Below are 57,671 nucleotides of genomic sequence, written 5' to 3' on the forward strand. Positions count from 1 at the left end.
TACACAGAAATAGCAAATCAATGATTTGCAAACCAATTTCTGCGTCCCCATCGTCTAGAGGCCTAGGACACCGCCCTTTCACGGCGGTAACAGGGGTTCGAATCCCCTTGGGGACGCCACTTACTTATTTTAAGTATTGTATAAAGCAGTGTGATACCAGACGTTCTATTCATGACGTTATCAAGAACAATTATATCTTGTAAATGCCGCTTAATTTATTTAATAAGCTAGTGCAGTGTTATAAGAATAAAACTACAAATTTATACCCTCATTTCACACTTCATTTTTATATCTATCTATTTACACTTCGTTACAAAACCAATCTTACAATTGTTTCATATTCCTTGTTGTACTTTTAATTAGTCTTTAAACTCATTGAGTTAATTTAAATATGGACTAAAAAATGAAACTCACAAAAATCGCACTTGCTGTTTTACTTGCATCAGGGTTAGCTGCATGTAATAGCTCAACTCAAGCTGTTGATAAAAAGATTATTACAGAAGCATCAATCCCAGGCGTTACACTTATTGAATCAGTGAAATCAAACGCAGGTGAAATCAACATACCGTATAAAAAATATAAACTAGATAACGGTTTAACTGTAATTGTGCATGAGGATCATTCAGATCCCTTAGTACACGTTGATGTAACATACCACGTTGGTTCTGCTCGCGAAGAGTTGGGTAAGTCAGGCTTTGCTCACTTTTTTGAGCATATGATGTTTCAAGGCTCAGAAAACGTTGCTGATGAGGAACATTTTAAAATAATCTCTGAAGCAGGCGGTACTTTAAATGGTACAACTAACTCAGATAGAACAAATTATTTTGAAACCGTACCTGTAAATCAATTAGAAAAAATGTTGTGGCTAGAAGCTGATCGAATGGGCTTTTTACTAGATGCTGTAACCCAAGAAAAATTTGAAGTACAACGCGAAACAGTAAAAAATGAGCGCGGCCAACGCGTTGATAATCGCCCTTATGGTCGTTTAGGTGAGCGTGTTGCTCAAGCAATGTATCCAGATGGGCATCCGTATTCTTGGCCTGTAATTGGTTTTATGGATGACCTTAACCGTGTAAATGTGAATGACTTAAAAGCATTCTTTTTAAAGTGGTATGGCCCTAATAATGCAACGCTTACCATTGGTGGCGACATCAACGCTAATGAAATACTACCACTGGTTACTAAATACTTTGCGCCAATTCCAAAAGGCCCTGCAATACCTAAAGTAGAAAAAACAGCGGTAACACTAAATGCTGATAGATATATTTCAATGGAAGATAAGGTTCACTTACCTTTATTAAGTATGAGTTTTCCAACGACTTACGCTCGCTCTGAAGATGAAGCACCGCTGGATATACTTGCAGAAATATTAGGTGGGGGGAACAATTCATTACTATACAAAAACCTAGTTAAAAACCAGCTTGCAGTTCAAGCAAGTGCAAACCATCCATGCCAAGAGTTAGCATGCTCAATTAGTCTTTATGCTTTACCTAATCCTACAGCAGGAAAAACGTTAGCTGATATGGAAAAAATTATTCGTGATTCATTTGTTGAATTTGAAGAGCGTGGTGTTACACAAGATGATTTAGATAAAGTAAAAGCTAAAATAGAATCGGGTGCAATTTTTGGTCTGCAAAGCGTATCAGGAAAAGTCTCTCAACTTGCCGCGTCAGAAACGTTTACAGGTAACCCAAACTCAGCTAAAGATGAGATTGCACGTTATAACAAAGTTACAAAAGCTGATGTTATGCGTGTTTTTAATCAATATATCAAAGGTAAATCTGCCGTTATTATGAGTGTTGTGCCAGAAGGGCAGACTCAACTTATAGCTGCCCCAGACAACTTTACTCCTAAAGCGCATGATTTTGGAGGGCCATCGACCACTTCAGCTGATGATTTAGTGGCACGAAGAGCAGTTGATACATTTGATCGAAGTGTTCATCCAGAGGCCGGTGCAAATCCTGCTGTGGATGTTCCTGCACTTTGGCAAGCTAATACTGCAAACGGTATTAAAATATTAGGTACTCAAAGCACCGAAACGCCAACGACTGCTATTTTTATTAAAGTTCCGGGTGGCTTGTATAATGAACAAGCGAGTAAAGTGGGTTTATCGTCAATGACTGCATCGCTAATGAGTGAGGCTACGCAAAACTACACCACAGAGCAAATGAGTAACGCGCTTGAAAAGTTGGGTAGTCAAGTAAGCATATACGCTGATAAAACACATACAAATGTATATGTTTCTAGCTTAACTAAAAATCTAGATGCAACATTAAAGCTTGTAGAAGAAAAGTTATTTAAACCGGCATTTAATGCAGATGACTTTGAGCGTAATAAAAAGCAAAGCATTCAAAACATCCAACATTCAATGAAAGATGCAGGTTATTTAGCCTCTAATACGTATAGCAAATTACTATACGGAAATAACATAGCTTCACTACCAAGTAGCGGTACTGTTGAAAGTATAGAAGCCATTACGCTCGATGATGTTAAAGCTTTTTATAATGCAAACTTTAAACCGCAGGGTGCCCAAGTTATTATTGTTTCTGATTTAAAAGAATCAACAATTGAACCTAAAATTAAAGCTGCCCTTACAAACTGGCAGGGCAAAGCTTCAAGCGTTGATTTAAATTTTGCTGAGCCAAAAGTACAAACAAATGTAATTTATTTAGTTGATAAGCCTGGCGCACCGCAATCAGAAATTCGTATTGGTAAGCGTGGCATGGTTGAAGATATTACCGGTGAGTTTTTTAAAGCTAACTTAATGAACTTTGCATTGGGTGGCACGTTTAACAGCCGTATCAATCTAAATTTACGCGAAGATAAAGGCTACACTTATGGTGCTCGCTCTCATTTTTGGGGTGATAAAACATCAGGTGGCTTTACAGCCTCTGCAGCGGTGAGAGCAGATTCTACTGCTGCGTCTATTACAGAGTTTACCAACGAGCTTAATAACTACGCTCAAAATGGTGTAACAGACCAAGAGCTTATGTTTATGCGCAAAGCTATTAACCAAAAAGATGCGCTTAAATACGAAACACCTAATGCAAAACTTGGCTTTTTAGCACAAATATTAGAGTTTGATTTAAAACCTAGCTTTGTAAAAGAAAGAAATGAAATTGTTAGTAATATTAGCAAAGAAGAAGTTAACGCCTTAGCTAAAAAACATTTAAACACTAAAGAGATGATTTATTTAGTTGTTGGTGATGCCAAAACCTTGCGCCCTGAGCTTGAAAAGTTAGGCATGCAGGTGATTGATTACAGTTTATAACTGTTAAAATTAATCGATTAAAAACAAAAAGCCGCTACAAGCGGCTTTTTTGTTCTATTCAGTGCCAATAAAGCTGTTAATAGCTATTATAAGTATAAACGTCCAACTCATTAGGAGGTTATATATGGCAAGTGGATGGGCACGAGAAGGTGCAGTTCAAGATCAAATAGACGCAAGTGTTAACGATGCTGTTCAGTACGCTCGCAGTAATTTGGCTTCAGGCTCAAGTGCTGAGTTGTGCGAAGAATGTGATGCTGCGATCCCTCAAGCGCGTAGATTGGCGTTACCCGGTGTTCGTTATTGTGTTGCATGCCAGCAAGCAATTGAAGGCAAGAGCGCAACAGTGGGGGCTTTTAATCGCCGAGGCAGTAAAGACAGTCAATTGCGCTAAAAAAAGGTGCTAAAAGCACCTTTTTAATTTAAACCTACTTGCTTTAATACAAATTTAAAAACGACTCATATCTTCTTTTTTCTGAATAAGCTCAATTGCATAGCCATCAGGGTCTTTTACAAAAGCAATTTCAGTAGTACCACCTTTTACAGGCCCAGGTTCACGACTAACATTGCCACCGGCAGCTTTAATATCAGCACATGTTTTGTAAATATCATCAAATTCAATGGCTATATGGCCATAAGCATTGCCTAAGTCGTAACTGTCTTGATCCCAGTTATAGGTTAGCTCTAATACCGTATTGTCTTTTTCGTCTCCGTAACCAACAAAGGCTAAGGTATAACGATATTCTTCGTTATCTGCACGGCGTAACTCTTTCATCCCAAGTACTTTGGTATAAAATTCGATTGATTTTTCTAAATCAGCAACACGTAACATAGTGTGTAATAAACGCATTTAAGCACCCTTGGATTGTCTTTAAATTTAAAAAATACTGTTACAACATGACGAAGACTGCGCAAAATAGCGCTTATTATAAAAGTAAGCTAAAACTCATTTTTATAATATATCGCATGTTTGCTTAGCAGCTACTTTGGCCATACACAGAGTAAAACACTGCAATTTGAGACTCAAAATATAATTGTGTATTCAGCGCAGGCCAGAAAATATAACAGTAGTAAGTCTTGATGCACATTCTATGGTTTTCATATAGATTTGCAATACATCTAGGTTGCACAACCTCTTAAACAATTTCACTATGGGATTTATTTAGCGTGCAGCAATCTAATTGCTCTGTTTCTACTAAGGCGCAAGCTTAGTTGAGGTATTAAAAGCAATAAAAACGCCAGCCGAAGCGTAAAGTAGGTACAGGTACAGTCATAAATACAGCTATACTAGAGCAAGTATGTGCAGTGGGTACCGATTTAATAGGTACAACTGCTACGTAACCAAAATCACTCAGCAAACTTGTTAACTGTAATGTGCCAGTATTGCCCGGTGTTTTTAATACCGTGATATTATGGCGTTAAAATACGGCTTTGATGAGCAAAAACATTTTCCGCCATCTTTGTGTGATGGTATTGATTTTTTATCGGCTGTATTTTTTGCTCTGTTAGTTTTTGCCGTAACAGGCGTTGCTAAAAAGGGTGAGTAGAGCAACAAAACTGGCGAGCAATTACAGATGCTTGTATAAAAGCTTTAAAACAGTAAGGAACCTATAATGAATTATTTAGCTACAACTATTCAACCTGGCGTTATAGTTGGCGATGAAGTAAGTGCGGTATATAAGCATGCCCGAACAAATCAATATGCATTACCTGCAGTTAACGTTGTTAGTACCTCGTCTATAAATGCAACTCTTGAAGCCGCGCAAACAATGAAGTCACCGGTTATCATTCAACTTTCAAATGGTGGAGCGCAGTTTTTTTGTGGTAAGGGCTTGTCGCTACCTGAACACCAAGGGGCTGTACTTGGCGCGGTTAGTGCTGCTAAGTATGTTCACTCTGTTGCTAAGCATTATGGTGTAGCGGTTATGCTACATACCGATCATGCTTCAAAAAAATTATTACCTTGGATTGATGGTTTATTAGATGAAGGCGAGCAGCATTTTGCACTTACTGGCAAGCCGCTTTTTAGTTCGCACATGATCGATCTTTCAGAAGAATCTTTAGAAGAAAATATTGAAATATGTGAACGTTACTTAGCGCGCATGGCAAAAATAGGCATGACCCTAGAAATTGAACTAGGATGTACCGGTGGTGAAGAAGACGGGGTGGATAACTCACATCTCGATAGTTCTGCGCTTTATACCCAGCCAGAAGATGTAGCTTACGCTTACGAGCGCTTAAGTCGTATTAGTCCAAACTTTATTATAGCGGCGTCATTTGGCAATGTTCATGGGGTATATAAACCGGGTAATGTTGTGCTTACTCCTACTATATTAAAAGACTCACAGGCCTATGTAGCAAAACAATTTGGCTTAGAGCATAACGCAATCAATTTTGTGTTTCATGGCGGTAGTGGCTCTGAGTACGATAAAATTGCAGAGTCGTTAACATACGGCGTAGTAAAAATGAATATCGATACAGATACGCAGTGGGCGTGTTGGAACGGTATTTTAAACTATTACCAAGACAAACAAGCGTATTTACAAGGGCAAATTGGTAACCCAGAAGGGGACGACAAGCCTAATAAAAAATACTATGATCCTCGCGTATGGCTTCGTCATACAGAGCAGCATATGGCCGCAAGACTAGAGCAATGTTTTAACGATTTAAATTGTGTAAATCGGTACAGCTCATAAAAATAGCTTGTTAGTAAGCTAAGGTAAGTTACTCGTTATGTTAGGCTCAACAGATCTGTTGAGCCTTTTAATACTAATAACACCGTTTTCTATGGCTAAGCTATTTATTCGTTAAATAAAATACAGCTAAACATTAAAATAGTAATTCAAAAATTAACTCAATAACGCTTTATACAGCAGCAATGCCTAGCGACACAGCTGCTCAGTAAAAAGACTATGACCAAAAGACGCTTTACTTCTTAACCTTGCCTTTAAGAACATAGATCTCGCCATCGAAGCTTCCTTGAATCGTCAATCCTTGTCCCGCTAACTCTTTCAGATACTCTATATGATCTTCAGTTATATGCTGCCCCGGAACCAACAGTGGGATGCCCGGTGGATATGGCGTAACTAAACCGGCACAAATGCGGTTGTTGCTTTTGCTAATAGGCACAGATTCGCGCTCGCCATAAAAAGCATCGCTTGGAATACACGCTAGGTCGATGGCAGGTAAATTCTCCGGCAAGCGGGAGCGACGCGTCGATGTTGACAGTTTTACCTTACCGCTGTCGAGTTTTTTTAATGCATTGTACAGACGAATGATCTTCGAACGCGTACCTCCAAGCGTCAGTAAAACCAAGATAGTACTGTGAGTGTATTTTTCTATTTCTAGCCCAATTTCATCCAGCAGGAATTTATGAATATCTTTTAACGAATAAGGCAATTGACTAATATCGATGAGAATTTTTAGTGGATCATGGCCCATATTGTCTCCGCTAAAATGCGGAAATATTTCCATAAAGTCTTGCTTACCAAGCACTTTAATATGGTTGAGCGAGGCCATTTGTTGTTTAAATTCTTCCACATGTTTTAGCAAGGCATTGAGCAGCTTATAGCCTTCCATTTCTAACTGCTTTTGGCACACGTCAAGCGACGCTATAAGCTGATACTTTGGCGATGTGCTGGCGTAAATACTGTAAATTTCTCGAAAGAAATCGGCATCAAAATCTGGATCGTTAATATGAATGTAAGACGCCTGAGAAAACGCCGATACCACTTTATGCGCAGAATGGGTGATATAGTCGGCTCCAGCATGAATGGCAGAATAATAGCGTAAGCTGGGATGAAAAAGGGAGTAAGCAAACCACGCTTCGTCGATAAACACTTTAATACCATGTTGATGGGCAAACGCTACCACTTGTTTCAAATCGCTCAGTAAGCCATCGTAAGTGCAACCAGTAAGAACCAGCAATTTTGCATCGGTATTTTGCTCGATCGCCTGCTTTATATCGGCCAACGAGGGTGGCGCGAAAATCCCATATTTAGGATTTAAAATACTCGACAAATAAATAGGAAAACTAGCTGATTGCAATATGCCATAGTGCACCGATTTATGACAATTTCGGTCGATGATTACTTTATCGCCCTTGCGCAGCAGTGTCTGCAAAATGATTTTATTTGAGGTAGATGAACCGTTCGTGACGAAATAGGTATGCTTAACTTCAAACGTCGCCGCGGCTGATTCTTGAGCACGGCCAATGGTATTGGTACTGTCTGACAATGAACCTAGCGAATCGACTGAAACCGACAGGTCGCCAACAAATACATTACGGCCATAAAACTGATAAAAATCTTTGATGTAGGGAGAGTTTCTAAAGCTAGAGCCGCCACTATGGCCAGGTGTGTGCCATGAATCGTTTGCTTCGCCAACATAACGACGATATGCCGTCCAGAATGGGGTTTCTCCTCGATCATCGAAGTCGTTGATCATATAGCCTAAAATCGCTTCCGGGTCAGAAATTACCTCATCTTTAAAAAAGAAAGACTCAATTTCCTCCGACTCGTTAACTATCTCTAATCCTTTCGTGTCGTCGCCAATAACATACACAGGCAACTCGATACGGATCCCCTTTAACTGCTCGATAAAGCGACTATAAGTTCTCTCACCCTTGTTGTGTACATCCCAACTGAGAACCACGGCTTGAATATCGCCATCTTCCTCTACATATTCCAACGCTTGCTTTAAATCAAGACATTCAATTATGTCGATATGAACATCATTTCGCTCAAAGTTAGGGATCGTTTTCGACAGATTCGTTGAAAGCTCTTGCAAGATGATAGGGTCTTGCTCAATTAACAAGATACGAAGTAAAGGTAACATAGGCGTTTTCGCAATAAAATTTCATAATGTTTAGTAGCATAACTAAAGGATTGATACTTGTGAAATTAATACTTTGAAAATGCGCCAATAATTACGCAAAATCACGAATAAATAGATTTTATTTAAATTGACTTGCAAGGTACGAAAAATCAAAGGTGCCAAAGTCAGCCACCTACTTTAAAAAACAAAAAGTAATACTGGAATGCGCATTAATTATTGAGTTGAAGTAGCTCATATCTGACTTACAGCTATGAGCGAAAAGCAGACATTGACCGTTAATCGTTTCAACGACGGCAATTAGCCATACGTTGCATGTTTGCTCCCTTACTGGTTTTACGATATCCAAAACCGACATAACGACCATTAAGCAAATACCAAAGTAAAATAGGTATGTGCTCCAATCATATAGCCAAAGAGGATAAAGCGTTAATAGCACTGCTACAGGCCCTAGAATGCTGAAGACAGCTCTGGTATGGTTTTTATTTTTGTGCCAGTTGTATAAGTTTACCAATAGTTCCAAAGATGCAAAAATAGGTAAAAGCGTATTTACAGCTATTCCTTCGAAGTGAGAGAAGAAGCCTAGTCCTAATGCCGATGCAAGTGACCTTAATGCAGGGAGGCAGGCCGTGCCGCTAGCCAAACGCCACTAGAGCCTACTCTGTCTAATATTTTATTTATCATTTGAAAGTCTATTGGTTGATATTACCATCATTCTAAACTCCGTATACAAGTACGGAGTCAATCATTTTAATGAGTCAATTATGGGGCAATGTGTTGGATCTTCGTTTTGCATACAGGTATTTGTCATACCCACAATTACTTTCTCTAAACGTTGAAGGTCATTAATTTTGTCTCGAATGATTGCTAACTTTTGTCGGTTTAATAGCTCAACTTGAGCGCAGTTGCTGTCCATAGACATTAGCGATTTTATTTCTCTTAACGTAAAGCCGAGCGCTTTGGCTTTTGTGATAAACCTAAGTTGTCCTGCTATTGATTCGTCATATTGTCTATAACCAGATATTGGTTTTTCAGGTTGTGTAATCAGTCCTTCTCGTTCATAAAAACGAATGGTTTCTACATTTAAATTTAATGATTGTGCTAATTTGCCAATGGTTTTCATTATTGCCTTTGTGAATACTACTAATCTAAAGTTATATTTAGTTCAACTATCTAATGACTTGATAATGCCACAGACTTCAATTGTACCGTCAGACCCGCAAGAGCTTGCCATTAGTTTTAACTCTTTTTTGAGTGCATTCAATTCCTTCATTCGTTGATTAACTAAAGTTAGTTGCCGATCAATTAATGCATTTACACTAGAGCAACTCTCCTCTGGCTTGTTTTTTAATTCAATGAGTCGCTTAATATCATTAAGCGGAATATCTAAACTTCGACAATGCTTTACGAACTCTAGCTCTTTAAATGCCTTATTAGAATACAACCTGAAATTCCCTTCAGTGCGATCAGGATCTGACAGCAAGCCCTCCTTTTCATAATATCGGATGGTTTGTACTGAATACCCCGATGTTTTCGATAACTCACCAATTTTCATAAAATTTCCAAATAAACTTGACCCTATAGTCACTATAGGATTTATAGTTAGAGCATACAAGTTAATCGGAGATGAAAATGAGCGATTGTGGGTGTGAAGTTGAGCTAAAAGATAACCAGCAAAAAACGGTGCTTTATTGGCTTCTGGCTATCAATGCCTCGATGTTTGTTTTTGAAATTGGCTTTGGTTGGTTATCAGAATCAACGGCTTTAATTGCAGATTCGTTAGACATGCTAGCGGATGCAATCGTCTATGCAATTGCACTATACGCGGTGGGAAAGTCAATCCAACATAAGGCTAATGCTGCTTTAGTGAGTGGCTATTTCCAACTGGGGTTAGGCGTGCTAATTCTAATGGATATTGCTAGAAGGCTGTATGGTGAAAGTGAGCCTCACTCTTGGTTTATGATTGGCGTAGGCATGGTTGCTTTAGTTGCAAATGTGATTTGTCTCATCCTTATTCGAAAGCACAACAACGATGAAGTACATATGAGAGCTAGCTGGATATTTTCAGCGAATGATGTAATTGCAAATCTTGGTGTCGTTATCGCAGGCATACTCGTTATGGTGCTGAAACAGCGTTGGCCTGATATCGTCATTGGTAGCATCATTTCAATGTTAATTCTTCGAGGCGCTTACCGAATACTAAGCGATGCTAAACAAGAATTAGCTGTTGCTGAGAAAACACGTTAAACACCAAATGAAGATAAACAATCAACCTTTGGTTGTTCAAAGTAAGGAAACATCAATGAATAGCAAATATCTAGAAAAAACCAAGATAGTAAATTTTGAACACTCTACAATTCAATCATTAATTTCTGAGCGTAATTGGCAAGAACTCGATGACTTCAACAAAATTGGTGCAGCCTACCAATTTGTTAAAGATGAAATATTATTTGGTTACAATGAGAGTGATGATATTTCAGCAAGCAGTGTTTTAGCCGATGGTTACGGACAATGCAATACCAAGGGTAACTTGCTGATGGCTTTGTTACGAGGATTAGGTATTCAATGTCGTTTTCACGGCTTTACTATTGAGCAGCGATTACAAAAAGGAGCTATTCCAACTTATGTATTTTGGTTAGCACCTAAATATATCATTCATAGTTGGATTGAAGTTTATTTCAAGGATCGTTGGATAAACTTAGAAGGCTTTATATTAGATGAACAATATTTAAGTTCACTACAGCACAAATTTAGTCAAATAAAAAACGAATTTTGTGGTTATGGTGTTGCAACAAAGTGTTTCTCTTCGCCAGATACAGATTGGCGTGGTCAAGATACCTATATACAAAAAGAAGGTATTCATGATGATTTTGGTGTTTATAATTCCCCTGATGAGTTTTATCTCGAAAAAGGAACTAACTTATCAGGAATCAAACGTTGGATGTATCAACGAGTGATCCGTCACTTTATCAATTTTAACGTAGTCAATGTAAGAAATTTAAAAGTTCTTGAGGTGGAAAATGCACAATCATAGCCATAGCCATTCGCATGGAAAAGACGACCGTATAGGTTGGACATTTTTCCTTAATGTTTCATTTACTATTATCGAATTTATTGGTGGTTGGCTAACCAACAGTACCGCTATTATGGCTGATGCTGTACATGACCTGGGTGACAGTTTATCTATAGGATTCGCTTGGATACTGAGTCGTTTCTCGGATAAAGAAGCATCCGATAGATTTAGCTATGGCTATCGTCGTCTTACCCTGTTTGGCGCATTAATTAACAGTATTGTATTAGTTATTGGTTCTGTCTGGGTGCTATTTGAAGCAATACCAAGATTATCTAATCCTGAAATGCCAATGGCTGAAGGAATGTTGGGTCTTGCATTACTTGGGGTTGCTGTTAATGGGTATGCAGTATTTAAACTAAAAGCGGGTAAAACGCTGAACGAAAAAGTACTTACGTGGCATTTGCTTGAAGACGTACTTGGCTGGGTTGCAGTCCTAATTGTTTCTATCGTGCTGCTTTTTGTAGATCTACCAATATTAGATCCTTTGCTTTCTATAGGCTTTACACTGTTTATATTGTTTAACGTTTTGAAAAACCTGAAAACAACATTGGCACTATTTCTTCAAGCTACACCTGATGAAGAAGTGCAGAATAATATTGAAAAAGCGATAAAGGCTATACCTGAAATTAATGGGATTCATCATATGCACTTTTGGTCATTAGACGGGGAAAGTCACGTATTAACTGCTCACCTAGAGTTAGCCCATAACTTTGAGGTTGATAAATTAATTAGGCTAAAACAACAAGTGGCTAAGGAACTTTCTTCTTATAATTTATCTCATACAACCATTGAGTTTGAGTTTCCTCAAGAAACTTGCCGTGACGAGCATGAAAAACATGCGCATGGCTAGTTTAGAAAACCTTTTTTTGATATTATAATTTTTCATATTTAAGTAGGTGTTTATTTTGAAATTCAATGTTGCGTTAAAAATACTATTAGTCGTTTCGATTGTTTTGCAATCGTTAACTGCTGTTGTATCCGCAACACCTGAGAATCACCAAATAGATATAGAGCACCTTCAAATTCAACATGATCATGCAGATGATCGAAATGTCTCAAATGATAATGTAGGTGATGAGCAGCATAATGAAAAAGATTGTCATCACTGCGGACATTGCAGTGGCAGCCACTTATCTTGGATTTTAGTCAGTAATTCAAATACCACGGGCAAACTAAACATTATCAATAAAACGCCTTATCAAATTGATCAAACAAGTACCTTTCTTGAAGCGATACTTCGTCCGCCCATTTCTTAATTAGATTAATTTTTAATGACCTATTTATCCTTTAATAATGGATAAAGGTTTCGTGTTTATTAATTTTAAAATTAAGAATTTTTATGTATATATATTTAAAAAATGCAGGTTTAGTCCTGTCTTTATGTATGGCTGTGAGTTTTTCAGTTGCCACTTATGCCAAACAGAAAAGTATTTCATGGCTAGATAGTCAAATAAATAAAGATCCCGAAGTTGTTGCGGCTAAAGAGTTACTTAATGCAAGTAATCATAGAGCCAAGAGCTTAACTAAAGCCGTATATAACCCAGAGCTTGAAGCAAGCTATGAAAAAGAGGGTGATTTTGATAATTATTCTATTGGTATCAGTCAAACGATTGATTTTTGGGATAAGCAATCAGCAAATAAAAGCATTGGTGAAATTGGTGTTTATGCAAACCAGCAACAATTGTTATCTCTACTCGATTCTAAAAAGGCTAACGCTTTAACTGCAATAGTTAATTGGCAAGCAGCAAAAAAGGTGGCTCAGTTACTTTCAGTAAGAGAAAATCAATTACAAACGCTCGTTGGAATTATTGAAGATAAGCGAAAAGCAGGACTTTTAGAGCCACTTGACGCTGAACTGGTTTATTTAAACTTGTCCCAAGTTTTCAGTGAAATATCTGAGTCGCAAATTGCTTTGAAAAATGCAGAGGTAAATGTTCAGGAGTTATTGCCTGATTGGACGCCTAATACTACCAATTTGTTTTCATTTACTTTTGGAGCAACAAACTATTCATTTAACTCTCAGTGGGTTGAGGAACATCCAAAAGTTAAACTCGCTAGAGCGCAATGGAAGATAAAACAATCTAAAGCTCAACTAACCACTATGGAATCTAAAGCCAATCCAACCATTGGAGTTAACGCAGGGAAAAGTGGAGATGAAGACTTGATTGGCGTGACTTTCTCAATGCCTTTAAATATCAGAAATAACTATTCAGATACTGTTAAAGCCGCTTATTCAGAAGCAATTGCAGCAGAGGCTAACTTTCGGTCGGTTTATCGAAAGCAGTCATTTGAAGCAAAAGCTAATTATGAATCGCTTATTGTCAGTAAAAAATATTATGAGCAATGGCAAAAACTGACAAAAGGCAGATTAGATAGCAGCGAAAACTTATTAAATAAGCGCTGGGAAGCTGGTGACATTAATACTTCTGACTACTTACTTGCATTAAATCAACGTGCGGAAGGGCTTCATGCAGGAATACGTTTGGAAAATCAATTCAAGCTTGCAGAAATATCCTTCATTTTAAGTATGGGTCAGTTATCCAAATTTGAGATTTGAGCGCTTTGTTTTTTCAGTAGCGAAAAACGAAATCTTAAATTTATTAAAAATATAGGTTACAAAAATGAATACAGTAATTAGTAAAAAATTTTTAGCCGTAGTAATTAGCTGCCTGTTAGTTGGGTTTACTACAAATCATGATGCTTTTGCACAGTCGTCAGATGGAACTGGTTCTGTCACAAACGTTTCGAAACAAGAAGAAAAAGAACATCAAGATGAGCATGAACACGAAAAGGGACATGAAGAAGATAAAGGTGACCATGACGAGCACGGCCATGAAGGTGGTAATAAAGAGGGAGAAGAAGGACATGAAGAAGGTATCACTATTGATCCAAAGAAGATGTCGCTTGCTAACATTAAAGTGGAAAGTGTTAAGCCTGAATATCAATTTAGCTCCGTATATGCACCTGGCGAAATAAAAGCTAATGGCTATAAAAGTTATGTGGTATCACCACGTACAGAGTCAGTCATTATCAGTCGCCATGCAGCGCTTGGCGAGTATGTAGAAATAGGTCAGAAGTTAGTTACATTATTTAGTGAAGCAATGGCACAAGCACAAGCTGACTATTTAATCGCTTCAACCGAATGGCAACGTGTAAAAAAGCTGGGTAATAAGACGGTGAGTGAAAGTCGATTATTACAAGCTGAAACAACATACAATGCGAGCTATGGCAAGCTCATTGCTTTAGGGTTAACTGAAAAAGCAATAAATGGTATTTCTAACAAAGACATTAAAGCATTTGGACAATATGCATTAACGGCGCACCGTGAAGGTGTCGTGCTTCAAGACGACTTTATCCAAGGGCAACGTGTTGATGCTGGGGATTCAGTCATGTTGTTAGCTGATGAAAAACAACTATGGGTTGAAGCAAAAGTTTCTCCAAATAAAAAGCTAAATTTATCAATTGATTCTCCTGCGGTACTTAAATTAGAAGGCCAGAGTTACAATGCCAAAGTTATCCAAGAAGCCCATACAATTGATCCCGTAACTCGTACAAGAATTATTAGATTGGGGGTACAGAATGCTGATGATAACCTTCATTCAGGTATGTTTGTAAAAGTTTACTTTCAGTTTGCCACAAAGCAGAAAGTGATGGCTGTGCCAGAAGAAGCATTGATCCGCAGCGCAGATGGTGATTGGACCGTATTTGTCGAAGACCACCCTGGAGAATTTAAAGCTGTAGAAGTAGAACTAGGCCGAGCCTTAGGTGATTTTAGGGAAATCATTGGCCTTGATAGTGGGACGCGAATTGTAACCAAAGGCGCATTTTTTGTTGCTTCTGAAATCGCTAAAGGCGGATTTGATCCGCATAACCACTAAGGAGCAAGACTATGTTTAATAAAATAATAGATTGGTCTGTTAATAATAGACTCCTGATTTTGATTGCGCTGTTTGCCACAATTGTCGGCGCAATTATGGTTATACCAAAACTAAATTTAGATGCCTTTCCTGATGTTACTAATGTTCAAGTTGCTGTAAATACTGAAGCGCCAGGACTAGCTGCTGAAGAAGTTGAACAACTCATTACGTACCCCATTGAAGCGGTCATGTATGCCTTACCTGATGTAGAACAAGTGCGCTCAATTTCTAAAACAGGCTTGTCTGGCGTCACGGTTGTTTTCAAAGAAGGCACCGACATTTACTTTGCAAGACAACTTGTATTTGAGCGTCTTCAAGCCGCAAAAGAACTGATACCAGAAGGTGTCGGCACACCCGAAATGGGGCCAAACACCTCAGGGCTAGGCCAAGTATTTCAGTACCTTCTTATTTCAGATAAAGATGCAGGCTATGATGCTATGGCACTCAGGAGTCTCAATGATTGGGTAGTAAAATTACTCGTTATGCCTGTCGATGGTGTTACTGATGTACTCTCCTTTGGAGGTATTGTTAGGCAGTACCAAGTAAATGTAGATCCATCTAAGCTTCTTTCTTATAACCTAACGCAAGAAGACGTTGTTGGTGCCCTAGATAACAACAATGCCAATGTTGGCGGATGGTATATGAACCGTGGGCAAGAGCAGCTTGTTATTAGAGGTGCAGGTTGGTTTGAAAGTGGTGACGCTGGTATTAGTAATATCAAACAAGTTCCCGTCAAAACAGTTGATGGGACAGTTGTGACGGTTTCGGATATTGCTAAAGTTGAAATGGGCAGTGAAATTCGTCAAGGTGCTGTCACAATGACGCGCAAAACCGAAGACGGTAAAGTCGAAAATTTAGGTGAAGTTGTCTCTGGCATTGTCTTAAAACGCATGGGGTCTAATACTAAAGCCACCATTGATGGTATCAATGCAAGAATCCCATTGATTAATCAAGCATTGCCTAAAGGTGTTCGCTTTGAACCATTTTATGATCAGGCTGATTTGATTGAAAAAGCCGTTGATACAGTAGTTGATGCACTATTACTAGCATTTATTTTCATCTGTATTGTATTAGCACTATTTTTAATGAATATACGTGCAACCTTCCTTGTCCTAATATCTATTCCAATTTCAATTGGTATCGCGTTAATGATCATGGCTTGGTGGGGCATTTCTGCAAACCTTATGTCATTGGGTGGCATTGCCGTAGCCATTGGTATGCTAGTTGATGGTTCAGTCGTGATGGTTGAAAACATGTTTAAGCATTTAAATAGACCAGACTCTACCCATTTAAAAACTGTAAAAGAAAGAGTGCCTAGTGCTGATACTGATCCACATGATGTAGAACAAGATGAGCATGGTATTAAGTTACGTCTTCAAAATGCGGGTAAAGAAGTGGCTCGTCCCGTATTTTTTGCAGCTTCTATTATTTTAGTCGTATTTACGCCTTTATTTAGCTTTGAAGGTGTTGAGGCAAAGTTATTTCAACCTATGGCAATAAGCATCATTTTAGCTGTTATATCTGCTATTGTGGTTGCGTTGTTTGTTGTACCCGCTTTAGCTACTTATTTATTTAAGTCAGGTGTAAAAGAGAGGGAAAGCTTTGTTCTTAGGCCATTAGACAAACTCTACAGAAAAGGGCTTACATTCGCACTAAAACGCACCAAATTAGTCATTTCAGCCGCACTTATATTAGTTTTCTCTGCCTTTGCATTAGTTCCATTAATTGGTACTGAATTTGTACCTGAGTTAGAAGAAGGGACGATAAACTTAAGAGCAACGCTTGCACCTTCTTCCAGTTTAGATACCGCGCTCACTGTGGCACCAATTCTAGAAGAAAAACTAATGGCTTTCCCTGAAGTAACCTATGCATTAAGCCGAATTGGTCGAGCAGAAATAGGTGGAGACCCAGAGCCTGTGAATAACATCGAAATTTACATAGGGTTGAAGCCTGTTTCTGAGTGGACCAGTGCATCTAATCGATATGAACTTCAAGGAAAAATGGAGAGATCTTTAGAAGAATTCCCTGGGTTGCTACTCAACTTTTCTCAACCTATTGCGACTCGTGTCGATGAGCTACTATCTGGTGTTAAGGCTCAGTTGGCGATAAAGTTGTTTGGGCCTGAACTTGAGGTACTGGCGGCTAAAGGTCAAGAAATAGAAACAGCAATTAAAAACATTGAAGGTGCAAGGGATGTTGCATTGGAGCAAATTGCTGGTGAAGCGCAATTGGTGATAAGTCCTAACAGGCAAGAACTATCACGCTTTGGATTGTCTGTGAGTGACATAATGGAGGTTGTGCGTGATGGTATTGGTGGTGTTGAAGCCGGACAAATAATCAATGGTAATGAACGTTATGATATTTACGTTCGCATAGAGGAAGAGTACCGAAGTAACAAAGAAGCTATTGCTGATATTCGGCTTCAATCACCTACTGGTGCTTGGGTGCGGCTGGGTGACGTAGCCTCAGTCTCATTTGAGTCAGGCCCACCACAAGTTAGACGCGATGATGTACAACGAAGAGTCGTTATCCAAGCAAATGTACAAAATCGAGATATGGGAAGCGTGGTTGCCGATATCAGAACGGTAATTGCTGAAAAGGTTGACTTACCTTCAGGTTATTCTGTTTCGATTGGCGGCCAGTTCGAAAGTCAAAAACGTGCTCAAAATAGGTTAGCTATAGTTGTACCTTTATCGTTAGCACTAATCGCACTACTACTTTACTTTGCCTTTGGTTCTGTTGGTCAAGCTATGCTGATATTGGTCAACGTGCCGCTTGCTGTAATTGGCGGAGTTTTCTCCTTATATTTATCTGGACAATACTTGTCTGTACCAAGCTCCGTTGGCTTTATTACCTTATTTGGTGTAGCGGTATTGAATGGGGTCGTTATGGTAGAAAGTATCAACCAACGTATTAAAGACGGTCTAGAAGCATCTAAAGCCGTTTTTGAAGGCGCTACTTCAAGATTAAGACCTGTACTTATGACTGCTATAACATCAGCTTTAGGTTTGATACCGATGTTAATGTCTAATGGTGTTGGTGCAGAAATACAGCGCCCATTAGCGAGTGTTATTGTTGGCGGCTTGGTAACTGCAACACTGTTAACATTATTTGTTTTACCTGTTTTATATCGCTGGTTTTCAGAGAAAAAAATAAAAGAGCTATCCAGATAAAATTACTGTGAACTCTAACCCCACGCTAAAGTCACGTTTAGCGTGGGGTTATTGAGTAGATGAACGAAAAGAAAGATTAGATTTAACAATAAACTAATAGTCATGACTGCTTTGTCGGAATATTTGTCGTTAAACAGGCCAAAGCTAACTTCCGCTTTCGTATCTTTGCAGTCTTAATCTCTATGTGTCTCAAGGTCGGATTATGGCACGTGCCAGACTCTAACTTCGAGTCTGGCTTAGGTTCAAATTTAAGCATCGATCTGTTCTGATACTTCTAACGCATCATCAACTTCTATTCCCAAGTACCTGACAGTGCTCTCTAGTTTTCTATGGCCAAGTAGAAGCTGACAGGCTCTTAAATTTTTAGTTTTTTTGTAAATTAGTGATGGTTTGGTACGTCTCATTGAATGAGTGCCATATTGAGTCTTATCTAACCCAATTGAGGTGACCCAAGAGTCAACTATACGTCCATATTGACGGGTTGAAAGGTGTTCAGAGGAATGAATTCGTGACTTAAACAAGTAATCATAAGAATTGAGAGTAAATTGCTCTATGAGCGCCACAATTGATTTCCTTGTATTTCCAGTAATTTCAAATTGAACAGGCATACCAGTCTTTTTTTGAACGACTATTGCCCGTGATTGGATTGCTTTACCATGTGCAATGTCATTAACTTTTAGTGAAACTAAATCACACCCTCTTAGTTTGCTATCTATGGCTAGGTTAAATAGTGCTAGATCTCTTATTTTATGAAAAAGTTCCAGTCGTATTCGGATAGCCCATATTTGCTGTAATTTTAGAGGTAACTTTTGTCCTACAAGCTTATTTTTATTCCAAGGCTCTTTAGGCTGATATATAGTTAACTGGTGCATTAGTTGTACTCCGGTGTTTATGGAGTTTTAAGCTTAGCTCGCTACAAAAGAATTCGGGTATGAGCGAAAACCAGTCATTGTAGTTCGAGCAATTTTACTTCGTATTGATATACTAATGTCATGATTAAAGTTGATTTTATGGTTGGACGATGAAAACAATAGGCAAGTTGGCTAAAGAACTTGATATAGGCGTAGAAACTATACGGTTTTATGAGCGGGAAGGCTTGATAAAACAGCCTCAAAAACCTCAAAATGGTTATCGTGTCTATGACGACTCAATCACCAAACAATTACAATTCATCTGTAAGGCCAAAGCACTTGGCTTTACTCTAAAAGAAGTGGCTTCATTGATGTCAATGGATGGCGATTGTGCCAAAGTAGAATCCCTAGGCTTGCTGAAATTGAACGTAATTCAAAATAAGATAGCTGACCTTCAACGCTTAGAAGTCGTCATAAAAGAAATGACTAATTCATGCCGCAACAATAACGATCAATCCCACTGCCCAATAATCGATTCGCTAAAATAGTATTGACTCCGTACCTACCTACGGAGTTCATACTCAAATCATTCAAATAATGTTAGACGTTAAAAATGATTAATAAGATTTTAGATAAAGTTAGCTCAGGTGGTGTTTGGCTTGCGGCTCTTAGTTGTACGGGGTGCTTCCCCGCACTCGGCTCGTTAGCATCAGCATTAGGATTAGGCTTTCTCTCTCACTTTGAGGGAATTGCTGTAAATACCTTGTTACCTATATTTGCAACTCTGGCATTGTTGGTAAATTTGTATAACTGGTATAAAAACCAAAATCATGCGAGAGGTATTCTTGGGGTTATTGGCCCTATAGCGGTTTTGTTAACCCTCTATCCACTATGGCAATACGAATGGAGCACTTATTTGTTTTATGTAGGTATTTGTTTGATGATTGTAATGTCCGTATTAGACATTGTTAAACCTTTGAAGGAGCAAACATGCAAAGTATAGAGTTAAATTCTACCATTACTTGCCCTGAGTGTGGCTTCAGTAAAACTGAAGAAATGCCAACCAACGCTTGCCAGTGGTATTATGAATGTGAATCTTGCAAAGTTCTCCTAAAGCCTTTGAAAGGCGATTGTTGCGTATATTGCTCTTATGGAACAGTGAAATGCCCGCCAATTCAAGAAGGTCAAAGTTGTTGCGATAGCTAAATGACAGTCTATTAATGGCAATGAGAAGGCATAAAAAGAAATAGTGAAATGTCAGCAATCGTATCATTGCAGCCTTTATCACTAAGTCACTCAAGGGCTGCTTTTGGCACTTTCCAGCCATCCGACAATATAAAATGCTGATAATAATAATTGGCAAGATATTTTACTGTGTCGGATGGCGCTTCGCTTATCCGACCTACATCCGGTACTTTTTTAGGTAATCGATAATACATAACGCTAATGTTAACTGGCACTGCCTTTTTTCGTTGGGTTTCGCTGCGCTCAAACCAACCTACCTCAATCAACGTAAAAACTAATAGCTATGCTTGCGTGTTACATTTGCTTATCAACGCGGTAAGTCTGGCTGTTTCTAGTAAACTCATCATTTTTGTCGGATGGCGTGGCTTCGTCACTTATCCGATCTACCCCGTACAGTAACGTCAAAAGGTAGGTTGGTTAAGCCAAGGCGCCACCCAACAAAGTTTCAGATTCACGCCTTGAAGGCCCGTTAATGGTACATATGGGACTGTCAGATTTGATCGAGCTCTATTAGTTGGATTTGACAGATCAAGTAAGACTTATTCATCTAAGCAATCCAAAAAATTAGACAAAAGTGCACTTCACTGTAAATAAATCAAGCAGCTATTTAGCTGCTTTTTATTCTTCAGTCTTTTCTTTAAACTCACATAAATCTTCGATGATACAGCTGCCACACTTAGGTTTGCGCGCCACACAGGTATAACGCCCGTGCAATATAAGCCAGTGGTGTACATCGACCTTAAATTCTTTAGGCACTACTTTTTCAAGCTTTTGCTCAACGGCTACAACATCTTTACCCATGGCGAGTTTAGTACGGTTAGAAACACGAAATATATGCGTGTCTACGGCGATTACAGGCCAGCCAAACGCGGTGTTGAGTACTACGTTTGCGGTTTTTCGGCCGACGCCTGGTAGGGCTTCTAGTGCTTCTCGGTTTTCGGGAACTATGCTGTTGTGTTCATCCACCAAAATTTGGCACATTTTATAAACGTTTGCGGCTTTAGAATTAAATAAGCCGATGGTTTTTATATAATCTCGCAGTGTATCGTGGCCTAAATCTAAAATGGCTTGTGGTGTGTTAGCCACAGGGAACAACTTTCGAGTAGCTTTGTTAACGCCTACATCGGTTGCTTGCGCTGAGAGCGTTACAGCGACAAGTAACTCAAACGGGCTTGAGTATTCAAGCTCGGTTTCTGGATGCGGGTTATCGTCGCGTAAGCGAGTAAGAATTTGGTGGCGTTTTTCTTTATTCATATTACTTAAGCGCACACCTTATTAATGTGCGCTTTTCCTTTAAGTTAAGCTAGTAACACGAGCACGAGGGCCTTTTTCAGGCTCTGGTGGGGTAACTTGTTTTGACTTTATTTGTGCGTCAATTACATTTTTAGCGGCAATAAGTAGCCCAAGACCTAAAAAGGCACCCGGTGGTAAAATTGCGAGTAAAAATTGATTATCAAAGCTAAATACTTCAATGCGTAGGCTTTGTGCCCAAGGGCCAAGTAACAAGTCGGCGGCATCAAATAAAGTGCCTTGCCCAATTAGCTCGCGCATTGCGCCTAAAACAACAAGCACAATCATAAAGCCCAAACCCATCATTAGCCCATCAAACGCCGATAAGTGAACTGGGTTTTTAGATGCGTATGCTTCAGCGCGACCAATAATGGCGCAGTTAGTAACAATTAACGGAATAAAAATACCTAACGACTGATAAAGCCCATAGGTATAAGCGTTCATTAATAGCTGCACTATAGTTACAAAGCCGGCAATAATCATGACAAATACCGGTATACGAATATCTTTAGGTACCCAGTTTCGCACTATTGATACACTAATGTTAGAACCTACTAAAACAAGCAGTGTAGCCAGCCCTAAGCCAAGTGCGTTAGTAACTGTAGACGTAACAGCAAGCAATGGGCAAAGGCCTAATAGCTGTACTAGGGCAGGGTTGTTGACCCACATACCGTCTTTATATAGTGTTTTTAATTCACTCATTTAGTTACCTCTACACATTGGGCATTAGGTGCTGCAAAAATAGCATCAAATTCACTTTGAGCAAATAATACGGCATTTTTTACCGAGCCAACCACAGCGCGAGGTGTAATAGTTGCACCGGTAAATTGATCAAACTGGCCACCGTCTTTTTTAACCGCCCAACGTGCATCGCTACTGCTTTGTACAGTTAACGTTTTAAAGCTAGTGATCCACGGTGATTTTTTAACTTCTACTTTATCGCCTAGGCCTGGAGTTTCTTCGTGCTTAGTGGTACGCACACCGGCAATACTACCATCACTTAAAACCGCGGTTAGTAAGTTAATATCACCACTGTAACCACTTGGCGTTACGTGCCTTACAATAAGGGCTACAGGTTCATTGTTTTTACGGGCACGGTAAACTATTTGATTAGCGTAAGGGCCTAGTCGTTCATCTGAAATAATAACGCAATCTGTTGTTAGCTCGTTGTCGTAAGTACTCGGGTCGAGCACTTCTTGTAATTGTGAAGTAAGGTGCAATAGCTCTTGCTCTGCTATTTTATCGGCGGTAAGCATATTAATAGAGGCAACCAGCCCTGTAGTCACTAATGCAAAAGCAGTTAAAATAGCGCCGTTTTTAGCCATAGAGGATAGTATCATTTTGCTGCTCCGTGGCCATAAGTGCGCGGCTGTGTGTAGTAGTCAATTAAGGGAACAGCAATATTGAGCAGTAATACACTAAAAGCAACAGCATCAGGGAAGCCACCAAAGGTGCGAATTAAATACACTAATAAGCCAATAGCTGCGCCATAAATTAAGCGCCCTTTATTGGTGGTGGCAGCCGACACCGGATCGGTAGCAATAAAAAATGCAGCCATCATAGTGGCACCACTTAATAGATGAAGTATTATGCCAGGCTCTGTACCGGGCGCTGCTATATAACCTATGCCACTGCACAGCGCTAAGCTTGCAATAAAACTTACTGGGATATGCCAGTTAATTATTTTTTCTTTTAAAAGGTATAAACCACCGGCTAAAAAGCCTAAGTTAACCCACACCCATCCATGTCCAGCCCACTCATTAAATATCGGCTTTTGCATGCTTTCGGTTACGGTTAAACCATGGGCAATATCTGTTTTAATAGTGTCCAGTGGGGTTGCCATAGTAATGCCATCTATACCTGCACGTACTTGATCTAAACTAAAACCGGTGGCAGTAAAGTCGGTAAAAACAACCCTAAGCTGCTCGGTAAAACCAATCGGAGTATTTAATAACTCGGTAATTGGCATCCACGCGGTCATTTGTACCGGAAACGAAATTAATAATAATACATAAGCGGCCATAGCAGGGTTAAATAAATTAAACCCTAAACCACCATAGAGCTGCTTAACTATAACGATGGCAAATAAACAGCCAATAATAACTATCCACCAAGGGGCTAATGGCGGAATGCTCAATGCAAGTAGTACTGCGCTAAGCCACGCGCTGCCATCACTTAACGCGGGCCAAACGGGGCGTTTGCGAAGTAGCATTACTGCAGCTTCAAATACACTTACAGCAATCAGCGCTAATATGAGCTGAATAAGCACACCTGTACCAAAAAAGATGATCTGAGCAATTAGCCCAGGAATACACGCAGCAATAACGCAAAGCATTAATCGGGTTAACGATTTATGGCTATGGCTGTGAGGCGAACTGGCCATGGTTAATTTCACGACTGATCATTTCCTTCTTTTTGAGACTTTTTGGCTTTTGCTCGAGCAATAGCAGCAGCTACTGCGGCTTTTTTCTTGTCATCGTTCGCTTTAGGCTCGTCGGCTTTAGTACTAGATGCGGCGTCGTTATTCTCAACAGCGCTCGTTACTTGCGCATCATCAGTTGTACTTTCAGCATCGGCTAATGCTTTTGCGGCCTTTTTCGCTTTGGCGCGAGCAATGGCTGCGGCTACAGCGGCTTTTTTGTCATCAACGGGTGCATCGTTTTGTGGTGTATCGTCTGTTGTATTGTCAGCGTCTGCTAATGCTTTCGCTGCCTTTTTCGCTTTGGCGCGAGCAATGGCTGCGGCTACAGCAGCTTTTTTGTCATCAACGGGTGCATCGTTTTGCGGTGCATCGTCTGTTGTACTTTCAGCATCGGCTAATGCTTTCGCGGCCTTTTTCGCTTTGGCGCGAGCAATGGCAGCGGCTACAGCAGCTTTTTTGTCATCAACGGGGGCCTCGTTTTGCAGCGCATCATCAGTTGTACTTTCAGCGTCTGCTAATTGCGCGGCCTTTTTAGCTTTGGCGCGAGCAATGGCAGCGGCTACAGCAGCTTTTTTGTCATCAACGGGGGCCTCGTTTTGCGGTGCATCGTCAGTTGTACTTTCAGCGTTTGCTAGTTGTGCGGCCTTTTTAGCTTTAGCGCGAGCTATGGCTGCGGCTACAGCTAATTTTTTATCATCAGGGCTTGCTGGCTCATCACTTTGTGCTTTTTGCTCTTTATATTGTCGAGCTTGTTCTTTACGCAATGCGCGTTCTTTTGCTACTTCGCTATTATCAGGTTCAAGTGCATCGCCTTGTTGCTTTTTAGCTTTAGCACGGGCAATAGCAGCGGCTACGGCTGATTTTTCATCGCTATTAGCTGATTTACTTTTAACTCTTGCTAAAGCATCGGCTACTTTTTGTTTTTCGTCTGGTGTTTTAACTGCAGGCTTACGTTTATGGCGATTTTGTCGCTCAGCTTGTTCGCGATCAAGGCGCTCTTTTCGCGCATCAAAACGCTCTTTAGCACGATCTGCTTTAATTTTTTCTGCCTGCTGCTCTTTTATTTCTACCTTGGCTACCCGGTAGTACTGCACTAGCGGTATTTCACTTGGGCAAACGTAGGCACACGCGCCGCATTCTATGCAGTCAAACAAATTGTGTTCTTGTAGTTTGTCGTATTCTTTTGACTTAGCAAACCATTGTAATTGCTGAGGTAATAAAGAAGCAGGGCAAGCATCTGCACAGGCACTACAGCGTATACAGGCTTTTTCTGGGCCGGGCTCTGCAAGCTCTTTATGATCGGGCGCGAGTATACAGTTAGTGGTTTTTACCACGCCAATACGAATTGTTGGTAGGGTAAAGCCCATCATTGGGCCGCCCATAATTACTTGTTGCTGTGGTACCGGCGAAAAACCTTGGCAATCGAGTAAGTGCTTTATTTCGCTGCCTAATAAAGCCCATACATTTCCGGGTTTATGAATAGTATTACCCGTTACTGTGACTACGCGCTCAATTAAGGGTTTACCTTCATAAACAGCTTGTTGTATAGCAAATAAAGTACCGGTGTTATGTACCAGTATACCAACATCTGCCGGAATGCCATTATTAGGCACTTCGCGATTAGTAAGCAGTTTAATAAGCTGTTTTTCGCCACCAGAGGGATAAATAGTGGGCACTTTTTGCACCAATATTAAGCTATTATGCTCCGCTGCTTGTATCATTGCAGCAATTGCTTCTGGCTTGTTGTCCTCTATACCCACAATGCATAACGTAGGATTGAGCAGTTGTTGCATTAGCTCAATACCTTGCACTATTTGCTTGGCATGCTCGCGCATTAGCATGTCATCAGCTGTTATATAAGGTTCGCACTCAACCGCATTAATAATTAAAAACTCGATAGGTTGCTTAGTATCGGCTTTAACATAAGTTGGAAAACCAGCGCCTCCCATACCACTAATGCCCGCTTGATGAATAATATTAACAAGTTCATCGTGGCTTAGCGTTGCTGGGTTTTTAATTGGGTTAAGCTCGCACCATAAATCTTTACCATCGGGCTCAATTATTACACTAAGTTCAGGTAGGGCCGAAGGGTGCGCCGAAGGCATTAACTTTATGTCGGCTATTGTGCCTGAGGTTGGCGCATGCATAGGCACCGACCAGTTAGCTTTAGGTATGGTTAAAGCTTGGCCTTTTAAAACGTGCTGACCTTTCTCAACAATAAGTTTACCGTTAGCACCTATGTGTTGTTTAAGTGCAACTACGAGTTTGTCGGGTAATGGCAAGCGAGTAATACTGGCACTATTAGAGAGTGATTTTTGTTGTGGTGGGTGAACGCCGCCAGGGAATGGCCAAACGACCCCTTTTTTTATTTGTTCAAGTAACTTATCCACTCAAACCTCTAATCTATTTGTGTAACGGGAATTGCATTTAACTGCCATTTCCAGTTTTGTTTAGTTTCGGCTACAGGGAGCATATCAATGCAATCTACAGGGCAGGGCTCTACGCATAAATCGCAGCCAGTACATTCGTCAATTAATACAGTATGCATTTGTCGAGTTGCACCAACAATGGCGTCAACTGGGCATGCTTGTATACACTTGGTACAGCCAATGCATTCGTCTTCGCGAATATATGCCACAGTTTTAATTGGTTCAGCTTGCTCTCCGCCAGCTAAGGGCTTGGGATCAACGCCCATTAATTCGGCGAGCTTTTTCATAGTAGCTTCGCCGCCAGGTGGGCATTTGTTTATTTCGTCGCCATTGGCAATCGCTTCGGCGTATGGCCTACAGCCAGGGTAGCCACATTGGCCGCATTGAGTTTGCGGTAAAATGGTATCAATTTGCTCAACAATAGGGTTACTTTCTACCCGAAAGCGGATAGCGGCAAATCCTAAAATTAGGCCAAAAACTAATGCCAGTGAGCCTAGTGCTATTAATGCATAAAACAAGGTCATATTAAAACTTCACTAATCCGGTAAACCCCATAAATGCCATCGACATTAAGCCTGCGGTAATTAAGGCAATAGAGGCACCTTTAAAGGGGGTAGGAACATCGGCCGCTGCAAGGCGCTCTCGCAGGGCAGCAAACAATACAAGTACTAACGAAAAACCAACTGCGGCACCAAAGCCATAAACCGCAGACTGTAAAAAGGAGTGATCTTCTTTAATGTTAAGTAATGCAACGCCTAGCACAGCACAGTTTGTGGTTATAAGGGGTAAAAAAATACCCAGCAAGCGATATAAAGTAGGGCTTGTTTTACGTACTACCATTTCGGTAAATTGTACTACTACAGCGATCACTAAAATAAAGCTCATGGTGCGTAAATAGGTAATATCCAACGGTATTAAAATATATTGGTTAACTAAGTAGCTGGTTACAGAGGCAAGGGTAAGCACAAAAGTGGTAGCCAAAGACATACCTATAGCCGTGTCTAGTTTACTCGACACGCCCATAAACGGACACAAGCCTAAAAATTGTACTAATACAAAGTTATTAACCAGAACAGTGCCAATCAATAACAATACATATTCTGTCATGTGTGCCTCGCGCTATTAAAATCCAATGCATTATCCTTTTTTCTGCCGAGATAAACAACATGTGGAGTAGTTATCAGTCAAATAAATAGGGTAAAATAATTAACGCATAATGAAGATGTAAAATTACTGTAATTTGTTTGTAGAGTTTACTTAACGTTATGGTTTTAGTATGGGTTTAAAGTACTGGGCAGTAGTGAAAATAAAGCAAAAAAGAGCAACAAGTGCTCTTTTTATTAATTAAATAACCCAACCTTTGGTTAACTACGGCCTTATATCAAATGTCTTTAGGTTTTTCTATGTAGTAACCTTGTACACCATCTAAGCATAGGGTTTCTATAATGTGCTTTTCTTCTTGGCTTTCGACCCCTTCAGCAAAAACACTTACACCAATCCTGTGTGCTAAATCGACCATTAAGCGCATAAAATATTGATTGTTTTTATCATCTTCTAGGCCGCGGGTATAACTGGCATCCATTTTAATAAAGTCTGGTTTTAAATCGCGGAAAAACTTAAACGATGTTAAGCCAACACCAAAACGCTCAACTGTTATGCGAGCACCAACACGATGAATCATGTCAATAAAGCGTTTACTCGCTTTAATGTTTTGTTGTAGCCCAAATTCACTTACTTCAAAAACAAGTTTTGATGCAATATGGGTATCTTTTAATAATCGGCGTTCTAACCAAATTACAAACTGGTCGTTGTGCGCACTTGAAGGCGTAACATTTAAACCAAAAAACTTTTCTGAAAGATTTCGGCTTTTTATTTTCTCAAGTGATGAGTCAATAATTAGCCTGTCGATTTCTATAGCCATGTCGAGCTTTTCGGCCATAGCTAAAAATGAGGCTGTAGGCAGCATTTGATTATCTTCGGTTTTAAATCGCACCTGAATCTCAGCATACGCTTTAATATTTTTGCCCAAAGGCATAATATTTTGCATTACTAAATGCACACGCTTTGCTTCAATTACTTCATTTATAACTTTGCGCCAATTTTGATTACCAAATCCAGCACTTACATTATTAATTAAATCGCTTTCACGTTGTACATGCCAAGCGTTAGCATGTTTTGATTGCGCCATACTCATGGCGTTATCTACTACCGAAAGTAACTCACCAAGTGGTTTTGCTTTTTCGTAACCCACAATACCAGTATTAGCTACTGAGCTGAGCTCTTGGTTTTGCTGATACTGAGTAAAGCGAGATTGTAAGTTTTCACCAAAACGTTCGGCTTCTTTTAGCGGTATATTAGGTAATATAGCTACAAAATCAGAGCTGTTAAGTCTAAATACTTGGCTACCAGTATAAGTGCCACTAATGTGCTTAATAATATCAGCCACACCTTTAATGTATTCATCACCTTTTTGATAACCGCGGGTTTGGTTAATCGATTGCAGTTCACTACATCTAATTAAAGCGAGTGTACCAAAAGTGCTTTTTTCGCTGTTTTCTATATTTTTTTCATAGTACTCAACAAACATATTCCGATTGCCTAAATCGGTTACGCCGTCTTTATAGGCTTGATGTTTTATTGTGAGCGCTGCGTTTTGAAGATCTTCATTTTTACTTTTCAAAAAGTGCGATAAGCGATTAAAGGTAGGAACTAAGCTCTTTCCTTGGCTTTTGAGCCTGCTTGTGTCAAGACTTACTTCTAGGTCATGATCTAGCTGGTTTTGGTTTATATAAACATCAATAACATCAGCCACATCCATACTAACTCTTTGATTTACTCTATGAGAAAGGCTCTTCATTAACGCCATAGGAATAAGGACTAAAAAAGTACTAACAAGCACAATAATAAAAAACGCGCTTTGTAATAAGTGTGCAAAGCGTTGCACATTAAGTGTAAATTCTACTTTTATATCAGTATTACTACCGCTTACAAACTGAGGACGTACCGAGTTAAAATTTGTTTGTACAAATTCGGCAATAAAAGGCAGTGCAGGGGAGTGCGTTACTTTAAATACTTCAGTTCCTTGATTGTCTCTAAGGATGAAGTTTGCAAAAGTATCATTATTAGTAATAGCGCGTTTAAAATTGTTTGTTGATATATCAGATAAAGTTAAACCATCTATATAGTTTTGAACTGTAGCTTGTGCATTCTTTTGCGCTTCGTTAACTGTGTAATTAAAGCTAATAGCTATAAAATAACTACCAACGGCAACACATGCTAACCAAGAGAGTATTTGTATTAATATGAGTTTTTTAAAGCCTGCCATTTTTTCAATCTTTTAATTGTCAGAAAGGGAAGGAATCAAATCCTTGATTTATAAACTAATCGTAACACGAAAATTGAGTGAATATACTATAGTTATTAATCAGAAAGGGTAGTAGATATTGAGAGGAATGTCTATGGAATTATTAGCTATTGGCTCCCCCTCCCCGACTCGAACGGGGGACCTGCGGATTAACAGTCCGTCGCTCTAACCAACTGAGCTAAGGGGGAACTAAAGTAGTGCTATTTTATGATTTGGCTCCCCCTCCCCGACTCGAACGGGGGACCTGCGGATTAACAGTCCGTCGCTCTAACCAACTGAGCTAAGGGGGAACTACTATCATAAACATAAACTTGGCTCCCCCTCCCCGACTCGAACGGGGGACCTGCGGATTAACAGTCCGTCCCTCTAACCAACTGAGCTAAGGGGGAATCGTTTATGGTTGAAAAACTTGGCTCCCCCTCCCCGACTCGAACGGGGGACCTGCGGATTAACAGTCCGTCGCTCTAACCAACTGAGCTAAGGGGGAAGCGTCTTGCCTTTCAACGGGGCGAAATATTAATGATCCAGCCGCAAAGTGTCAACACATAAAAGATCATAAATACAAAAAAGAACTCTATTCGTTGTTTTTGTGTTCGATCTGCACGTTTTATAGCACAAATGCCAAAATTAAAGCGCGTCATTTTTATGAAAAAGTACTTTTGTTTTTAAAAATTATTAAATTAAAGGGCGTATTTACTTAATTTAAAATATAAAAAACAGCCATTACACCTAAAAATAGCGCTCAATATTACAAAAACATTACCGTAAAGAGCTTACACAGGCAGAGTGGTTTTTAAAATTTAACGCTTAAAATCGATTTAATACTTAAATTCCATAAAAAACGAATACGGCAAAAACTAAAAATATCTTTATTTAATTACTTATTAGTTAATAATTAGCCAATCGCAAAGGTTTGTACAAAAACAACACAATCAATAGCTTAAATAATTTTATTTACACCTTTAGGTTGCTCAATAAGGTGGTGATTGCAGCTAACAGCAAGCTTTACATTAAAGCCCAAGAAAGTTTTCATATTGGTAACGTGGATAAGTTTAATACGGCATTTTATTTGATCCGCTGTAACCCCTTTATAAATGCGGCTTTGAATGAGTTATCCACGGTTTCTGTGGATAACTCTGTTTATTAAACTTTATGAACTTCAGTACCCCCAGTATTTTAGGGGGCTGCAACGATTTCAAGTCTTTAAGAATGTTTTTTTAAATCATTAAAAAACAGTGTGTTATGAATTGATGCTGAAAGCGACTCTAACGATAAGTAAAACTTTTCGTGACGATAAAGTAAAAAAATATGTTGTGTGATAATGCACCATTTATGAAGCGTTAAATGTTATAAAAGTAATTTAAAAGATCTATATTTGTTTTATGGCGCTCTCAAGGTGAATTTATACGCTAAGGCTTGAAAACAAAGCTTTACTCCTTAGTTAGGTATTTAGCCCTCTATACTCAATAAAGCATGGCTTGAATTGCCCAGATGCTTTAAAATGTTTAGCTCAGTAAAAAGAGGCCAACTTATTCTATGCGCGTAATTTCAGAAAAACATACTCGCCCTGATTTACTCAATGATCCTATCTCGCCAACACTAAAAAAAATGACCATTCCAATGATATTTGGCTTGGTGTCCTTGATGATGTTTAACATTGTTGATACGTTTTTTATTAGCTTATTAGGAACAGAGCCATTAGCAGCCGTGAGCTTTACATTTCCGGTTACTTTTATGGTAATAAGCTTAGCCATTGGTTTGGGCATAGGCACTTCTGCGGTTATTGCAAAAGCCTTGGGCAGCCACAAAGTAAATGAAGCGCGTTTTGATGCCAGTATTTCTTTATTGGTTGCAGTGGTTTTGGTACTTATATTATCTTTTTTTGGTTATGTGTTTATTGACCCCATATTTACTTTATTAGGGGCCGGTGAAAACGTATTACCGCTAATACACCAGTATATGAATATATGGTTTTTAGGCAGCGTGTGTTTAATAACACCTATGATTGGCAACTCGGTATTACGTGCCAGCGGCGACACCAAAACCCCTAGCTTAGTTATGGGTGGGGCAGGGCTAATAAATGCTATTTGCGATCCCATACTTATTTTTGGCTTTGGACCTATTCCGGCATTAGGTATTGAAGGCGCGGCTATTTCTAGTGTTATTGCTTGGTCGGTAGCGGTAGTCGTTATTTTATATATATTACTAAAAAAACGTTTATTGAGCTTAAAAGCAGGTAAACAAACGGTTATTGGCGCTATTAGTAAAATATTAAAAATTGGTTTACCTGCGGCTGGGGCAAATATGCTTACGCCAGTTGCAATGGCAGTAATGACCGCATTGGTGGCTCATCATGGACCCGAAGCGGTTGCTGCATTTGGAGTCGGGAGCAAAATAGAATCTATTGCCAGCTTGTTAGTATTGGCGCTGTCGATGACATTACCGCCATTTATAAGCCAAAATTTTGGTGCCAGTAAATTATCAAGAGTGAAAGACGCTTACATTGGTACATTAAGATTTGTAATGGTTTGGCAGTTTATTATTTATATATTACTAATTGCTAGTGCAGGCGTGTTAAGCCAGTTATTTGGTAAAGAGCAAGCCGTTATTGATGTTATAAAACTATTTATTTACACCATCCCATTAAGTTACGGCTTACAAGGGGTGATCATATTATCAAACTCATCGTTTAATGCTTTGCATAAACCGATGAATGCGTTGTTTTTAAGTATTATTCGCTTATTTATTTTTTATTTACCCTTTGCGTATATAGGCAACGAACTTGCTGGCTTATTGGGATTATTTATTGGCGCTGCTGTGGGTAACTTATTTACGGCTTTGGTGGCCTACAAATGGTTTATGAAAGAGCTTGAAACATTAAGTAGTCAATCGTTACAGGAGTGCAGTCATTGAGCGATCATTTTCAACTAAAGTCACACTTTAAGCCTGCGGGAGATCAGCCCACCGCGATTGCGCAGTTATGCGAAGGGCTTGAAGCCGGGCTTGCTCATCAAACCTTGCTAGGTGCTACCGGTACAGGTAAAACCTTTACCATGGCTAACATTATTAACGACTTAAACCGTCCAACCATAATAATGGCACATAACAAAACCTTAGCCGCGCAACTTTACGGGGAAATGAAAGAGTTTTTTCCTAAAAACGCAGTTGAATATTTTGTTTCTTATTACGATTATTACCAGCCAGAAGCCTATGTGGTTTCTAGTGATACGTTTATAGAAAAAGATGCATCCATTAACGAGCACATTGAGCAAATGCGTTTAAGTGCTACAAAAGCGCTGCTTGAGCGCCGCGATACTATTATTGTAGCCTCAGTGTCGGCCATTTATGGTTTGGGCGATCCAAAATCATACATGAAAATGATGCTACTTTTAAAAGTGGGCGAAAAAGTGGATCAGCGCGACATGCTACGCCGCTTAGCCGAAATACAATATACCCGTAACGATGTAGACTTTAGCCGCGGCACATACCGAGTACGTGGCGAAGTGGTTGATATATTTCCTGCAGAATCGAGCACATTTGCAATACGTGTAGAAATGTTTGATGACGAAATAGAACGCTTAAGTATTTTTGACCCCCTTACCGGCGCAATTGAAAAACACATAGTGCGCACCACTATTTACCCTAAAACACACTATGTAACCCCGCGTGAAAAAATTCTTGGGGCTATCGAAAAAATACAAGAAGAGTTAAAAGATCGCCGAGCGCAGCTATTAAGTGCCAATAAATTAGTAGAAGAGCAACGCGTAACGCAGCGTACGCAGTACGACATTGAAATGATGCGCGAGCTAGGTTATTGCTCGGGTATAGAAAACTACAGCCGTTACTTATCGGGGCGTACACCGGGCGATCCGCCGCCAACTTTACTTGATTATTTACCCGACGATGCATTAATGATTATTGATGAATCGCATGTAACTGTGTCGCAAATCGGCGCTATGTACAAAGGCGACAGAAGCCGCAAAGAAAACCTGGTTGAATATGGCTTTAGAATGCCATCGGCCATGGATAACCGCCCACTGCGCTTTGAAGAATTTGAAGCTATTTCGCCACAAACAATTTATGTATCGGCAACCCCAGGCGATTTTGAATTAGATCGCTGCGTAGGCGCAATTGCAGAGCAAGTAATTCGACCAACAGGACTGCTTGATCCACTTATTGAAGTGCGCCCAGTGGGGGACCAGGTTGACGACTTGCTTTCAGAAATTTATAAAAGTGTTGAGAAAGGCGAGCGGGTACTGGTTACCACGCTAACCAAACGTATGTCGGAGGATTTAACCGACTACTTAAGTGAGCACAATGTAAAAGTGCGCTACCTTCACTCAGATATAGACACCGTAGAGCGAGTCGAAATTATTCGCGATTTACGCGCTGGAGTATTTGATGTGTTAGTAGGCATTAACTTACTGCGTGAAGGCCTCGATATGCCAGAAGTAGCACTGGTGGCAATTCTTGATGCCGATAAAGAAGGCTTTTTACGCTCAGCGCGCTCTATTATTCAAACCGTAGGCCGCGCCGCACGTCATTTAGAAGGGCGCGCAATTTTATACGGTGACCGAATTACAAAATCGATGGCTAAGGCGATGGACGAAACCGCACGTAGGCGCGAAATTCAGCATGCTTATAATATTGAACACGGTATTGAACCACATTCGTTAGCCAAAAAGATTCTAGATTCGATGGACGTAGGCGAAGAAGCAGGGCCAAAAGATAACCTTAGACTCATTCGTAAAGAGTCTAAAAAAGTCCTTAGTGCTAAAGAAATCACAGTGCAAATTAAGCAACTCGACAGTAAAATGCACGCTTACGCCAGTGACCTAGAATTTGAAAAAGCAGCCTCAGTGCGTGATGAAATACACGAACTCCAACAACAGTTGATAAATTAACTATGACCCCTAATTTTACTCCACTTATTGACGCATTAGCCGATGCCCCTTTATTAAAAAATGAGCTGTGCCGCGTGTTTCATGGCCGCGGCCATAGCGTAGAAGCGCTAAGCTATATTAACTTAGACTTTTACCCACCTAGTTTGTTTTTAGTGTCTTATGATGAAATAGATGAGCCAACGCTGAGCGAACTAACCAGTGTGCTGTGGCAATGGGCGCAGCAACATCACCCTGAGCTTATTACTGCGCTTGTGTATCAGCAGCGCGCGGGTGTACAAAGCCAAAACACTCTGGTTTATGGGCAATTGCCTAGCCAACATGTGGTAAAAGAAAACGGTATTGGCTTTTTAGTTGATTTAACCAGCCGCCAAAATACTGGAATATTTCCTGATATGCGCAGCGGCCGTGAGTTTGTGCAAGGAAACAGTAAACAGGCAAAAGTACTTAACTTATTTTCGTATACCTGCGGGTTTTCGCTGGCGGCAATGCAAGGCGGAGCCGATCATGTAATGAACATGGATATGAGCAAAGGCGTGCTTAGGGTGGGTAAACAAAATCATCAGCTCAATGGCTTTGATAAAGGGGTGAGCTTTTTACCGCATGATATTTTAAAGTCGTTTGGTAAATTAAAAAAAGCAGCACCGTTTGATCTCATTATTGTTGATCCGCCAAGCTTTCAAAAAGGCAGCTTTATTTTAACGAAAGACTATCAAAAAGTACTGCGCAGATTACCTGAGCTATTAAGCGATACAACCCAGTTATTACTTTGCGCTAACAGCCCAGAGCTTAGTGAAGAGGCTTTTAAAGCCTTAATTATAGAGCACACAGAGGGCGCTATTGAGTTTGTTGAACGGTTAGCTGCTACAGAGCGTTTTATTGAAGTAGATCGTGACAGAAGCTTAAAAGCGCTTGTTTATAAAACATCGCAAACAGTAGCCTAATTTAAATTATGACTCTTAATTAATAACCAGTTTTTAGTTATTAGTTACCAGTAAAAAATGAGCCGTGGCGCAATGTTTATAATACATGCGCCATTTTTATTACTAAGGCGCTATTTACCTAAAGTAGTGTTTATGAGGGTAATGGGTAATTTTACTTTTAAGGCTGGCATTCCTGCACCCGATCATCACAAACGCAGAGCTTAATTAATTAAATATTAGCCACTTAGAATTGCACATAAATGTGATCTAATATCATCGTTAATAACGTAAATAGCTACAGACAATACATTGCCATGTGCGAACTAATTTATGCCAAATAAAAACAGCCACCGTATACCTCTCGTCAATAATAAAAAATGGCAATACAGTTACGAGCAGCCAATTTCGTATGCCCCTTTGGTGCAGTTAAAGAATAATAATTGGGTTGTTCCACAGCATTTTTTACGCTACCAACACACACTTGAAAGTGTTAATACAGTGCTTGAAAATATCGACTTTTCGGCGCACTTTAGAGTGGTTGCTGCCCAGCAAAATGAACAGCTTTACTTACAAGTGGCAGTGCTTAGCCCAGACAACTATTCAAATAATTCAAACTGCGAGAAAAATAGCGCAGCTAACAAAAATCACACTCGCGCAAAAAAATTATTATTTGGCAGGCGCTGGCTAGTAGAAAAAAACCTACCAACCTCAGAGCTTATTCAAACTGCGTTTTTAGCACTTAAAATAGCACGAGAGCACGAAGTGCGAGAGCTGCTGCAATTAACGCATAAAGGGGCAACAAGTACGCCATTTAATAACCACCACGACTTGTCATTAATGGCGCAAAACCCTGAGTTGGTAAGTAATAGCACTGATCAAGCGAGCGCTCAATCGATAGCTAAACGGCTGATATTTGCCGGTATGAGCATAGTGATTAAAAACCATCAAGTAATAACCAGTAAACAGCACTTATATACGCTTGAGCTTAATTGTAGTGATTGCCAATTAAATGAGTTTAATAATAAAACCATGGCATTTTTAATAACCGATACGTCGGCAAATAGCTTTTTACATGGCTTTATTACAGCGCTTGTAGCCATTAGTAACGAGTATGTAAGCGAGCACTTTAAATATAAAAATTTTGCACGCTTTAGCAAACAGGTAATGGCCGAGCAAATAGGGGAGTTAAGTGTAGCTATACGTTCGCCAGACGCGCTAGGCTTGTGCTCTATGGGCAAGCAGCACGCTAATCAATTAAACTTTGAAATAGACAGCACCCGAGCACCACAGGGCTGTGGTCAGGTTATTGGTGGTTTTTTAGCTGCCCACGGTATTGAGCAGCCAGAAAACGCCCATTTATATGAAAATTATTTATAGTTTATTTATTTCTTGTTTTACGTCAAAGCTTGAATCGGTAACTATGGTTTCAAGGGTTTGCACACGCTCTTTTAATGCTTGAACTTGCGCACTTACTTCAGCAAGGTGCTTATTAGCATCGCTATTATTATTTTGCATACGGTGTTTAAATTCTAAATGTTTTTTGTACATATCGTATATAACTCCAGAGCCAACAGATATAAGTACAATTAATACAATCATGGTAGTGCCCGACATAACCGCTTCCTGTTAATTACTTTGGTTAAAGTATAACCGTAATACATTTACGATAAAGCGCCTAATTGTAACTTTATTTTTCTAAATGTTGATTGCCGGTGTGCTGGTAGTTTATACATTGGCTATATTGTGTAATGATTAAGCAAAGAGTTTGCCCCTTTTATTAACTAATTAAGTGAGCTGCTATGTTAAATAATAAAATTCCTCCACTTGTTGTTGTGCTTTTTTTTGCATTAATAATGGCCTTAATTGCACATTATAGTGTGATTGATTTTAGTGCCTTTATTTTATATTTAACGGTGAGTTTAGTAACTATAGGCTGCGTATTTTGTATTGCCGGATTGGTTAGTTTTCGTTTGGCTAACACCACAGTAAACCCAAGTAAACCAGAGCAAGCGACAAATTTAGTTACCAGTGGCGTTTATAGGTTTTCTCGTAACCCTATGTATGTGGGTTTTGTATTTATACTACTAGGGTGGGGTATTTGGTTAAGCTCGTTATGGGCACTTTTGTGTGTGGCGGGTTTTATTGCCTACTTAACACTGTTTCAAATTATTCCTGAAGAGCGGGCGCTTACTCAGCTCTTTGGTGAGGATTACATCCAATACAAAAACAAAGTAAAACGCTGGCTATAAACAAGCACCCATAAAAAAGGCTATCGATGATAGCCTTAATAAATTGTTTATTCGTATTCTAGCGGGTCGGTTAAGTTATTGACCTCAAATGCTTCTAAGCGCTCTTGGCATGCTCCACATTTACCACAGGCTTTTTCACGGCCGTTATAACAGGTCCATGTTTGGCTGTAATCTAAGCCCATTGCAATACCATCGGTTAAAATATCAATTTTTGTATTGTTTAAATACGGGCTAAAAATTTCTACGGCATCGTAGTTGGCAATGCGGCACACATCATCCATTTTTTGCACAAATTCAGGACGACAATCAGGGTAAATCGCATGATCCCCAGAGTGGGCACCATAATAAACCTGGCTCGCTTTAAGCGACACTGCATAACCTACCGCTAAAGACAGTAAAATCATATTACGGTTTGGTACTATTGTGCTTTTCATGCTGTCTTCTTCGTAATGGCCTTCTGGCACGTCAATATCATCAGTTAAAGATGAGCCGCCAATAATTTGATTAATAGCCGAAATATCAACAATTTTGTGTGGCACATTTAATTGCTTACATACCTGGGCTGCCACCTTAAGTTCTTTTACATGACGCTGACCATAGTCAAACGATAAGGCATAAACATCATGTCCTTGTTGCAGGGCCTTATTTAATACGGTAAATGAATCCATACCGCCGGAATAAATAACTACTACTTTTTGCGTCATATCTGGTTTTGCTCTTTAGTTTTAATAGAGGTTTATATCAGGGCACGATATACTACATGCCCACGGCATAAATAACAATTTTTGCGCTGCGCTATTTAGTCCTTAATGGTAGCAATTTTGCTGCTTGATCGTAAGTGAGTTCTCTTTTGTACAAAATAAATGAAGTGTTTGAAACCATCCAAGGTGAAGCTAGTTATACTGGTACACCGTCTATATTTTTGCGTTTGCAAGGTTGCCCAGTAGGGTGCTCTTGGTGCGATACAAAACAAACATGGGATGTTGATAATGTGTACAAAGTGTCGCTTGACGAAACAGTAGAAAAAAAGGCCGATTCAGATCATTGGGCACAAGCCAGCGCAGCAAACATATTAGCGTTATTTCAATCACGTGGTTATACCGCAAAGCATGTGGTGATCACAGGTGGCGAGCCTTGCATGTACGACTTAAACCCAGTGTGTAATTTATTGCACGAAAACGGCTTCAGTACGCAAATAGAAACCAGCGGCACCTTTGAAATACTTGCCCCAGCGCAAACTTGGGTTACTGTATCGCCAAAAATTAATATGCGCGGCGGTTTTGAGGTACTTACAACCGCCATGCAGCGCGCCAACGAAATTAAACACCCCGTTGCCATGCAAAAGCATGTAGAGGAGCTAGAAGAGCTGTTTGTTAAAACGGGTGTTAACCCTAAATTGGTTTATTTACAGCCTATTAGCCAAAAAGAGTCTGCAACTAAACTGGCTATTAAAACCTGTATTGCTAAAAACTGGCGCTTATCAATTCAAGTGCATAAGTATTTAGGGATTAGCTAATAATTAAGCCGGGTTTTAAGTGATTAGCTGTGAGCTAATACCAGCTCGGCGTTAATTTATATTACGTAGGTCGGATAAGCGAAGCGCCATCCGACACCCTTAATTACATCTACCCTAAAGCTTACTTCGCTAATACTAATAACTAGTTTACTATGCGCCACCCAAATTACTTACCCTTTAATAACTAGGCCAATATGTCCGCAAATGCTTTATACACAGATCTCTCTGGTTACTATGACTTAATGTGCGCTGATATAGATTATCAAGCTCAAAGCCATTTTATTAAACGGTTACACCAAATTTTTGGTAATGGCGCAAATACACACCTAGATTTAGCGTGTGGCACAGGCCCGCATGTACGGCATTTTATTAATTTTGGCTATACAAGCAGTGGCCTCGACATTAATCAACCTATGCTAGATAGAGCCGCTATTCGCTGCCCAGAAGCACAATTTACATTGCAAAATATGAGCGAGTTTACCGTAGCGCAGCAGCAAAATTTAATTACCTGTTTTTTGTATTCAATTCACTACTGTGATGGCATTGAAAAATTAAAAGCATGTATCATCAGCGTACATAACGCACTAAAAGCCGGTGGCATGTTGTGTTTTAACGCAGTTGATAAAAATACTATAAATAACGATTCATTTGTAAAACATACAGCAACTAGTGAAAATAGTTTATTTACCTTCAGCTCTGGCTGGCATTACAGTGGCACGGGCGAAAAACAGTCGCTAAAACTGCGTATTGAAAAAACCACAAGCGATGAAACATTCATCTGGAATGATGAACACCCCATGGTGGCGCTTAGCTTCACCGAGCTAAAAGCAGTTTTACAGCCTTATTTCGAAATCCATATATTTGAGCATAACTATGAGCAAATAACCCCGTGGAATGGTAATTCGGGCAATGCTATTTTTGCTTGCGTAAAAATTTAAGACAAACGACGTAGGTTGGGTAGAGCGTAGCGAAACCCAACGAATACCCACCCCCTAATAAACCCGCATTATATATTTGAAAACGTAGGTCGGATAAGCGAAGCGCCATCCGACACAGCAAAATATCTTGCCAATTATTATCAGCATTTAGCGTTGTCGTACGATTGGAGATCAGTCGTTAATTAATCGTGATGTCTGAAGTCAAGATTTGACCCCTTTGTCTTCACAGGCGGCATTTTTTCACATGGCCCTTGCCGAGCAGTGGCAATTTGCGCCGGTATTTTATCTAATGACATAGTATTAACTTATCAATGGCTTTATCTTATAGTATAAAAATTCTACTCTATCGGCAGTAACCCAGCTGGCGAAAAACAGTTGCCGCTAAAACACAAAAGCAGGAAAACTATGAAAACACTGTTAATTGTTGCCCATGCGCCCTCTAAAAATACCCAGTTAATGGTTAATGCTGTTTTGACAGGGGCACAGCATCCTGATATTGAGCAAGTACAAGCCCGCTGGGTATCACCATTAAACGCCACACCTGAAGATGTATTAGCTTGCGATGCGATAATTATGGGCACGACGGAAAACCTCGGTTATATGAGTGGCGCATTGAAAGATTTTTTTGACCGTTGTTATTACCCTTGCCTAGATGTAAAACAGGGTTTGCCTTGTGCATTATTTGTTCGTGCTGGTAACGATGGTACTGGTACTTGCCGAGCAGTTGAATCAATTTGTAGTGGCTTGCGTTGGCACTGGGCTCATCCACCATTAGTGTGTAGTGGCGACTGGCAACCAGCGTTTCTTGAGCAATGCGAAGCGTTAGGTATGACCATAGCAGCTGGGCTTGATGTGGGGATTTATTAACGAACCAAAACACAGGGTAAGCCGCGTGCTCTACCCAGGCTGAGTATACTTACCCGGGCCAATATGCTAAGGTTTAAATTAAAATAATTGTAGGAGAAACAAAATGTTAGCAGAATCAGAATATACGATGAATAACTTGTTTGCGCAATTAGGATTAGACAGTTCGGATGACGCCATTAATGAGTTTATCGAAAAAAATCAATTAGCAGCAGGCGAATCATTAAAAGAATCTAAGATTTGGAATGATAGCCAACGCACGTTTCTCCAAGAGGAATGGGATAAAAACAGCATGTGGACTCAAGTCATCGATGATTTAAATTTACTTTTGTCAAACGTCGCTGAGTAAATAAATTTGCAGTAATTATCAGATAATAGATATGTCGATCTTGGGCGTAGCGAATGTAGAACAAAAACCATAGAAAGCCGTAGGGGTCAAATCTTGACTTCGAAAGCCGTAGGGGTCAAATCTTGACTTCAGACATTATCATCATTGAGCGTTTGATAGTCGCTGTGAGTTTACCTTTCGATGAAAAGTATAATTTAATCAACACCCACAAAAAAGCGTTGCCCTTGAGCAACGCTTTTTTATGTCTAATTTCTAACAGCGAGTAACTTACTCTGCCGCTAACTTATTCTGCTGCGAGATAATCCAACACTACCTGATGGTGATCTTTGGTTTTAAACTTATCGAACAGGTGTTTAATTTTGCCGTCTTGACCGATTAAGAACGTCAGGCGGTGTATGCCGTCGTATTCTTTGCCCATAAATTTTTTGTAGCCCCAAATTCCAAATGCATCTGCAATGGCGTGATCTTCATCTGAGAGTAAATCGAAGTTAAGTTCTTTTTTAGTTTCGAAGTTTTTAAGGCGTTTAATTGGATCTGGGCTTATGCCTACTACGCGGGTGTTAAATTTTGCCAGCTCTGCTTGCTGGTCGCGTAGGTTTTCGGCTTGTACGGTACAGCCAGGTGTTGACGCCTTAGGGTAAAAATAAACCAGTACTTGTTGCTGTTTTAACAACTCGCTTAAGGTGATTGTTTCGTCGTTTTGGTTTTGTAAGCTAAAAGCGGGGGCGTTGTCGCCGGCTTGTAATGGGCTGATTTTGTTCATGCTTGCTCCTTAATTTAACGAATACGTCTAAATATATAGTCTACGTTGAGAAGGTGAGAAAGTTTTTCAAAACTAATTTTAAATTGGTCTACATCTACTTCAACAGGAATATTAAACTCTAGTTCACAGCGCATTCTCATTACTGCTTCTTCGTCATCATAAGTGTCTGACTTTAGTGAGCAAATAATAATATTGTTGTCTGCAAAAAAGCGCGTAACTTTACTCAAAGTGCCGGGTGTGTCGGTGCCTGTGTACTCTAGTGTGTAACCGGCGCGAAACGCTCCTTGGTTATGACTTGCTGTGCGCTTCATCATAGTGAGCAAACCCAGTTCCATCGCTTTGGTAGGCAGGGTGTGTTCTATGCGGCTAATAGCCGACATGTCACCGCTAAGTAGCATGATAAATGTAAATTCGTTACCTAAAATAGCAATGCGGCTATCTATTATATTACAGTGGCAATCGCTTACTAGCTGAGTTAACTCACTAACTATGCCAGACCTGTCTTCGCCAATAGCTGTTAAAACAATTTGATGATTTGAGTGTGCAGTCATGGGTTTAAATACCTAAGTTACTTGAATTACAACAGCGCAGTTGGCAACACAAAAAGTAAACACATAAAGTTGCGTGGCGGCGAAGTTTAACACAAAAACGTGTTTAAACTACACAGGCTGCTAATTTAGCAGTTTAAAAGTACAGTGTTTCTTGTTTTTACAAGCATGGGAAAGTACCATAGCCCAAATGTGTCTATTTGTTGCTTACTTTTGTTAACAGAGGTGAGTATTAAGCAACCAGGCAACCAAATTATAACTGTAAAGTTAATATTGATTTTACACTGAACCAAATCGGCATTACCCACTCATATACTTGTTAAAACAATTAAAGGGTATGCTAAGGAGAAATATCTGTGCAGTATTGGATCCCAAAAGCACTAACAGTAAGTGTATTGGTAAGTTTATCAGGATGTAGTGTATTTACTAATGATGCACATGACGAGCGTAATTATCGCGCTCATGAAGCAGTAAAAGTGCCTGCATCGTTATCACAACCCGCTCAAGATCCAACATATAAAATGGATGTAGGCCAATATAGTAATAATCCAGATGCTACAAATTACCGTCCGCCTGCTCAAGTACTTACAGTAGCAAAGGGTAGTTGGGTTGAAGAAACAGATAAAAACGCCCGTGTTTATTTTGATAAAAACGATGGTATTGATGACCTAGATGAGTTTATTTGGGAGTCTATTAATGCGGTTTTAGCCGACAATAACACGCAAGCGACTAAAGCAGACAAGCTACTAGGCATTATAGAAACAGATTGGTACGCTATTATTAAGCCAGAAGAAAGCTGGTTATGGAATAGCGACGAGAGTATTGATTTAGAACGCTTTAAATTTACAATTGAAGAAAAGTCGCATCAGCGTACGGCTTCATTAAGTGCTGAACTTATTGACTTTAAAGGTGATGAGCCTTTAAGTGATTTATTTAAGCAACAGTTAGAAGTGCGTGCACTTAACCAAGTTATTAGCGAGTTTGATTATCGTTATCGTCAACTTGAAGTTGATATGCGCAAACGCCAAGGTATTATTTCTTTAGAAATGGGCTTTGATAACAAAGGTAATGCAGCACTTGTAACTGAGCAGTCGTATGAAGCTGTATTTGACCGTTTTTCAGGATTTTTAGAGCGCTTGTCGTTCACTATTGTTGAAATTAACCCAGATACAGGCTTAATTACGGCAGATTATAAAAAACCAGAGTCAAGTGTATGGGATTCTATTTGGGGTGACGAAGTAACCCAATTACCTATTGATGAAGGTCAATATCAAATATTAGTAAGTAAAACCAAACAAGGCGGCACTAGTCTGACCTGGATGGATGAACAAGGCGATACGCTTGAGCCAGGTACTATGAATGGTTTACAGCAAGCATTAGTGGCTGCACTCATTCAGCGCGGTATTAATATTTAATAATAATAAGTTTTTACCACAAAAAGAGCACTTTGCTCTTTTTGTGGTTTTTATAGGTTAAAAATATGTCTCAGTTACCCACTTCGTCGCAATATAATATGCGCACTTGGCTTACCTTTTTAGTTCCTTCGCTAATTGGTTTGTTTTTATTTATGACACCAATCCCTATTGCTGATGGTATGACCATTCCCATTGCATTAATGGCTAAAGCAATTAAAGAGGGAATTAGCTCTGTTATGATTGAGCTGCTTACATTCATTATTTGTGTAACGGGTGTGCTTTCGCTATTAGCTAAAGTTGTTAAGCCTAGCTTTATTAAAAAGTCTTTTATACTAAAACACTTATTTGATGTTAACTGGATTTGGCTAGGTATTCGCTTACTGGGTATGCTGTTTATTGTTTTGACCTTTATTAGTCAAACCGGCGCAGACGTGAGCTCGGCGCTTCCTGCGTTTTTATTACCGGTATTTAATGCTATTACCTCGGCAGATACGGGCGGCTTGGTTTTAAACGATTTATTGCCTATTTTGTTTTCGGTATTTGTTTTAGCGGGGTTATTACTGCCGCTGTTATTAAATTTTGGTTTGTTAGAGCTAGTGGGCACCTTGTTTACTAAACTTATGCGTCCGTTATTTGGTGTGCCGGGGCGCAGTGCTGTTGACTGTGCGGCGTCGTGGTTAGGTGATGGCAGCGTAGGTATTTTAATGACTGCGCGTCAGTACGAAGAAAAACATTACACTGAGCGTGAAGCGGCCATAATTGGTACTACGTTTTCGGCAGTTTCGATTACCTTTAGCTTAGTGGTTATTGAACAAGTGGGCTTAGAGAGTCACTTTGCACCGTTTTATTTAACTGTGTGTTTAGCCGGTGTGGTTGCTGCGATTATTGTGCCGCGCTTACCGCCGTTACGCTTCAAAAAAGATAGCTTTATAGATGGCAGTAAACGCGATGAGCATGCTGAGTCTGTACCAAGTGGTAAAACCTTGTTTGGGCATTCTTTAGATGTTGCGTTAGCTAAAGCGCATAGATCGCCAGGGTTTAAAGGCACGTTAAAAGAAGGCTTACACAATGCATTTGATATGGTGTTTGCTGTATTACCTGTCGTAATGGCGGTAGGTACATTTGCGTTAATCATTGCCACATATACCCCTGTTTTTCAGTATTTAGGTATGCCGTTTATTCCATTTTTAGAGCTGCTACGAATACCTGAAGCTGAACTTGCTTCACAAACGATTATGGTTGGTTTTGCTGATATGTTTATTCCTTCAATATTAGCAGCGGGCACAATTGAGAGCGACGTAACCCGTTTTATTATTGCGGCAATGAGTGTAACGCAACTTATTTATATGTCGGAAGTGGGTGCACTTTTACTAGGCAGTAAAATACCGGTTAATATTTTTGAATTGTTTATTATTTTTATTCTTAGAACCTTAATCACTTTACCAGTTATTGCCTTAATGGCGCACTGGTTAGTTGGTTAGTTGGTTAGTTGGTTATAAAAATTAAGCAGTAAAAAGCCCTGATATTCAGGGCTTTTTTGTATCTGTAGAGTTAGTTTTATCGGGCTTTGTTTTTTTAAAGGGTAAATTTGCCGAGTGCTTTAGCAGTGCAAGATTACCAATAATAATAGCAAATACAATGATAACAATAACAACCATGTGCCAAGTTTGCATAGCAACGTCCGTTAATTATAAGCAAAGTATAAGTGTGAGCGCTTTAGTTTAAAACAGCAATAAAGTGACTTAAAAAATGGTGCTAATGCAGTATTTAAAAGCGTTTTGCTACCGATAGAGTTAAAAAATTTAGCCCGGGGTTAGGATCTTTAAAGCCCGCATTAGAGTAATGAATAATTCTTAGCGCCACGTTGGTTTCGCCAAAATCAGCAACTAAGCCAATTCTGTCTTCAAACTGATAGTGAGTGCTAATGTTTTTACCCGCAAAATAGGTTTCATCAACCAATGAAATACCAATACCCGCTTCTACATATATGGGGGTATTGTTAATGCTAAATGCTGGGAACAACAGCACAGGCGACATGGCAAGCACTACATTAGACTGTGTTTTATCGCCATGGTTATATTGCCAAAGGTTTACACTGGTTTCGAAATAAAAGCGCGTATCGCCAAGTAAAGACTGCAACCCTGTAGGATAATATTGATGGGCTAGTTTAAAGCCATTTACGCCACCTTCTCCCTTGAGCAGATCAATTGCGTAGCCGTGCTGCGATTGTGCGAATGCATGTTGACTCGTGAATAATAAAACAAATATAAATAATGATAAAAATGACGTTTTCATAGGTGTCAGTGCTGTGCCTGAGTTAAATAGTGACTAAATAGTAAGGGCGCAACATGGGTGTTTTCAATGGGACAAAAATACGCTTGTATATAGGGTGTTAACCGAGGTTGATTAACTAATTGAATTTATTTACTTTGTTTTATTGGTGCTAAATGGGCATTAATAAGTTGCTTATTTAAGTCTATTTAAAGGTGTAATTATCGCGTAAATTAGCGTCATCTTAATCACACAGACAATAATTTATTATGAAGTTTTTAAAACTGTTTCTCGTTGTAGCTGTATTCTTTAGCGGCTCACTTTTTGCTCAAACGCAACAATCTCCACAACAACTCCTTAAAAGCGTAGCCGATACTTTATTTGCCGATATAGCCCAAGTTAATGCCAAAGGCGATGCAAGTAAAGAAGACATGTTTAACATTGTTGAGCAGCGCTTAATGCCGCATATTGATATAAAATTTGTAGCATTTAAATTATTAGGCAAACATATAAAGGGCATTGAGCGCGAGCAAGCAGTTAATTTTATTGGTGCAGTAGATCATTATTTAACAGGTACTTATGCCGGCGCATTAATGAAGTACACAGGGCAAAAAGTCGTTTTTGAGCAAGATAACGCATTGAGCGACTCACAGTACGCAACGGTTAAAACCCAGATAATAGAAGCAAATGCGCCTACTATAAATTTACATTTTAAATTGCGCTTAGGGAAAGATGAACAATGGAAAGTATACGATATAGTTGCAGAAGGCATTTCATTGCTCAGCGCCAAGCAAAAAGAAATTATACAACGTATTTCTGATGTAGGTATAGAGAGCGTTATTAGCGAATTAAAAAGCAACTAATAGTAGATTATGTGACCCTGATTAAGTCCAGCTCCAACCAAATAAGCAGCCAACTAGTTATGTAGTTGGCTGCTTTTTTATTTTATAAGTATTGCGTTACTTTGCGCTAGCGTGGTGATCAAGGTGTGCTAGAATATCGGCTCGTCGATTAAGCGTGGTGTCAGCTAAAAGCTGCTATAACTGACCACTGTCCCAAGCTACACTGGAGTTGTGTTGTTTTAATGGAAAATGTACTGATTTGGCCAAAGGAATACCCATTACTTATCAAAGGACTTGTAGAACAAAATGGTGCCTTTATTTTAGATGCTTTAGAAGCTTGGCCTGCCTGTCGTTCTACCCATGAAGATGATGGTGTATGTACTACTGTTTTACCGCCCATATTTTATTTAGCGTGGTTTACTCCGCTAGAGCCTTTTGAAGAGTGTTATTTTCAGCATATTTGCGAGTATGATGAAAGTGCACAAACGTATATAAGCGCGGTAAAAGAACATTATTTTGATAACGAATATACCCCCGAAAGCTTAGTACTTATGCTTTGCCAACGGCTCGAAAAATACGCGAATGTATCAGCGCAAAATGAGATTGATACACCGCAGTCGTTATTTAGTTTATTTTTTTCTAAACGCTACTTTACTTTAATTGAGCATGCGTTAAATAATCGCAGTAAATTATCGGCGGTTGACACGCTAGCTCTGTGGCAAGAAGTTGATTTTAGAGAACGTTTGAGTGCTTATATTCCAGGTTCAATTGCCGATCTTGAGCATTTAACTGAACTGGCAAGTGAAAAAGTGGCTAAAGGCAAAGACTACTTTACTTTACTCACTCAAGTATCGCCGGATGTAGATTCTGTGGTACTACTTGAAAAAGCTTTGCTTGCTCATTTAAATAAAAAAACCGCTAAGCAAATGATGGCCATGCGCTTTATTGAGCAAGGCGCAACAGGTACGCTTGCCGATGAGCACAATAAAACGGCCTTTATGTGGGCTGCTGAAAAAGGCTACGTAAATGTAGTTGAAACCCTGCTGAGCCAACAAGATAAAAAAGCAGTTGATGATAAGGGGAATACTGCCTTGCATTATGCTGTGCTCTCTAAAAACGAATCGCTTATGGTATTGCTGCTAAAGGCGGGGTATGACTTTAGAGTGCGTAATAACGAAGGGCTTAGCTGTTATCGCTTAGCAGTGAGTATAAAAGCGAGTAACTTAGTAAAGTGCCTTGAGCGCGACTTTGGTATTAAAGAGTTGTCGCCTGAAGGGCAGTTTGATCGCATTAAAAAAGTGCATGCGCTGCATGCTCTGGTTACTTTATTATTGCCGGTGCAATTGTTTTTCTTTTTTGATGAAACAATAACCATAAAAAGCGAATTAACATTAACTCTAACTATGATTGCGGCGGTGTGTTTCTTTTTTGCGGCTACTTTAAAGCGCTGCGCGCTGTACCCGCACATTAAACACCCGTGGGGATTATTTGTATTAAGAGGCTTTTCTTTAGTTAGCCTAGTAGGGCAGTTAGGTTTAGCCGCTATTGTAACCCTTGCCGCATTAAGTTCTTTAGTTTAAATATTTACAAGTTTATCTTTCGAGGTTAAATTTGCAGCAATGTGTTTGGCCGTTAGGCAAGGCAGAGCCTATGTAGTGTGGCTGTTCCCCATAAATAGGCGATAACGATGCATAAATAAAAAACGCGCTAATTAGCGCGTTTTTTGTGTTTAAATTATAATTTAATCTGTTTTTTCGTGCTCGTGCGCTGCTTTTTCTTCGGCGAGATCGTCTTTTAATTTACGAATTTTTAAGCCAAGTTCTTGCCCACGATGCCTAGCATAGTAGGTACAGCCAATAAACATAGCAGAGGCAAATAGTAGCTCTAACAATACCCATACCAGCTCATCTTGCGCTACCCAAAGCAATGTAAGGCCATGAATAAAGTAAAGCATAACAATAAAGTTTGCCCATGCATACGTATACGCTTTGTCTTGAATTATGCCTTTAAGAGGAAATAATAATGGCAGTATGTACACGGCAAAAATAAAGCCATTGCTGTGGCCTTCTCTCGGTGCAAATACAAACATCCATAACGGCATTAAAATTAATAAACCGACATAACCAAAAATCGCGGTACGTTGAAATTTAATAGTAATTGGCTTTTTAGCTGGAATTTCAGCTGTTTTCATTGAAGTTTTCTCGCAATTTGAGTGAGGCGTTTGCCAACACTTTGGCATATTTTAATTTCGTCTTTACTTAATTCAGTACTATTACTACTACCAGCAACATGTGTTGCACCATAGGGCGTGCCACCGGTTTGTGTTGCCAGCAATTCGGGTACATCGTAAGGTACACCGAGTAACATCATGCCATGGTGCAGTAACGGTAGCGATAAGTTCAGTAATGTGGCTTCGTTGCCGCCATGCATACTGCTTGACGACGAAAAAACACAGGCTGGCTTGTCAATTAATTGCCCTTTTAACCATAATTCGCTGGTGGTTTCCCAAAACATTTTTGCTTGAGAGGCCATCATACCAAAGCGAGTAGGTGTGCCAAAGGCAAGGCCATCACAGTTTATTAAATCGTCTTTAGTGATAATAATGTCGTGTGGGTTTTTAGCAACAAAAGTGCGCAGCAAAGCGCTGGCCCCTTGTTGCTCTATAGACTCGGCAATTTCATGGGCCATAGCTTCAACTGAGCCATGGCTTGAATGGTAAAGTACCACTATGGTCGTGCTCATTATAAAACGCTTAATACGTTTTCTGGAGGGCGACCAACAGCAGCTTTATCATTGTTAACCACAATAGGGCGCTCAATTAGTTTTGGATTTTGTACCATAGCATTAATAAGTGCAGCTTCACTGGTTTCATCTTTTAAGTTTAGCGTTTTGTAAATGTCTTCTTTGGTGCGCATTAACTCGCGTGCAGATGTAAAACCCAGCTGCTTAACTAATGTAGTTAGCTGCTCGCTACTTAAAGGCGTATTTAAGTATTCAACTATACTTGGCTCAATAGCTTTGCTTTGTAATAAAGCTAGGGTCTCGCGCGATTTAGAGCAGCGCGGATTATGATAAATAGTTACAGACATAAAATGCTTCCAATAAATGAGTTGCGGCCATTTTAGGCCAAGCGCTTGTAGACTTAAAGCCTAGCAAGCTCTTTTTGTAAAAGTCGGTATTGTGTAAGTAGCGCTTTTAACCTTTGTTGTTTAACTAGCTCGTTTGGCTCAATAAAGTTGAGTGCTTTTTGTATTTCGTCGGCAGCTTTTAAATAAGCGCCGTATTGCGATAATACATCGGCATTGGCTTCGTGATAGGCGGCGAGTTTTTCTTGCTTTTTATAGGCGTCGGTTAATAGTTGCTTACCTAAGCTGTGATCTGGTTTTTCTAGTAAAAAGCTTTTTAAGATGTTTTCGGCAAGCTCGTATTGCTTTGCTTCTAGGGCTGCGTTGGCATAGTTTAGCGTAATTACCTGATTGTTAGGGCGGTAATTGTTTAATTCTGCTAAATAGGTAACGGCTTCAGCGGCCTTTTTTTGCGCTATTAATAAATCGGTATAGGTATCTATATAAAATAAGTTTTTAGGATCGCTTTTTAGTAGTTCATCTAAAATAGGCTGCGCTTCATCAAGCTTTTTTTGATCCAGCAAACTAATGCCTAAGCCATATTTTAGGGCGGCATTATTGTAGCTATTTTCGCGAATTAATTTTCTAAACAGCGATTCTGCTGCTTCTGGTTTATTGTCGTATCTTGCCAGCACGCGACTCTTTGCTAAGTTAAACTCAAGGCTCGGGTTTACTTGGCGTTTAGGGTATTGCTGCGCACGCAATCTTACATCAGACACACGGCTCTCAGGAAGCGGGTGAGTAAGTAAAAACGCAGGTGGCTTATATTTATAACGAATTTGCGCAGCGAGTTTAGTTAAAAATTCACTTGATGCACGCGGATCAAAGCCTGCATTATTAAGCGTTTGCATACCAATACGGTCGGCTTCTTGCTCTGCTGAGCGGCTATGCGTTAGTTGGCTAAATGCCGATTGTGTTTGGCTTGCTGAAATAATAGCAATACCAGCATCGGGCACGACGACAGCGGCTAAAATACCGGCAATCATTCCGGCTATAGTCATTGCGCTGTTGTCTTGTTGCTGCTGTAGGCGCCGTGCTAAATGGCGCTGGGTAACGTGGGCAATTTCATGGCCAAGTACCGATGCAAATTGACTTTCATCATCAGCTTGCGCAATTAATCCGGTGTGTACGCCAACATGGCCGCCATAAAATGCAAAGGCGTTTATTTCAGAGTTATTTAACCAAAAAAATGAAAACGGAAACCGCACATCATTGGCGCTAGCCACAAGTTTACGGCCCACTGTGGTTAAGTACTCATCAAGCACAGGGTCGTTAATTATTGGCGACGAGCCTCTAATTTGCATCATCATTACTTCGCCAATCGCTTGTTCTTTTTCGAGCGGCAGCACTTGTAAGGCTGAGGTACCTAAATCTGGCAATTTAAAGTTTGTTTGCGCCTTTAAAGGCTCACTTACTAATAGGCTAAATGTAAGCGCGGCACTACATAAAGTGATAAAGGCTGATTTTAGCTGCATTTTATTCCCTGTTAATTGGTTCACCAAGAGCAATTTTGGCAATGTTTATTTCGTCACTGCATGCACGGCTGTCTTTTTCACATAATTGATAAAGCGCTTTTATTGTGACCCCATCTAGCTTTACTACGTTCAATTGTATTTGTAAAAAAGTAATAATTTTATGCACTACCTTGTGTGCGTGTAAAATAATAGCTTTATCGGCTTTGTCTCCACGTTCAAAATAAAAGCCAATAAATGTATGTAATTGATTTATTCTAATTAAGCACTTCATGGAAAGTGGATCCCATACTTTAAATTCCATAAAACGATTATTTTTAACGTATTGATCAATAATAACATCTTTAGCGTACGGTTGAGCCCAAAGCTCAAAACCACGATCGGTAAATACTTGATGCAGTGCAATGCGTGGCTTTTTATTACATTGAATTTCGCCTAGCTCGGTTTCGTAGCCGTCAAGTAGATCAAGGTTCCAATTACGTTTGTCTAAAAGGCTTTTTACTGCATTATCAAACCCATGTTCTAAAATACCTTCAGCTTCGCTGACCGATGAGGCAACAAGGTGATAAAAAGGTGGTAATTCGCCCCAATTTATTTGTTTTTTATACCAATTAATCTCTTTGAGTGTTGGATTACTGGGTAATTGCGCTTTATTATGCGTGCCAGGCATTAACCTATCCTTACTGCTAATTATGCCCTAAGGATAAACTATTGCCGAGGTTGTTTTAAGGAAAAGTTATGCATGTTCACACTTAATACATTTTTAGGTGGTGACTATGGGACTTATTATTGATGTGAACTCAAGGTGAAACGAGTATGCTAGAGCAAAATTTATCAGCTTATAAATGCCCACAGCAGTTTATTCAATTTAAACTTGGGCTGCGTAAAGCCGTGTCGTTACAACAAAGTATTACTTTTAGTTTTAATAATGCAGAAAATATAAACGACATTGAACGATTTTTACAAAAGCATGCATATTGTTATACCTTAAATAAGCGCCAAGGAATGTTATTAGTGGAGCCATTACGTGTTTGAATATATAAAAGCGTGGTACGAAAAAAAGTTTTCTGATCCTCATTCAGTTACTTTATTATTTTTATTATTGGCGTTAGTAGCCTTATTATATTTTATTGGATCTTTGATAGTGCCGGTATTGGTGGCACTTATTATTGCCTATTTACTCGATTGGCCGGTACTGCACTTAGAGCGTTTTGGGTTAAGGCGTTTTACCGCTACAGTAATTGTTATGCTTATATTTACAGGTATTATGCTGACACTTATTTTAGTTATTGGCCCTGTGCTGTGGCAGCAAACCAGTAATTTATTTCAAGAAACACCGCATATGGTAGAGCAAGGAAAATCGTTTTTATTGGCCTTGCCTGCGCAGTACCCTAGTTTAATTACTGCAGAACAAGTACAAACAATTGTATTAACAGTAGAGACTAAAGTAATTGAATTTGGTCAAGTAGTGCTGTCGGTGTCGCTCACGTCTTTAAAAGATGCGGTTGCGTGGTTAATTTACTTAATTTTAGTGCCCTTGTTAGTGTTTTTTATGCTTAAAGACAAACTAGAGCTTAGCCACAGTATTGCTAAACTTATTCCGCAACAACGACGCTTAATAATGCAGGTGTGGAATGAAATGAATCAGCAAATAATGAACTACATTCGCGGTAAAGTGTTTGAAATACTGATTGTTGGCTCGGTGTCGTTTATTGCCTTTACGGTACTTGATTTACGCTATGCTGCGTTATTGGGAGTATTAGTGGGCTTTTCGGTGTTGATCCCTTTTGTGGGTGCGGCATTGGTAACCATTCCGGTGGCGGCAGTGGCGTTGTTTCAGTTTGGAATTGAAACCCAATTTTGGACCATTTTAATTATTTACGGTATTATTCAAGCGCTTGATGGCAATGTACTAGTGCCTTTATTGTTCTCTGAAGCGGTTGATTTAAATCCGGTATTTATTATTGTAGCGGTATTGTTTTTTGGTGGCTTGTGGGGTTTTTGGGGCGTATTTTTTGCCATTCCACTGGCGTCATTAGTCAAAGCGCTGATCAATGCGTGGTCATCTACTCAAGAAGAAATCATTAAAGAGCTGAGCTAAAAGTTAACACCGCTTTAAGTATAAAAAAGCATAGAAAACGTATCTTTAAAACTAATTGATTATTATCTATTGCAGCCAAAACTATGTAATATTGGTATAAGATATATTTATTAGTAATAAGGTGCGTTTTTTAATGTCTGAGTATTTATTACCCGATGAGCCAGTAAAACAAGTTTACCTTGATGCAAATGCAACGACCCCTGTGTTGCCATGCATAGTTGATGTGGTGTGCCATGCAATGCAAACCTGTTTTGGTAATCCTTCTAGCCCACACATAACGGGTATTCAAGCTAAGCACTTATTGGAGCAAACTCGACAAAAAGCACGCGCGGTAATTGGCGCTAATAATGGTGATATTTTATTTACCTCAGGGGCAACCGAAGGTATTCAAACGGCTGTAGTGTCTACGCTGATAAATGCTAAAACCCATAATAAAAAAAATCCGGTGTTACTTTATGGCGCTACAGAGCACAAAGCAGTACCAAATACCCTAAAACATTGGAATCAAGTGCTAGAGATTAACGCTCAAGTACTTGCTATTCCGGTTGATAGTAACGGTATTTTAGACTTAGATTTTATTGCTCAGCATATTGATGATGCGCTGATGATTTGCACTATGGCGGTTAATAATGAAACCGGTGTATACCAAGATCTAGCGGCAATAGAGCAGGTTATTCGTAATCGCAATAGCAGCGTGTCTTGGATGGTCGATTGCGTTCAAGCATTAGGTAAGCAGCAGCTTATGTTGAGCGAAACAACAATAGATTACGCACCGTTTTCGGGCCATAAACTCTACGCTCCCAAAGGCATTGGCTTATTATATATTCGTCAAGGCAGTGCTTATACGGCATTTATAGCCGGTGGCGGGCAAGAAAGTGGTATGCGCTCAGGTACTGAAAATCTCCCTGGTATTGCAGGACTTAATAAGTTATTTAGTTTGTTATTAGATAAAACCGATGGCACGTTTAAATCAAGTGCTGTGCTTGCGCAATATCGCAGCCAATTACACAATGCAATAAGCGATACATTTGGTGCCATTACCTTTAACCATGATTTTGCATACTCAGTGCCCACCACGCTTAATTTTGCGGTTAACGACTTAACCAGTAAAGAAGTTATTGATTTATTTGATGCTGCCGGCATACGCGTGAGCGGCGGCTCTGCGTGTAGTACTGGTGCTTCACAAAGTTTTGTACTAGATGCAATGGGTGCAAGCCAGTGGCAAAGTGAAAACGCCATACGTTTATCGTTTGGACCTGCCGCCACGCAACAAGATATTGACCATGCCTGTGAGCGAATTCGCGCCCTTAAACAAGTATTACAAGCAAATTGCCTGGTAGTATCTGACAGCGCTACACCTACGCAGGAATTATGTGCACTAGGCTTAACCCAATTTAGGCACCAAGGCGCGTGCAGCTGGTTATATGTTAATAGCAACAACCAAGCGGTGATCATCGACCCTATTATAGAGTTAATACCGCGCTTTGAAAAAATAGCCAATACGCAAAATTTAACCATAGCCGCTATTTTAGACACCCATGCTCACCAAGAGCGTAATAGTGCAATTACCCTATTACGCAGTGTGTTAGCAGCACGTTTAGTAGCAGGAGAAGTTGATCAATTGGGTTGGCCAGTTAACCAAACGGTGATTAATTTAAATGGGCAACGCCTAGAAAAACTTGCCACACCTGGGCATAGCCAAGACAGTGTGAGTTACTTATTAAAAGAAGCCTCGGGTGAGGTTCGCTATTGTTTTTGTGGTGATCTCATTTTACCAGCGGGGCTGGGTAATACTCATTTGCTTGGTGGTAGTGCAGAGCAAATGGCTGACTCGTTAATATTATTAGCGCAGCAGTTAACCCCAGAGGCGGTTATTTGCTCAGGACACGATTACCAACAGTGTTTTGCTATGAACTGGGCGGTGCAACAACAGCAAACTCCTTTATTGAGCGCATTATTATCTAAGCAAATAACGAAAGATGAATTTGCTGCTAAAAAGCAGCAGCACGATGAGCAAAAACAAACAGATAATAACAACCAGCTTTGTGGTTATGTAAATGCGCAACCAGATACAAATACACAGCAATTGAGTTATTCACAGGCAAAAGAAATGCTCAGCCACGGCAATGTATATTTAATTGATACGCGCGAACCCTATGAGCATGGCGCTAATAATATTTCATCGCTGTTAAATGTTGCTACAGCTAAAACCTTAAATATTCCGCTTAGTCGTATGGCAAACGCAATAGTAGAGCAGCAGCTAGATAAAAATAATCAATATATTTTAGTGTGCCGCAGTGGTAACCGCTCAAAGTTGGCAGCAGCTAATTTAATTGAGCTAGGTTATACCTCGGTTTATAATTTAAATGGCGGTTTGGCACTGGGAAGTTAAAATTAGTTAGCAAATAAATATAATTAAGGCCGGCATTTGTCGGCCTTTTTATTTATTTGCCAAATTAAGCTAACTGAGTCGCCTCTGAATGGGTTGTTAAATTAATATATTAATTTTATGATACCGGTGTCAAAAGCAAAAAATTACGTTATCATTCACAGCATAAAATATAAAAACAGCTCATTTTTAACTTTGCTATATATGTTAATTAACTAAGTTTTATATAATAAATACATTTAAATCAATAGATTAATATTTTAGGGGATGTTTACATGACTAACCGTTCGCAATTAGCAAGTTGGCAAGCGCTTGAAAAAAGTGCAACCAAGATGAAACAAAGCCATCTTAGGGATTTATTTGCTAAAGATGACGCGCGTTTTTCTCAGTTTTCTACGCAAATCCCTGGATTATTATTTGATTACTCAAAACAACGTGTTGATAAAGATGTTTTTACGCAGTTAATTGCATTAGCTAAAGAGTGTGACATTAGCGCTTGGCGTGAAAAAATGTTTAACGGTGAAAAAATTAATATCACCGAAAACCGAGCAGTGTTACACACAGCATTACGTAACCGCGCTCATACGCCACTTATTGTTGATGGTGAAAATGTAACTGAGTTGGTTGATAACGAACTTGCTAAAATTAAACTGTTTGTTGAAAAAGTACGCAGTGGTAAGTGGTTAGGCTACAGTGGTAAGCCAGTAAAAGATGTAGTAAGTATAGGTGTAGGTGGTTCAAACCTTGGCCCGCAAATGGCAACCGAAGCATTAAAAGCATTAAGTGACGATACCTTAAATGTACATTATGTGTCGAATGCTGACGGGGTACAAATTGCCTCGGTATTAAAAAATATTGATGCTGAAACAACCTTGTTTGTTATTGCATCAAAAACGTTTACCACGTCAGAGACAATGACCAACGCTAAAACAGCGGTTGATTGGTTTTTACAAACAGCTAAAGATAACGCCGCTATTGCTAAGCATTTTGTTGCGGTGAGCACTAATTTAGAAAAAACAGCCGAGTTTGGCATTAGTAACGACAACGTATTTACGATGTGGGATTGGGTTGGTGGTCGCTTTTCATTATGGAGCGCTATTGGTTTACCGATTGCATTATATGCAGGATATGACGCTTTTG

General features: G+C 39.6%; 57 protein-coding genes and 5 tRNA genes (1 of these 62 running past the window's edge). 32 read left to right on the forward strand and 30 right to left on the reverse strand.

Going from position 1 to position 57,671, the window contains the following annotated elements:
* Window positions 1–43: 43 nt before the first annotated feature.
* The 3 genes from H5058_RS03260 (at window position 44) to H5058_RS03270 (ending at window position 3,662) form a co-directional block, all read left to right on the forward strand.
* Window positions 44–119: transfer RNA gene (locus H5058_RS03260), tRNA-Glu, on the forward strand.
* 284 nt (window positions 120–403) lie between these two features.
* The gene (locus tag H5058_RS03265; RefSeq protein WP_011327775.1) at window positions 404–3,271 is read left to right on the forward strand and encodes a pitrilysin family protein; all 2,868 of its coding nucleotides are present in this window, start codon (window positions 404–406) and stop codon (window positions 3,269–3,271) included.
* A gap of 124 nt (window positions 3,272–3,395) precedes the next feature.
* On the forward strand, window positions 3,396–3,662 hold the full coding sequence (locus H5058_RS03270; protein ID WP_089367986.1) for a DksA/TraR family C4-type zinc finger protein: 267 nt from the start codon (window positions 3,396–3,398) through the stop codon (window positions 3,660–3,662).
* Between the two features lie 54 nt (window positions 3,663–3,716).
* On the opposite strand, the gene gloA is transcribed toward H5058_RS03270, so the two are convergent.
* Window positions 3,717–4,118: a lactoylglutathione lyase gene (gene gloA, locus H5058_RS03275; protein ID WP_011327777.1), complete on the reverse strand. Its 402-nt coding sequence runs from the start codon at window positions 4,116–4,118 to the stop codon at window positions 3,717–3,719.
* 562 nt (window positions 4,119–4,680) lie between these two features.
* Between gloA and H5058_RS18420 the strand changes: the two genes are divergently transcribed.
* Complete coding sequence (locus H5058_RS18420; protein WP_011327778.1) at window positions 4,681–4,815, forward strand: hypothetical protein; 135 nt, start codon at window positions 4,681–4,683, stop codon at window positions 4,813–4,815.
* Between the two features lie 66 nt (window positions 4,816–4,881).
* Window positions 4,882–5,964, forward strand: coding sequence for a class II fructose-bisphosphate aldolase (gene fbaA, locus H5058_RS03280; protein WP_011327779.1), 1,083 nt, complete (start codon window positions 4,882–4,884; stop codon window positions 5,962–5,964).
* A 232-nt stretch (window positions 5,965–6,196) separates the two neighbouring features.
* Here fbaA and H5058_RS03285 read toward each other — a convergent pair whose 3' ends face one another.
* The 4 genes from H5058_RS03285 to H5058_RS03300 form a co-directional block, all read right to left on the reverse strand.
* Window positions 6,197–8,104 (reverse strand): aminotransferase class V-fold PLP-dependent enzyme, encoded by a 1,908-nt coding sequence (locus H5058_RS03285; RefSeq protein WP_089367987.1) that lies wholly within the window; start codon window positions 8,102–8,104, stop codon window positions 6,197–6,199.
* A gap of 172 nt (window positions 8,105–8,276) precedes the next feature.
* Window positions 8,277–8,744: a MerC family mercury resistance protein gene (locus H5058_RS03290; protein ID WP_259398612.1), complete on the reverse strand. Its 468-nt coding sequence runs from the start codon at window positions 8,742–8,744 to the stop codon at window positions 8,277–8,279.
* A gap of 102 nt (window positions 8,745–8,846) precedes the next feature.
* The gene (locus H5058_RS03295; RefSeq protein ID WP_004588890.1) at window positions 8,847–9,224 is read right to left on the reverse strand and encodes a MerR family transcriptional regulator; all 378 of its coding nucleotides are present in this window, start codon (window positions 9,222–9,224) and stop codon (window positions 8,847–8,849) included.
* A 42-nt stretch (window positions 9,225–9,266) separates the two neighbouring features.
* A complete protein-coding gene (locus H5058_RS03300; RefSeq protein ID WP_004588889.1) occupies window positions 9,267–9,656 on the reverse strand; it encodes a Cd(II)/Pb(II)-responsive transcriptional regulator in 390 nt (129 codons plus the stop codon).
* Between the two features lie 77 nt (window positions 9,657–9,733).
* Between H5058_RS03300 and H5058_RS03305 the strand changes: the two genes are divergently transcribed.
* From H5058_RS03305 to H5058_RS03335, 7 genes are all read left to right on the forward strand, one after another.
* The gene (locus tag H5058_RS03305) at window positions 9,734–10,348 is read left to right on the forward strand and encodes a cation transporter (RefSeq protein WP_004588888.1); all 615 of its coding nucleotides are present in this window, start codon (window positions 9,734–9,736) and stop codon (window positions 10,346–10,348) included.
* A gap of 55 nt (window positions 10,349–10,403) precedes the next feature.
* Window positions 10,404–11,135, forward strand: a complete 732-nt coding sequence (locus H5058_RS03310) for a transglutaminase family protein (RefSeq protein ID WP_004588887.1) — start codon at window positions 10,404–10,406, stop codon at window positions 11,133–11,135.
* A complete protein-coding gene (locus H5058_RS03315) occupies window positions 11,122–12,024 on the forward strand; it encodes a cation diffusion facilitator family transporter (RefSeq protein WP_004588886.1) in 903 nt (300 codons plus the stop codon). The genes H5058_RS03310 and H5058_RS03315 overlap by 14 nt, the downstream gene beginning before the upstream one ends.
* Window positions 12,025–12,079: 55 nt before the next feature.
* Window positions 12,080–12,430: a hypothetical protein gene (locus H5058_RS03320; RefSeq protein ID WP_004588885.1), complete on the forward strand. Its 351-nt coding sequence runs from the start codon at window positions 12,080–12,082 to the stop codon at window positions 12,428–12,430.
* 83 nt (window positions 12,431–12,513) lie between these two features.
* Window positions 12,514–13,731, forward strand: a complete 1,218-nt coding sequence (locus H5058_RS03325; protein ID WP_008468875.1) for a TolC family protein — start codon at window positions 12,514–12,516, stop codon at window positions 13,729–13,731.
* Window positions 13,732–13,795: 64 nt separating this feature from the next.
* Window positions 13,796–15,052 (forward strand): efflux RND transporter periplasmic adaptor subunit, encoded by a 1,257-nt coding sequence (locus H5058_RS03330; RefSeq protein WP_002962258.1) that lies wholly within the window; start codon window positions 13,796–13,798, stop codon window positions 15,050–15,052.
* Between the two features lie 11 nt (window positions 15,053–15,063).
* The gene (locus H5058_RS03335; RefSeq protein WP_004588883.1) at window positions 15,064–18,264 is read left to right on the forward strand and encodes an efflux RND transporter permease subunit; all 3,201 of its coding nucleotides are present in this window, start codon (window positions 15,064–15,066) and stop codon (window positions 18,262–18,264) included.
* A 248-nt stretch (window positions 18,265–18,512) separates the two neighbouring features.
* Here the strand turns inward: H5058_RS03335 and H5058_RS03340 are convergent, their stop codons facing one another.
* Entirely contained in the window at window positions 18,513–19,136 is a 624-nt protein-coding gene (locus H5058_RS03340) for a tyrosine-type recombinase/integrase (RefSeq protein WP_004589486.1), read from the reverse strand.
* A 149-nt stretch (window positions 19,137–19,285) separates the two neighbouring features.
* On the opposite strand from H5058_RS03340, the gene H5058_RS03345 reads away from it, so the two are divergent.
* From H5058_RS03345 to H5058_RS18425, 3 genes are all read left to right on the forward strand, one after another.
* Window positions 19,286–19,663: a MerR family transcriptional regulator gene (locus H5058_RS03345; RefSeq protein WP_010557530.1), complete on the forward strand. Its 378-nt coding sequence runs from the start codon at window positions 19,286–19,288 to the stop codon at window positions 19,661–19,663.
* 65 nt (window positions 19,664–19,728) lie between these two features.
* Window positions 19,729–20,118, forward strand: coding sequence for an organomercurial transporter MerC (merC, locus tag H5058_RS03350; RefSeq protein WP_024601094.1), 390 nt, complete (start codon window positions 19,729–19,731; stop codon window positions 20,116–20,118).
* A complete protein-coding gene (locus H5058_RS18425; RefSeq protein ID WP_076916053.1) occupies window positions 20,106–20,321 on the forward strand; it encodes a GDCCVxC domain-containing (seleno)protein in 216 nt (71 codons plus the stop codon). The genes merC and H5058_RS18425 overlap by 13 nt, the downstream gene beginning before the upstream one ends.
* 86 nt (window positions 20,322–20,407) lie before the next feature.
* Here the strand turns inward: H5058_RS18425 and H5058_RS03355 are convergent, their stop codons facing one another.
* The 13 genes from H5058_RS03355 to H5058_RS03415 all read right to left on the reverse strand — a co-directional run bounded on the left by H5058_RS03355 (window position 20,408) and on the right by H5058_RS03415 (window position 30,352).
* On the reverse strand, window positions 20,408–20,626 hold the full coding sequence (locus H5058_RS03355) for a hypothetical protein (RefSeq protein WP_182676880.1): 219 nt from the start codon (window positions 20,624–20,626) through the stop codon (window positions 20,408–20,410).
* Between the two features lie 352 nt (window positions 20,627–20,978).
* Window positions 20,979–21,614, reverse strand: a complete 636-nt coding sequence (gene nth, locus H5058_RS03360) for an endonuclease III (protein WP_041454385.1) — start codon at window positions 21,612–21,614, stop codon at window positions 20,979–20,981.
* 39 nt (window positions 21,615–21,653) lie between these two features.
* On the reverse strand, window positions 21,654–22,352 hold the full coding sequence (locus H5058_RS03365; RefSeq protein ID WP_089367996.1) for an electron transport complex subunit E: 699 nt from the start codon (window positions 22,350–22,352) through the stop codon (window positions 21,654–21,656).
* Window positions 22,349–22,990, reverse strand: coding sequence for an electron transport complex subunit RsxG (gene rsxG / locus H5058_RS03370; RefSeq protein ID WP_011327787.1), 642 nt, complete (start codon window positions 22,988–22,990; stop codon window positions 22,349–22,351). The genes H5058_RS03365 and rsxG overlap by 4 nt, the downstream gene beginning before the upstream one ends.
* Complete coding sequence (gene rsxD, locus H5058_RS03375; protein ID WP_089367998.1) at window positions 22,987–24,045, reverse strand: electron transport complex subunit RsxD; 1,059 nt, start codon at window positions 24,043–24,045, stop codon at window positions 22,987–22,989. The genes rsxG and rsxD overlap by 4 nt, the downstream gene beginning before the upstream one ends.
* Window positions 24,042–26,462, reverse strand: coding sequence for an electron transport complex subunit RsxC (gene rsxC / locus H5058_RS03380; protein WP_182676854.1), 2,421 nt, complete (start codon window positions 26,460–26,462; stop codon window positions 24,042–24,044). The genes rsxD and rsxC overlap by 4 nt, the downstream gene beginning before the upstream one ends.
* 8 nt (window positions 26,463–26,470) lie before the next feature.
* Entirely contained in the window at window positions 26,471–27,025 is a 555-nt protein-coding gene (gene rsxB, locus H5058_RS03385) for an electron transport complex subunit RsxB (RefSeq protein ID WP_011327790.1), read from the reverse strand.
* Window position 27,026: 1 nt separating this feature from the next.
* Window positions 27,027–27,608, reverse strand: coding sequence for an electron transport complex subunit RsxA (gene rsxA, locus H5058_RS03390; protein ID WP_011327791.1), 582 nt, complete (start codon window positions 27,606–27,608; stop codon window positions 27,027–27,029).
* A 274-nt stretch (window positions 27,609–27,882) separates the two neighbouring features.
* Entirely contained in the window at window positions 27,883–29,826 is a 1,944-nt protein-coding gene (locus H5058_RS03395) for an EAL domain-containing protein (protein WP_182676856.1), read from the reverse strand.
* Window positions 29,827–29,976: 150 nt separating this feature from the next.
* Window positions 29,977–30,053, reverse strand: a tRNA-Asn gene (locus H5058_RS03400).
* Between the two features lie 25 nt (window positions 30,054–30,078).
* Window positions 30,079–30,155 (reverse strand) — tRNA-Asn (locus H5058_RS03405).
* A gap of 22 nt (window positions 30,156–30,177) precedes the next feature.
* Window positions 30,178–30,254 (reverse strand) — tRNA-Asn (locus H5058_RS03410).
* A gap of 21 nt (window positions 30,255–30,275) precedes the next feature.
* Window positions 30,276–30,352: transfer RNA gene (locus tag H5058_RS03415), tRNA-Asn, on the reverse strand.
* Between the two features lie 1,049 nt (window positions 30,353–31,401).
* Between H5058_RS03415 and H5058_RS03420 the strand changes: the two genes are divergently transcribed.
* The 4 genes from H5058_RS03420 (at window position 31,402) to H5058_RS03435 (ending at window position 37,066) form a co-directional block, all read left to right on the forward strand.
* On the forward strand, window positions 31,402–32,778 hold the full coding sequence (locus H5058_RS03420; RefSeq protein WP_182676857.1) for an MATE family efflux transporter: 1,377 nt from the start codon (window positions 31,402–31,404) through the stop codon (window positions 32,776–32,778).
* The gene (uvrB, locus tag H5058_RS03425) at window positions 32,775–34,769 is read left to right on the forward strand and encodes an excinuclease ABC subunit UvrB (protein ID WP_011327796.1); all 1,995 of its coding nucleotides are present in this window, start codon (window positions 32,775–32,777) and stop codon (window positions 34,767–34,769) included. Before H5058_RS03420 ends, uvrB begins: the two co-directional genes overlap by 4 nt.
* Window positions 34,770–34,771: 2 nt before the next feature.
* The gene (locus H5058_RS03430; protein WP_182676859.1) at window positions 34,772–35,710 is read left to right on the forward strand and encodes a class I SAM-dependent methyltransferase; all 939 of its coding nucleotides are present in this window, start codon (window positions 34,772–34,774) and stop codon (window positions 35,708–35,710) included.
* Between the two features lie 309 nt (window positions 35,711–36,019).
* Entirely contained in the window at window positions 36,020–37,066 is a 1,047-nt protein-coding gene (locus tag H5058_RS03435) for a hypothetical protein (protein WP_182676861.1), read from the forward strand.
* On the opposite strand, the gene H5058_RS03440 is transcribed toward H5058_RS03435, so the two are convergent.
* The gene (locus H5058_RS03440) at window positions 37,061–37,303 is read right to left on the reverse strand and encodes a hypothetical protein (protein WP_011327800.1); all 243 of its coding nucleotides are present in this window, start codon (window positions 37,301–37,303) and stop codon (window positions 37,061–37,063) included. The genes H5058_RS03435 and H5058_RS03440 overlap by 6 nt on opposite strands.
* Before the next feature lie 185 nt (window positions 37,304–37,488).
* On the opposite strand from H5058_RS03440, the gene H5058_RS03445 reads away from it, so the two are divergent.
* Window positions 37,489–37,938: an isoprenylcysteine carboxylmethyltransferase family protein gene (locus H5058_RS03445; protein WP_011327801.1), complete on the forward strand. Its 450-nt coding sequence runs from the start codon at window positions 37,489–37,491 to the stop codon at window positions 37,936–37,938.
* Window positions 37,939–37,985: 47 nt separating this feature from the next.
* On the opposite strand, the gene queC is transcribed toward H5058_RS03445, so the two are convergent.
* Entirely contained in the window at window positions 37,986–38,642 is a 657-nt protein-coding gene (gene queC, locus H5058_RS03450) for a 7-cyano-7-deazaguanine synthase QueC (RefSeq protein ID WP_011327802.1), read from the reverse strand.
* Between the two features lie 146 nt (window positions 38,643–38,788).
* On the opposite strand from queC, the gene queE reads away from it, so the two are divergent.
* The 4 genes from queE (at window position 38,789) to H5058_RS03470 (ending at window position 41,605) form a co-directional block, all read left to right on the forward strand.
* Complete coding sequence (gene queE, locus H5058_RS03455) at window positions 38,789–39,454, forward strand: 7-carboxy-7-deazaguanine synthase QueE (RefSeq protein WP_041454388.1); 666 nt, start codon at window positions 38,789–38,791, stop codon at window positions 39,452–39,454.
* Between the two features lie 194 nt (window positions 39,455–39,648).
* Window positions 39,649–40,392, forward strand: a complete 744-nt coding sequence (locus H5058_RS03460; RefSeq protein WP_089368006.1) for a class I SAM-dependent methyltransferase — start codon at window positions 39,649–39,651, stop codon at window positions 40,390–40,392.
* A gap of 405 nt (window positions 40,393–40,797) precedes the next feature.
* Window positions 40,798–41,259, forward strand: coding sequence for a flavodoxin family protein (locus tag H5058_RS03465; protein WP_182676863.1), 462 nt, complete (start codon window positions 40,798–40,800; stop codon window positions 41,257–41,259).
* Between the two features lie 103 nt (window positions 41,260–41,362).
* The gene (locus tag H5058_RS03470) at window positions 41,363–41,605 is read left to right on the forward strand and encodes a DUF2789 domain-containing protein (protein ID WP_011327807.1); all 243 of its coding nucleotides are present in this window, start codon (window positions 41,363–41,365) and stop codon (window positions 41,603–41,605) included.
* Between the two features lie 283 nt (window positions 41,606–41,888).
* Here H5058_RS03470 and bcp read toward each other — a convergent pair whose 3' ends face one another.
* Both bcp and H5058_RS03480 read right to left on the reverse strand, forming a co-directional pair.
* Entirely contained in the window at window positions 41,889–42,368 is a 480-nt protein-coding gene (gene bcp / locus H5058_RS03475) for a thioredoxin-dependent thiol peroxidase (RefSeq protein WP_058373011.1), read from the reverse strand.
* A gap of 14 nt (window positions 42,369–42,382) precedes the next feature.
* Complete coding sequence (locus H5058_RS03480) at window positions 42,383–42,919, reverse strand: glycine cleavage system protein R (protein WP_011327809.1); 537 nt, start codon at window positions 42,917–42,919, stop codon at window positions 42,383–42,385.
* A 353-nt stretch (window positions 42,920–43,272) separates the two neighbouring features.
* Between H5058_RS03480 and bamC the strand changes: the two genes are divergently transcribed.
* Window positions 43,273–44,331: an outer membrane protein assembly factor BamC gene (gene bamC, locus H5058_RS03485; RefSeq protein WP_182676865.1), complete on the forward strand. Its 1,059-nt coding sequence runs from the start codon at window positions 43,273–43,275 to the stop codon at window positions 44,329–44,331.
* Window positions 44,332–44,396: 65 nt separating this feature from the next.
* Window positions 44,397–45,812, forward strand: coding sequence for a YjiH family protein (locus H5058_RS03490; protein WP_182676867.1), 1,416 nt, complete (start codon window positions 44,397–44,399; stop codon window positions 45,810–45,812).
* 45 nt (window positions 45,813–45,857) lie between these two features.
* Here the strand turns inward: H5058_RS03490 and H5058_RS03495 are convergent, their stop codons facing one another.
* Together H5058_RS03495 and H5058_RS03500 are read right to left on the reverse strand one after the other, a co-directional pair.
* Window positions 45,858–46,004 (reverse strand): DUF2897 family protein, encoded by a 147-nt coding sequence (locus H5058_RS03495; protein WP_011327813.1) that lies wholly within the window; start codon window positions 46,002–46,004, stop codon window positions 45,858–45,860.
* Between the two features lie 94 nt (window positions 46,005–46,098).
* A complete protein-coding gene (locus H5058_RS03500) occupies window positions 46,099–46,626 on the reverse strand; it encodes an acyloxyacyl hydrolase (protein ID WP_011327814.1) in 528 nt (175 codons plus the stop codon).
* A 245-nt stretch (window positions 46,627–46,871) separates the two neighbouring features.
* Between H5058_RS03500 and H5058_RS03505 the strand changes: the two genes are divergently transcribed.
* Entirely contained in the window at window positions 46,872–47,465 is a 594-nt protein-coding gene (locus tag H5058_RS03505; protein WP_058373015.1) for a phospholipid-binding protein MlaC, read from the forward strand.
* Between the two features lie 221 nt (window positions 47,466–47,686).
* A complete protein-coding gene (locus H5058_RS03510) occupies window positions 47,687–49,024 on the forward strand; it encodes an ankyrin repeat domain-containing protein (protein ID WP_182676869.1) in 1,338 nt (445 codons plus the stop codon).
* A gap of 161 nt (window positions 49,025–49,185) precedes the next feature.
* Here H5058_RS03510 and H5058_RS03515 read toward each other — a convergent pair whose 3' ends face one another.
* From H5058_RS03515 to H5058_RS03535, 5 genes are read right to left on the reverse strand one after another with little or no spacing between them, the layout of a single operon-like run.
* A complete protein-coding gene (locus H5058_RS03515; RefSeq protein ID WP_011327817.1) occupies window positions 49,186–49,635 on the reverse strand; it encodes a DUF2069 domain-containing protein in 450 nt (149 codons plus the stop codon).
* Complete coding sequence (gene wrbA, locus H5058_RS03520) at window positions 49,632–50,186, reverse strand: NAD(P)H:quinone oxidoreductase (RefSeq protein ID WP_011327818.1); 555 nt, start codon at window positions 50,184–50,186, stop codon at window positions 49,632–49,634. The genes H5058_RS03515 and wrbA overlap by 4 nt, the downstream gene beginning before the upstream one ends.
* Entirely contained in the window at window positions 50,186–50,533 is a 348-nt protein-coding gene (arsC, locus tag H5058_RS03525) for an arsenate reductase (glutaredoxin) (protein ID WP_011327819.1), read from the reverse strand. The genes wrbA and arsC overlap by 1 nt, the downstream gene beginning before the upstream one ends.
* 53 nt (window positions 50,534–50,586) lie before the next feature.
* A complete protein-coding gene (locus tag H5058_RS03530) occupies window positions 50,587–52,044 on the reverse strand; it encodes a M48 family metalloprotease (protein WP_011327820.1) in 1,458 nt (485 codons plus the stop codon).
* 1 nt (window position 52,045) lies between these two features.
* Window positions 52,046–52,711, reverse strand: a complete 666-nt coding sequence (locus H5058_RS03535; RefSeq protein ID WP_089368010.1) for a hypothetical protein — start codon at window positions 52,709–52,711, stop codon at window positions 52,046–52,048.
* A gap of 146 nt (window positions 52,712–52,857) precedes the next feature.
* Here H5058_RS03535 and H5058_RS03540 point away from each other — a divergent pair, with 146 nt between their 5' ends.
* The 4 genes from H5058_RS03540 to pgi all read left to right on the forward strand — a co-directional run.
* The gene (locus tag H5058_RS03540) at window positions 52,858–53,076 is read left to right on the forward strand and encodes a hypothetical protein (RefSeq protein WP_011327822.1); all 219 of its coding nucleotides are present in this window, start codon (window positions 52,858–52,860) and stop codon (window positions 53,074–53,076) included.
* A complete protein-coding gene (locus H5058_RS03545; protein WP_011327823.1) occupies window positions 53,069–54,142 on the forward strand; it encodes an AI-2E family transporter in 1,074 nt (357 codons plus the stop codon). The genes H5058_RS03540 and H5058_RS03545 overlap by 8 nt, the downstream gene beginning before the upstream one ends.
* A gap of 133 nt (window positions 54,143–54,275) precedes the next feature.
* A complete protein-coding gene (locus H5058_RS03550; RefSeq protein ID WP_182676870.1) occupies window positions 54,276–56,534 on the forward strand; it encodes an aminotransferase class V-fold PLP-dependent enzyme in 2,259 nt (752 codons plus the stop codon).
* Window positions 56,535–56,806: 272 nt separating this feature from the next.
* Window positions 56,807–57,671: the 5' portion of a glucose-6-phosphate isomerase gene (gene pgi, locus H5058_RS03555; RefSeq protein ID WP_182676872.1), read on the forward strand. Its footprint extends 782 nt past the window's final position; 865 of the gene's 1,647 nt are visible here — the first part of the coding sequence; it begins with the start codon at window positions 56,807–56,809; its stop codon lies beyond the right edge, outside the window.

It is taken from the genome of Pseudoalteromonas sp. SR45-4, from assembly GCF_014163535.1.
In the GTDB taxonomy this organism is placed as follows: domain Bacteria; phylum Pseudomonadota; class Gammaproteobacteria; order Enterobacterales; family Alteromonadaceae; genus Pseudoalteromonas; species Pseudoalteromonas nigrifaciens.

Coding starts and splice junctions, on each gene's coding strand:
- H5058_RS03265 (WP_011327775.1), top strand. CDS start 404: ATGAAACTCACAAAAATCGCACTTGCTGTTTTACTTGCATCAGGGTTA.
- H5058_RS03270 (WP_089367986.1), top strand. CDS start 3,396: ATGGCAAGTGGATGGGCACGAGAAGGTGCAGTTCAAGATCAAATAGAC.
- gloA (WP_011327777.1), bottom strand. CDS start 4,118: ATGCGTTTATTACACACTATGTTACGTGTTGCTGATTTAGAAAAATCA.
- H5058_RS18420 (WP_011327778.1), top strand. CDS start 4,681: ATGGCGTTAAAATACGGCTTTGATGAGCAAAAACATTTTCCGCCATCT.
- fbaA (WP_011327779.1), top strand. CDS start 4,882: ATGAATTATTTAGCTACAACTATTCAACCTGGCGTTATAGTTGGCGAT.
- H5058_RS03285 (WP_089367987.1), bottom strand. CDS start 8,104: ATGTTACCTTTACTTCGTATCTTGTTAATTGAGCAAGACCCTATCATC.
- H5058_RS03295 (WP_004588890.1), bottom strand. CDS start 9,224: ATGAAAACCATTGGCAAATTAGCACAATCATTAAATTTAAATGTAGAA.
- H5058_RS03300 (WP_004588889.1), bottom strand. CDS start 9,656: ATGAAAATTGGTGAGTTATCGAAAACATCGGGGTATTCAGTACAAACC.
- H5058_RS03305 (WP_004588888.1), top strand. CDS start 9,734: ATGAGCGATTGTGGGTGTGAAGTTGAGCTAAAAGATAACCAGCAAAAA.
- H5058_RS03310 (WP_004588887.1), top strand. CDS start 10,404: ATGAATAGCAAATATCTAGAAAAAACCAAGATAGTAAATTTTGAACAC.
- H5058_RS03315 (WP_004588886.1), top strand. CDS start 11,122: ATGCACAATCATAGCCATAGCCATTCGCATGGAAAAGACGACCGTATA.
- H5058_RS03325 (WP_008468875.1), top strand. CDS start 12,514: ATGTATATATATTTAAAAAATGCAGGTTTAGTCCTGTCTTTATGTATG.
- H5058_RS03330 (WP_002962258.1), top strand. CDS start 13,796: ATGAATACAGTAATTAGTAAAAAATTTTTAGCCGTAGTAATTAGCTGC.
- H5058_RS03335 (WP_004588883.1), top strand. CDS start 15,064: ATGTTTAATAAAATAATAGATTGGTCTGTTAATAATAGACTCCTGATT.
- H5058_RS03340 (WP_004589486.1), bottom strand. CDS start 19,136: ATGCACCAGTTAACTATATATCAGCCTAAAGAGCCTTGGAATAAAAAT.
- H5058_RS03345 (WP_010557530.1), top strand. CDS start 19,286: ATGAAAACAATAGGCAAGTTGGCTAAAGAACTTGATATAGGCGTAGAA.
- merC (WP_024601094.1), top strand. CDS start 19,729: ATGATTAATAAGATTTTAGATAAAGTTAGCTCAGGTGGTGTTTGGCTT.
- H5058_RS18425 (WP_076916053.1), top strand. CDS start 20,106: ATGCAAAGTATAGAGTTAAATTCTACCATTACTTGCCCTGAGTGTGGC.
- nth (WP_041454385.1), bottom strand. CDS start 21,614: ATGAATAAAGAAAAACGCCACCAAATTCTTACTCGCTTACGCGACGAT.
- H5058_RS03365 (WP_089367996.1), bottom strand. CDS start 22,352: ATGAGTGAATTAAAAACACTATATAAAGACGGTATGTGGGTCAACAAC.
- rsxG (WP_011327787.1), bottom strand. CDS start 22,990: ATGATACTATCCTCTATGGCTAAAAACGGCGCTATTTTAACTGCTTTT.
- rsxB (WP_011327790.1), bottom strand. CDS start 27,025: ATGACCTTGTTTTATGCATTAATAGCACTAGGCTCACTGGCATTAGTT.
- rsxA (WP_011327791.1), bottom strand. CDS start 27,608: ATGACAGAATATGTATTGTTATTGATTGGCACTGTTCTGGTTAATAAC.
- H5058_RS03395 (WP_182676856.1), bottom strand. CDS start 29,826: ATGGCAGGCTTTAAAAAACTCATATTAATACAAATACTCTCTTGGTTA.
- H5058_RS03420 (WP_182676857.1), top strand. CDS start 31,402: ATGCGCGTAATTTCAGAAAAACATACTCGCCCTGATTTACTCAATGAT.
- H5058_RS03430 (WP_182676859.1), top strand. CDS start 34,772: ATGACCCCTAATTTTACTCCACTTATTGACGCATTAGCCGATGCCCCT.
- H5058_RS03435 (WP_182676861.1), top strand. CDS start 36,020: ATGCCAAATAAAAACAGCCACCGTATACCTCTCGTCAATAATAAAAAA.
- H5058_RS03440 (WP_011327800.1), bottom strand. CDS start 37,303: ATGTCGGGCACTACCATGATTGTATTAATTGTACTTATATCTGTTGGC.
- H5058_RS03445 (WP_011327801.1), top strand. CDS start 37,489: ATGTTAAATAATAAAATTCCTCCACTTGTTGTTGTGCTTTTTTTTGCA.
- queC (WP_011327802.1), bottom strand. CDS start 38,642: ATGACGCAAAAAGTAGTAGTTATTTATTCCGGCGGTATGGATTCATTT.
- H5058_RS03460 (WP_089368006.1), top strand. CDS start 39,649: ATGTCCGCAAATGCTTTATACACAGATCTCTCTGGTTACTATGACTTA.
- H5058_RS03465 (WP_182676863.1), top strand. CDS start 40,798: ATGAAAACACTGTTAATTGTTGCCCATGCGCCCTCTAAAAATACCCAG.
- H5058_RS03470 (WP_011327807.1), top strand. CDS start 41,363: ATGTTAGCAGAATCAGAATATACGATGAATAACTTGTTTGCGCAATTA.
- bcp (WP_058373011.1), bottom strand. CDS start 42,368: ATGAACAAAATCAGCCCATTACAAGCCGGCGACAACGCCCCCGCTTTT.
- H5058_RS03480 (WP_011327809.1), bottom strand. CDS start 42,919: ATGACTGCACACTCAAATCATCAAATTGTTTTAACAGCTATTGGCGAA.
- H5058_RS03490 (WP_182676867.1), top strand. CDS start 44,397: ATGTCTCAGTTACCCACTTCGTCGCAATATAATATGCGCACTTGGCTT.
- H5058_RS03495 (WP_011327813.1), bottom strand. CDS start 46,004: ATGCAAACTTGGCACATGGTTGTTATTGTTATCATTGTATTTGCTATT.
- H5058_RS03500 (WP_011327814.1), bottom strand. CDS start 46,626: ATGAAAACGTCATTTTTATCATTATTTATATTTGTTTTATTATTCACG.
- H5058_RS03505 (WP_058373015.1), top strand. CDS start 46,872: ATGAAGTTTTTAAAACTGTTTCTCGTTGTAGCTGTATTCTTTAGCGGC.
- H5058_RS03510 (WP_182676869.1), top strand. CDS start 47,687: ATGGAAAATGTACTGATTTGGCCAAAGGAATACCCATTACTTATCAAA.
- H5058_RS03515 (WP_011327817.1), bottom strand. CDS start 49,635: ATGAAAACAGCTGAAATTCCAGCTAAAAAGCCAATTACTATTAAATTT.
- wrbA (WP_011327818.1), bottom strand. CDS start 50,186: ATGAGCACGACCATAGTGGTACTTTACCATTCAAGCCATGGCTCAGTT.
- arsC (WP_011327819.1), bottom strand. CDS start 50,533: ATGTCTGTAACTATTTATCATAATCCGCGCTGCTCTAAATCGCGCGAG.
- H5058_RS03530 (WP_011327820.1), bottom strand. CDS start 52,044: ATGCAGCTAAAATCAGCCTTTATCACTTTATGTAGTGCCGCGCTTACA.
- H5058_RS03535 (WP_089368010.1), bottom strand. CDS start 52,711: ATGCCTGGCACGCATAATAAAGCGCAATTACCCAGTAATCCAACACTC.
- H5058_RS03540 (WP_011327822.1), top strand. CDS start 52,858: ATGCTAGAGCAAAATTTATCAGCTTATAAATGCCCACAGCAGTTTATT.
- H5058_RS03550 (WP_182676870.1), top strand. CDS start 54,276: ATGTCTGAGTATTTATTACCCGATGAGCCAGTAAAACAAGTTTACCTT.